46 protein-coding genes (2 of these 46 cut by a window edge) are annotated in these 57,671 nt (G+C 68.8%); 23 read left to right on the forward strand and 23 right to left on the reverse strand.

The features are described 5' to 3' along the window. The 5 genes from SK571_RS35615 to SK571_RS35635 all read left to right on the forward strand — a co-directional run. Positions 1 to 420 carry the 3' portion of a DUF4279 domain-containing protein gene (locus SK571_RS35615; protein WP_319988499.1) on the forward strand. The gene continues 30 nt to the left of window position 1, outside the view, so 420 of the gene's 450 nt are visible here — the last part of the coding sequence; its start codon lies off the left edge, out of view; its stop codon occupies positions 418 to 420. Between the two features lie 140 nt (positions 421 to 560). Next, positions 561 to 1,565, forward strand: a complete 1,005-nt coding sequence (locus SK571_RS35620) for a protein kinase family protein (protein ID WP_319988500.1) — start codon at positions 561 to 563, stop codon at positions 1,563 to 1,565. Between the two features lie 2 nt (positions 1,566 to 1,567). After that, complete coding sequence (locus SK571_RS35625; protein ID WP_319988501.1) at positions 1,568 to 2,548, forward strand: hypothetical protein; 981 nt, start codon at positions 1,568 to 1,570, stop codon at positions 2,546 to 2,548. Next, a complete protein-coding gene (locus SK571_RS35630) occupies positions 2,548 to 3,768 on the forward strand; it encodes an adenylosuccinate synthetase (protein WP_319988502.1) in 1,221 nt (406 codons plus the stop codon). The genes SK571_RS35625 and SK571_RS35630 overlap by 1 nt, the downstream gene beginning before the upstream one ends. Beyond that, positions 3,719 to 4,363 carry an NUDIX hydrolase gene (locus tag SK571_RS35635; protein ID WP_319988503.1) on the forward strand — a complete coding sequence of 215 codons (645 nt, stop codon included), beginning with the start codon at positions 3,719 to 3,721 and terminating at the stop codon, positions 4,361 to 4,363. Before SK571_RS35630 ends, SK571_RS35635 begins: the two co-directional genes overlap by 50 nt. Here SK571_RS35635 and SK571_RS35640 read toward each other — a convergent pair. The 5 genes from SK571_RS35640 to SK571_RS35660 all read right to left on the reverse strand — a co-directional run bounded on the left by SK571_RS35640 (position 4,341) and on the right by SK571_RS35660 (position 13,129). After that, positions 4,341 to 5,537 carry a M1 family metallopeptidase gene (locus SK571_RS35640; protein ID WP_319988504.1) on the reverse strand — a complete coding sequence of 399 codons (1,197 nt, stop codon included), beginning with the start codon at positions 5,535 to 5,537 and terminating at the stop codon, positions 4,341 to 4,343. The genes SK571_RS35635 and SK571_RS35640 overlap by 23 nt on opposite strands. After that, positions 5,534 to 9,271, reverse strand: a complete 3,738-nt coding sequence (locus SK571_RS35645) for a Pls/PosA family non-ribosomal peptide synthetase (protein WP_319988505.1) — start codon at positions 9,269 to 9,271, stop codon at positions 5,534 to 5,536. The genes SK571_RS35640 and SK571_RS35645 overlap by 4 nt, the downstream gene beginning before the upstream one ends. 100 nt (positions 9,272 to 9,371) lie before the next feature. Next, entirely contained in the window at positions 9,372 to 11,363 is a 1,992-nt protein-coding gene (locus SK571_RS35650) for a DUF4153 domain-containing protein (protein WP_319988506.1), read from the reverse strand. An 81-nt stretch (positions 11,364 to 11,444) separates the two neighbouring features. Beyond that, on the reverse strand, positions 11,445 to 12,416 hold the full coding sequence (locus SK571_RS35655) for a HAMP domain-containing sensor histidine kinase (RefSeq protein ID WP_319988583.1): 972 nt from the start codon (positions 12,414 to 12,416) through the stop codon (positions 11,445 to 11,447). A 23-nt stretch (positions 12,417 to 12,439) separates the two neighbouring features. Further along, positions 12,440 to 13,129 (reverse strand): response regulator transcription factor, encoded by a 690-nt coding sequence (locus SK571_RS35660; protein ID WP_319988507.1) that lies wholly within the window; start codon positions 13,127 to 13,129, stop codon positions 12,440 to 12,442. A gap of 84 nt (positions 13,130 to 13,213) precedes the next feature. Here SK571_RS35660 and recD2 point away from each other — a divergent pair, with 84 nt between their 5' ends. The 5 genes from recD2 (at position 13,214) to SK571_RS35685 (ending at position 20,310) form a co-directional block, all read left to right on the forward strand. Continuing rightward, positions 13,214 to 15,385: an SF1B family DNA helicase RecD2 gene (gene recD2, locus SK571_RS35665; RefSeq protein WP_319988508.1), complete on the forward strand. Its 2,172-nt coding sequence runs from the start codon at positions 13,214 to 13,216 to the stop codon at positions 15,383 to 15,385. Between the two features lie 290 nt (positions 15,386 to 15,675). Beyond that, positions 15,676 to 16,953: a M14 family zinc carboxypeptidase gene (locus tag SK571_RS35670; protein ID WP_319988509.1), complete on the forward strand. Its 1,278-nt coding sequence runs from the start codon at positions 15,676 to 15,678 to the stop codon at positions 16,951 to 16,953. Between the two features lie 459 nt (positions 16,954 to 17,412). After that, complete coding sequence (locus SK571_RS35675; protein ID WP_319988510.1) at positions 17,413 to 18,039, forward strand: serine hydrolase domain-containing protein; 627 nt, start codon at positions 17,413 to 17,415, stop codon at positions 18,037 to 18,039. Between the two features lie 112 nt (positions 18,040 to 18,151). Continuing rightward, positions 18,152 to 19,243, forward strand: a complete 1,092-nt coding sequence (locus SK571_RS35680; RefSeq protein WP_319988511.1) for a serine hydrolase domain-containing protein — start codon at positions 18,152 to 18,154, stop codon at positions 19,241 to 19,243. A 2-nt stretch (positions 19,244 to 19,245) separates the two neighbouring features. Beyond that, on the forward strand, positions 19,246 to 20,310 hold the full coding sequence (locus SK571_RS35685; RefSeq protein WP_319988512.1) for a serine hydrolase domain-containing protein: 1,065 nt from the start codon (positions 19,246 to 19,248) through the stop codon (positions 20,308 to 20,310). Between the two features lie 61 nt (positions 20,311 to 20,371). On the opposite strand, the gene SK571_RS35690 is transcribed toward SK571_RS35685, so the two are convergent. After that, the gene (locus tag SK571_RS35690) at positions 20,372 to 21,988 is read right to left on the reverse strand and encodes a glycosyl hydrolase family 18 protein (RefSeq protein ID WP_319988513.1); all 1,617 of its coding nucleotides are present in this window, start codon (positions 21,986 to 21,988) and stop codon (positions 20,372 to 20,374) included. Between the two features lie 238 nt (positions 21,989 to 22,226). Here SK571_RS35690 and ribB point away from each other — a divergent pair, with 238 nt between their 5' ends. After that, positions 22,227 to 22,883, forward strand: coding sequence for a 3,4-dihydroxy-2-butanone-4-phosphate synthase (gene ribB / locus SK571_RS35695; protein ID WP_319988514.1), 657 nt, complete (start codon positions 22,227 to 22,229; stop codon positions 22,881 to 22,883). After that, entirely contained in the window at positions 22,880 to 23,557 is a 678-nt protein-coding gene (locus tag SK571_RS35700) for an HAD family hydrolase (RefSeq protein ID WP_319988515.1), read from the forward strand. The genes ribB and SK571_RS35700 overlap by 4 nt, the downstream gene beginning before the upstream one ends. Here SK571_RS35700 and SK571_RS35705 read toward each other — a convergent pair. Then, the gene (locus SK571_RS35705; RefSeq protein ID WP_319988516.1) at positions 23,547 to 25,802 is read right to left on the reverse strand and encodes an ATP-binding protein; all 2,256 of its coding nucleotides are present in this window, start codon (positions 25,800 to 25,802) and stop codon (positions 23,547 to 23,549) included. The genes SK571_RS35700 and SK571_RS35705 overlap by 11 nt on opposite strands. 357 nt (positions 25,803 to 26,159) lie before the next feature. Between SK571_RS35705 and SK571_RS35710 the strand changes: the two genes are divergently transcribed. Together SK571_RS35710 and SK571_RS35715 are read left to right on the forward strand one after the other, a co-directional pair. Next, on the forward strand, positions 26,160 to 26,873 hold the full coding sequence (locus tag SK571_RS35710; protein WP_319988517.1) for a response regulator transcription factor: 714 nt from the start codon (positions 26,160 to 26,162) through the stop codon (positions 26,871 to 26,873). A 130-nt stretch (positions 26,874 to 27,003) separates the two neighbouring features. Then, complete coding sequence (locus SK571_RS35715) at positions 27,004 to 27,876, forward strand: DNA-3-methyladenine glycosylase family protein (RefSeq protein WP_319988518.1); 873 nt, start codon at positions 27,004 to 27,006, stop codon at positions 27,874 to 27,876. Here the strand turns inward: SK571_RS35715 and SK571_RS35720 are convergent. After that, positions 27,782 to 28,729, reverse strand: coding sequence for a serine/threonine-protein kinase (locus SK571_RS35720; protein ID WP_319988519.1), 948 nt, complete (start codon positions 28,727 to 28,729; stop codon positions 27,782 to 27,784). The genes SK571_RS35715 and SK571_RS35720 overlap by 95 nt on opposite strands. A gap of 107 nt (positions 28,730 to 28,836) precedes the next feature. Beyond that, positions 28,837 to 30,219: an N-6 DNA methylase gene (locus SK571_RS35725; protein WP_319988520.1), complete on the reverse strand. Its 1,383-nt coding sequence runs from the start codon at positions 30,217 to 30,219 to the stop codon at positions 28,837 to 28,839. A gap of 52 nt (positions 30,220 to 30,271) precedes the next feature. Between SK571_RS35725 and SK571_RS35730 the strand changes: the two genes are divergently transcribed. Next, a complete protein-coding gene (locus tag SK571_RS35730; RefSeq protein WP_319988521.1) occupies positions 30,272 to 30,967 on the forward strand; it encodes a PP2C family protein-serine/threonine phosphatase in 696 nt (231 codons plus the stop codon). A gap of 92 nt (positions 30,968 to 31,059) precedes the next feature. On the opposite strand, the gene SK571_RS35735 is transcribed toward SK571_RS35730, so the two are convergent. The 3 genes from SK571_RS35735 to SK571_RS35745 form a co-directional block, all read right to left on the reverse strand. Then, positions 31,060 to 32,832, reverse strand: a complete 1,773-nt coding sequence (locus tag SK571_RS35735) for an alpha/beta hydrolase (protein WP_319988522.1) — start codon at positions 32,830 to 32,832, stop codon at positions 31,060 to 31,062. 176 nt (positions 32,833 to 33,008) lie between these two features. Beyond that, positions 33,009 to 33,899, reverse strand: coding sequence for a helix-turn-helix transcriptional regulator (locus SK571_RS35740; RefSeq protein WP_319988523.1), 891 nt, complete (start codon positions 33,897 to 33,899; stop codon positions 33,009 to 33,011). A gap of 58 nt (positions 33,900 to 33,957) precedes the next feature. After that, positions 33,958 to 34,773 carry an oxidoreductase gene (locus SK571_RS35745; RefSeq protein ID WP_319988524.1) on the reverse strand — a complete coding sequence of 272 codons (816 nt, stop codon included), beginning with the start codon at positions 34,771 to 34,773 and terminating at the stop codon, positions 33,958 to 33,960. 133 nt (positions 34,774 to 34,906) lie between these two features. Here SK571_RS35745 and SK571_RS35750 point away from each other — a divergent pair, with 133 nt between their 5' ends. Continuing rightward, a complete protein-coding gene (locus tag SK571_RS35750) occupies positions 34,907 to 35,434 on the forward strand; it encodes a TetR family transcriptional regulator (protein WP_319988525.1) in 528 nt (175 codons plus the stop codon). 6 nt (positions 35,435 to 35,440) lie between these two features. On the opposite strand, the gene cobF is transcribed toward SK571_RS35750, so the two are convergent. The 7 genes from cobF to SK571_RS35785 form a co-directional block, all read right to left on the reverse strand. Then, positions 35,441 to 36,184, reverse strand: coding sequence for a precorrin-6A synthase (deacetylating) (gene cobF, locus SK571_RS35755; protein ID WP_319988526.1), 744 nt, complete (start codon positions 36,182 to 36,184; stop codon positions 35,441 to 35,443). A 13-nt stretch (positions 36,185 to 36,197) separates the two neighbouring features. Next, positions 36,198 to 37,418 (reverse strand): phenylacetate--CoA ligase family protein, encoded by a 1,221-nt coding sequence (locus SK571_RS35760; protein ID WP_319988527.1) that lies wholly within the window; start codon positions 37,416 to 37,418, stop codon positions 36,198 to 36,200. A gap of 3 nt (positions 37,419 to 37,421) precedes the next feature. Further along, positions 37,422 to 39,908, reverse strand: coding sequence for an acyl-CoA reductase (locus SK571_RS35765; RefSeq protein WP_319988528.1), 2,487 nt, complete (start codon positions 39,906 to 39,908; stop codon positions 37,422 to 37,424). Then, the gene (locus SK571_RS35770) at positions 39,905 to 41,062 is read right to left on the reverse strand and encodes a LuxE/PaaK family acyltransferase (RefSeq protein ID WP_319988529.1); all 1,158 of its coding nucleotides are present in this window, start codon (positions 41,060 to 41,062) and stop codon (positions 39,905 to 39,907) included. The genes SK571_RS35765 and SK571_RS35770 overlap by 4 nt, the downstream gene beginning before the upstream one ends. Next, positions 41,059 to 42,180, reverse strand: a complete 1,122-nt coding sequence (locus tag SK571_RS35775; protein ID WP_319988530.1) for a GNAT family N-acetyltransferase — start codon at positions 42,178 to 42,180, stop codon at positions 41,059 to 41,061. Before SK571_RS35775 ends, SK571_RS35770 begins: the two co-directional genes overlap by 4 nt. 327 nt (positions 42,181 to 42,507) lie before the next feature. Next, positions 42,508 to 43,146: a peptidylprolyl isomerase gene (locus SK571_RS35780; protein ID WP_319988531.1), complete on the reverse strand. Its 639-nt coding sequence runs from the start codon at positions 43,144 to 43,146 to the stop codon at positions 42,508 to 42,510. A 119-nt stretch (positions 43,147 to 43,265) separates the two neighbouring features. Next, complete coding sequence (locus tag SK571_RS35785; protein ID WP_319988532.1) at positions 43,266 to 43,925, reverse strand: DUF2306 domain-containing protein; 660 nt, start codon at positions 43,923 to 43,925, stop codon at positions 43,266 to 43,268. A 130-nt stretch (positions 43,926 to 44,055) separates the two neighbouring features. On the opposite strand from SK571_RS35785, the gene SK571_RS35790 reads away from it, so the two are divergent. The 3 genes from SK571_RS35790 to SK571_RS35800 all read left to right on the forward strand — a co-directional run bounded on the left by SK571_RS35790 (position 44,056) and on the right by SK571_RS35800 (position 45,916). Further along, positions 44,056 to 44,475, forward strand: a complete 420-nt coding sequence (locus SK571_RS35790) for a DUF2690 domain-containing protein (protein WP_319988533.1) — start codon at positions 44,056 to 44,058, stop codon at positions 44,473 to 44,475. A gap of 76 nt (positions 44,476 to 44,551) precedes the next feature. Continuing rightward, positions 44,552 to 44,980, forward strand: coding sequence for a hypothetical protein (locus tag SK571_RS35795; protein ID WP_319988534.1), 429 nt, complete (start codon positions 44,552 to 44,554; stop codon positions 44,978 to 44,980). Positions 44,981 to 45,049: 69 nt separating this feature from the next. Next, positions 45,050 to 45,916 (forward strand): M23 family metallopeptidase, encoded by an 867-nt coding sequence (locus SK571_RS35800; protein WP_319988535.1) that lies wholly within the window; start codon positions 45,050 to 45,052, stop codon positions 45,914 to 45,916. Here SK571_RS35800 and SK571_RS35805 read toward each other — a convergent pair whose 3' ends face one another. After that, on the reverse strand, positions 45,917 to 48,589 hold the full coding sequence (locus tag SK571_RS35805) for an AfsR/SARP family transcriptional regulator (protein ID WP_319988536.1): 2,673 nt from the start codon (positions 48,587 to 48,589) through the stop codon (positions 45,917 to 45,919). A gap of 364 nt (positions 48,590 to 48,953) precedes the next feature. Here SK571_RS35805 and SK571_RS35810 point away from each other — a divergent pair, with 364 nt between their 5' ends. From SK571_RS35810 to SK571_RS35820, 3 genes are read left to right on the forward strand one after another with little or no spacing between them, the layout of a single operon-like run. Further along, positions 48,954 to 51,083 carry a bifunctional diguanylate cyclase/phosphohydrolase gene (locus tag SK571_RS35810; protein ID WP_319988537.1) on the forward strand — a complete coding sequence of 710 codons (2,130 nt, stop codon included), beginning with the start codon at positions 48,954 to 48,956 and terminating at the stop codon, positions 51,081 to 51,083. A gap of 27 nt (positions 51,084 to 51,110) precedes the next feature. After that, the gene (locus SK571_RS35815; RefSeq protein ID WP_319988538.1) at positions 51,111 to 53,084 is read left to right on the forward strand and encodes an APC family permease; all 1,974 of its coding nucleotides are present in this window, start codon (positions 51,111 to 51,113) and stop codon (positions 53,082 to 53,084) included. 45 nt (positions 53,085 to 53,129) lie between these two features. Then, on the forward strand, positions 53,130 to 54,665 hold the full coding sequence (locus tag SK571_RS35820; RefSeq protein ID WP_319988539.1) for a tannase/feruloyl esterase family alpha/beta hydrolase: 1,536 nt from the start codon (positions 53,130 to 53,132) through the stop codon (positions 54,663 to 54,665). Here the strand turns inward: SK571_RS35820 and pip are convergent. The 3 genes from pip to SK571_RS35835 all read right to left on the reverse strand — a co-directional run bounded on the left by pip (position 54,662) and on the right by SK571_RS35835 (position 56,823). Beyond that, a complete protein-coding gene (gene pip / locus SK571_RS35825; protein WP_319988540.1) occupies positions 54,662 to 55,609 on the reverse strand; it encodes a prolyl aminopeptidase in 948 nt (315 codons plus the stop codon). The two genes, SK571_RS35820 and pip, sit on opposite strands and share 4 nt — an antisense overlap. A 122-nt stretch (positions 55,610 to 55,731) precedes the next feature. Beyond that, positions 55,732 to 56,274: a DUF305 domain-containing protein gene (locus tag SK571_RS35830; RefSeq protein WP_319988541.1), complete on the reverse strand. Its 543-nt coding sequence runs from the start codon at positions 56,272 to 56,274 to the stop codon at positions 55,732 to 55,734. A 75-nt stretch (positions 56,275 to 56,349) separates the two neighbouring features. Then, positions 56,350 to 56,823, reverse strand: coding sequence for a hypothetical protein (locus tag SK571_RS35835; RefSeq protein WP_319988542.1), 474 nt, complete (start codon positions 56,821 to 56,823; stop codon positions 56,350 to 56,352). A gap of 280 nt (positions 56,824 to 57,103) precedes the next feature. Here SK571_RS35835 and SK571_RS35840 point away from each other — a divergent pair, with 280 nt between their 5' ends. Continuing rightward, positions 57,104 to 57,671, forward strand: the 5' portion of a protein-coding gene (locus tag SK571_RS35840) for a lytic polysaccharide monooxygenase (RefSeq protein WP_319988543.1). The gene runs 182 nt beyond the window's last position; the window shows 568 of its 750 coding nt (coding positions 1-568); it begins with the start codon at positions 57,104 to 57,106; its stop codon lies beyond the right edge, outside the window.

The following is a 57,671-nucleotide window of genomic DNA, read 5'->3' on the forward strand; positions in this document are numbered from 1 at the left end:
CAGAGCGCGGATCTGCTGCCCGAGCAGATCTCGGAGCAACTCGGGGTGGAGTCTGATGAGTCGCATGCGGCAGGCAGCCGCAAGTGGCCGGGAGCCGCTCCGCGGCGCGAGAGCACCTGGATCAGGCGGGCCGAAGCCACCGAGGCCGGCGGGCGGCCCGAGCACGTGGAGCCGGTGATCCTGGGATGGGGGTTGGAATTCGCTCGCAAGCTCGGTCTGCTGGTGGAGTCCAGCGATGCCGTCGTGTCCCTGGAGATCGTGCAGAAGATACGAGACCTGGATGACACCCAGGCGAAGGGGATCTTCTTGTCGGCAGACCTGATGGCTTGGTTGGGCGTGGCCAAGTCGTCCCTGGACATCGACCAGTACATCCTCCACGAGTGCGATGAGCCGCGAGAGGGCGTTCAGCCAGGTAGCTGAGGACCGCCGATCGCCGGCGACCTGTCGCAGGGGCCGGTGAGGACCAGATGGTCCTCACCGGCCCCGTTGCATTCCAAGTTTGAGTCACATTGACCATAACCCTCTTGCAATCCATGGTTTGAGTCTGCAAGACTCAAACCATGTTCACCACATCGGAGGCGCTGGAACTGGTCGAGCGCGCCGCGTCGGCCGAGGCCCTGTTCGGGCCTCGCAGCGCCGATCCCGGCAAGCGCAAGCAGGCGCGGCGCCGGTACCACGCGCTGGCCTCGGTGCTGCACCCCGACGTGGTCGGACCAGGCAACACTCGGGCACACGCGGCCTCGGCGAACCTGACGCGGCTGCACCACGAGTGGACGCACAGCACGAGCGTCGAACTCAGGACCAGGACCGGCGTCTACCGCATCGGTGAGCCGTTCGCGGTCGGCAGCATCGCCAACCTCTACGAGGCCGACGGCCCCTACGTGGTCAAGGTCGTGCGCAACCCGGCACTCAACCCGTTGCTGCACGCCGAATGGCACGCGTTGCGGGCGTTGGAGAGCTTCACCGACCGGAACGCCTGGCTGCGTCCCTTCTATCCGCGGCTGCTCGACACCTCGGGCGATGTCGCCAAGGGCTCACGGGCATTCACGGTGCTCGACCCGCTGCTGGACGGCTTCGTGACGCTCGCGGACGTCAAGAATGCTTTCCCGCAAGGTCTGGACGGGCGCGACTACGCATGGATGCACCGCCGGCTGCTCAAGGCACTGGCCGGCGCACATCAGATCGGTCTGGTGCACGGGGCCGTGACCGCCGAGAACGTCATGGTGCACCCGGAACAGCACGGGATCGTGCTGGCCGGCTGGTCGTTCGCCGTCGAGACCGGGCAAAGGCTCCTCGCGACCAGCAAGACCATCGCCTATCCGCCAGAAGTCCTGGCGGGAGAACCGGTCACGGCCGCGACGGACGTCCACATGGCACACACGCTGATGATCAATCTGTTGCGAGGCGACGAACATCGGCAGATCGCCTTCGCCCGAGGATGTCTGCAGGAACGCCCGTCGCGCCGGCCTGACGCCGCCGATCTGCTGGGCGAGTACGACGACCTGCTCGAAGAACTGTACGGACCAAGGGTTTTCCGCCCGTTCGCTCTGCCAAAAGGAGAATGACCATGGGACACGGCAAGTGGGATGACAACGCGTACGCGGCGGCGAAGACCTTCCGTGCGGCCAAGGGGATCGCGGACTTCGGCTACACCGCCTCGATCAAGTCGGCGCCCTCGTCGAGCTGGAAGGCGGCACCGGCGCTCGACCCGCTGAACGTCGCGTACCGCGAGTGCCGCGACTCGCCCGACCACGCCGACTCGACGCCGATCGCGGTGCTGTTCGACGTGACCGGGTCGATGGGGGCGGTGCCGCGGATCATGCAGGGCAAGCTCGGCAAGTTGCACGGGCTGTTGCAGCGCAAGGGATATCTCGCCGACCCGCAGCTGATGTTCGGCGGGATCGGGGACGCCGACAGCGACCGCGTGCCGTTGCAGGTCGGCCAGTTCGAGTCGGACAACCGCATGGACGAGCAGTTGCGGGACATCTTCCTCGAAGGCAACGGCGGTGGACAGAAGAGCGAGTCCTACGAGCTGGCCGCGTACTTCGTCGCGCGGCACGTGGTCACCGACGCGTGGCAGAAGCGCGGTCGCAAGGGGTACCTGTTCATCATCGGCGACGAGCTGAACAAGCCGCGGCTGGAGGCCAAGCACATCCGCCGGATCATCGGTGACGACGTGAAGCAGGACATCGACCCGGTGTCGGTGTACCGCGAGCTCGCTCTCAAGTGGAACGTGTACTTCATCCTGCCCAACCAGTCGTCGTACTACAACGACGACAGCATCGGTGACCACTGGCGGGCGATCCTCGGGCAGAACTTCCTCAAGCTGGACGACCCCGGCGCGGTGTGCGAGCTCATCGCGGCGACGATCGGCATGGAGGAGCGCGTGGTGGACCTGGACCAGGCCCTGGTGGACCTCGCGGAGATCGGGTCGGTCGCGGAGAGCAAGGCCGTCGGCAAGGCCCTGGTCGCCGTCGGCAACGCCGCACGGCCGGTCGTCGCCGCGCCGCTCGGCATCGACGGTCCCGACGACGTGGCGCTGAGCTGATGAACGACCACGTGGTCGTCGTCGGGCTGGGGTTCGGCGACGAGGGCAAGGGGGCTGTCGTCGACGCGTTGTGCGCCGACGGACCGGTGTCGACCGTCGTGCGGTTCAACGGGGGAGCGCAGGCCGCGCACAACGTGATCGCCGACGGCAGGCACCACACCTTCAGCCAGTTCGGGTCGGGCACGCTCGCGGGCGTGCCGACCTGGCTGTCGCGGTACGTGCTCGTCGAACCGATCGCGCTGGCGACCGAGTCACGCGAACTGGAGGCGCTCGGCGTCGCGAACCCGCTCTCGCTGATGTCGATCGACGCCGAAGCGCTGCTCACCACACCGTTCCACGTCGCCGCCAACTGGGCCAGGGAGAGGGCCAGGGGCGGCGACCGGCACGGGTCGTGCGGGAAGGGGATCGGCGAAACCGCCTGGTACGGGCTGCTCGCCGGGGCGAGCGAGGGGGACGTGGTCGAGGGGCAACGGGTGCTCGGCGAGCCGGGCCCCGCCCCGACCGTCGGCGACTGCCTGAACCCGGCAGTGCTCCGGGGCAGGCTGGACGCACTGGCCAGGTTCTACGAGCCGCTGATCGGTGATGGCCCGGACGTCGACGAACTGGTCGGGCTCTACGCCGCGTTCGCGGACGCCGTCCGGATCACGACCGGCGACGAGGCCGGGCGCCTCGCCGACACCGGACGGCTCGTCTTCGAGGGCGCACAGGGCGTTCTCCTCGACGAGACGTACGGGTTCCACCCGCACACGACCTGGTCCACCACCACACCGCGCAACGCGAAAGCACTGCTCAATGGGCGCCGCGCCCGCGTGCTCGGCGTGACCAGGACGTACCAGACGCGGCACGGCGCGGGTCCGCTGCCGACGGAGGACCAGGCCGTTCTGGAGCGGTTCCCCGAGGCGCACAACGGCACGGGGGAGTTCCAGGGCGCGTGGCGGGCCGGGCACCTGGACGCCAACCTGCTGCGGTACGCCGTGCACTGCTGTGGCGGCATCGACGGACTGGCTGTGACCCACCTCGACGCTGGCGGGCTGAAGGTCGCCACCGGCGAGGTCCTGGAAGACCTGCCCGACCCCGTTTCGTACCTGGAGGACCTGCTCGGCGTGGGCGTCCTCGTCACCGGCACGGGGCCGACCAGGGCGGACTACGCGGTGCGGGAGAATTCACCACATGATCGAGTCGACGTTGGTGTCGGTGGACGTGATCGTGCTCCGGTTTGATCCGGACGCACGCGCGGTGCTCGTGGGGGTGGCAACGCGCGCACAGGAGCCGTTCGCGGGCGAGCTGGCACTGCCCGGCGTCCTGCTGGGCAGGGGCGAACGGCTGCGCGACGCGACCACCAGGGCCGTCACCGGCAAGCTGGGGCTCGCCGAGAAGTCCGTGACGGCGACCGGCCAGCTCGCCACGTTCGACGAGCCGTCGCGTGACCCGCGCGGCCCGACGTTGTCGATCGCGCTGTGGGCCACGGTGACCCGGTCGACCGGCGACCTGGCCGTCTGGAGCCGGCTCGACGCCGTGCCCGCGCTGGCCTTCGACCACGACCGGATCGTCGCCGACTGCCGGCCGTTGCTGGCGGACAAGCTGTGGCGGGACGTGCCGTTCACCGCCGGCCTGCTCGGGCCCGAGTTCACCACGGCGCAGGCGCTCGACGTCACCGAGTCGCTGACCGGCGACCGGCCCTACCCGGCCAACCTGGGCCGCACGATGGACCGCGTGCCGGGCCTCGGCCGCACCAGCGAGCACGCGGCCGCGTTGCCCAAGGGAGGCCGCCCGCCGCTGGTGTGGAAGTGGTCTAGCGAGGCAGTTCGGGCTTGAAGAGCCAGCGGGTGAGCAACTCCCGATGCCCGGCGAGCGAGAGGAAGTCCTCGGTCGTCACCACGCCGTGCCGGTTGCGGGCGCACCACTCCCGCAGCAGCGCGAAGAACGAGTCGTCGCCCATCTCGCGACGCAGAGCGTGCAACGTCAACGCCCCGCGCTTGTAGACCCGGTCGTCGAACCAGTCGGCCCGCGCGGGCCGTCCGATCACGATGTTCTGGGGCAGCCGCCGCAGCAGATCTCGTGCGGCGGCAGCACAAGCGTCCGCGGACCGGCCGCCGGAAGCCTCGGACCAGATCCACTCCGAGTAGCAGGCGAAGCCTTCGTTGAGCCAGATGTGCTCCCACGCGGCGATCCCGACGGAGTTGCCGAACCACTGGTGTGCCAGCTCGTGCGCCACCAGCCGTTCCGAACCCCGGCGGCCGTCCACGTGGTTGGCTCCGAACGTCGACAACCCTTGCGCCTCAACGGGTACGTCGAGCGCGTCGTCGGTGACGACGACCGAGTACCTCGCGAACGGGTAGGGTCCGAACAACGACGAGAACAGCTCGATCATCGCGTCCTGCCGGCCGAAGTCGTGCGCCACCAGCCGACGCAGCCGGGCGGGCGCCCACACGTCCGGAAGGGCCTCGACGTACTGTCCGATCTGGACGGTCGCCAGGTAGGTCGCCATCGGCGCGGCCATCGAGTACGTCCACCGCGTCGTGCTGCCCGACACCTTGCCGTCCACCAGCACCCCGTTGCACACCACCGTGTACGGCGACGGCGCCGTCACCTCCAGGTGGTAGGAGGCCTTCGAGGACGGCTCGTCCAGGCACGGGAACCACGACGGCGCCCCGATCGGCTGGGACGCCACGATCGAGCCGTCGGTGAGCTGGTCCCAGCCGAGGTCACCCCACTCGGGCGTCGAGACCGGCAGCGGCGTGCCCGAGTAGCGGACCTCGACCGAGAAGGCCCCTCGCACGGCGGCACGGATGTTCAGAACACCGCCGGCGTGCCCGTAACGCGCGGGTTTGCCGTTCACCAGCACCTTCGAGATCCGCAGTGGACCGAAGGACAACGAGAAGGACGACAGCGAGGTGCAGGAAGCCTGCAACACCGCGCGCCCGGACAGGCGCGCGGAGTACGGCTTGTAATCAAGCTCTAGTGCGTAATGGTGTACGGAGAAGCTCATGTCCACGCGGAGATCGGGTTGCCCAGCCAACGGGTTCCCGACGGTACATCCTCTCCGCGCATGACGAGCGAGGCGGGTCCGATCGTGGTGTGGGCGCCCACGGACACCCCGGGCAGCACGATGCCGTGCGGGCCCAAAGTAGAACCGGCGCCCAGTTCGACGCGGTCCATCCGCAGGATCCGGTCGTGGAACAGGTGCGTCTGCACGACACAGCCCCGGTTGACCGTCGCTCCTGCGCCCAGGGAGACCAGGTCGGCCTCGGGCAGCCAGTACGACTCGCACCACGCGCCACGGCCCACCGACGCGCCCAGCGAACGCAGCCACAGGTTCATCAGCGGCGTGCCACCGGAGAACCCGATGAGCCACGGCACCGCGAGCACCTCGACGAACGTGTCCGCCAGCTCGTTGCGCCACACGAACGCCGACCACAGCGGGTACTCACGCACCTTGAAGCGGCCCACGAGCGTCCACTTGGCGACGACCGCCACCAGGCACGCGGCCACACCGGCACCCAGCAGCACGACGCCGGACCACCAGAGCCCGAACTCCTTCAGCGCGAACAGCACCAGCACGACCAGCGCGACGTTCAGCATCACCGGGACGAACCGGCACAGCTCGACCAGCGCCCGCGCCCACATGAGGTGCTTGGGCGGGTCGAACGTGCGCGACTGGTCCGACACCTCGGCGGCGCGCGGCAGCTTCATCGGCGGCATGCCCAGGTACGACGAGCCGGCCTTGGCCCGCTTCGGAGCCGCCGACAGCACGCCGACGAGCCCGCCCTTCGGGACGTTGCGGCCCGGCGCGGTCATGCCCGAGTTGCCCAGGAACGCCCGTTTGCCCACGCGCGCCGTGGCGATGCGCAGCCAGCCACCGCCGAGCTCGTACGTCGCGACCATCGTGTCGTCGGCCAGGAACGCGCCGTCGCCCACGCGCGTCATCTTCGGCAGCGCGACCACGGTCGAGGCCTCCACGTGGCGGCCGACCTTCATGCCGAGCAGCCGCAGCCACACCGGCGTGAACAGCGACGCGTACAGCGGGAACAGGGCCGAGCGCGCGTTGTTCATCAACCGCTCGGTCGTCCACGCCGCCCACGCGACACGGCTGTGCACGGGGTAGTGGCCCTCGCGCATGCCGATGCCCAGCAACCGCACCGAGACCAGGATCAGCAGCGCGTAGGTGCCGAACCAGATCGCCGAGGCGACGGGAACGTCCCACAGCGCCGACGTCAGGGTGACCGGCCGGCGCAGCACGTAGAGCAGGGCCGGAGCCGCCGCCAGCAGCGGCAGGGCGGCCAGCAGGCCGGACGAGACGCCGTACATGAGGTTCCAGAAGCGCGACCGCTCCGGACGGCGCGACGGGAACGACCGCGCCGCCTTGCCCTCGCGGGTGGCGGGCACACCGGACCAGCGCTGGCCGGTCGGCACGGACCTGACGACACCCGAACCGGGCGCCACCTCGGCCTTCTTGCCGATCCGGGCGCCGGGGAACAGCGTGCTGCGCGCACCGACGGTCGCGCCCGCACCGATCCGGATGCGGCCGATGCGCAGCCGGTCGCCGTCGAGCCACCAGCCGGACAGGTCGACCTCGGGCTCGACGGCGGCGCCGCGCCCGACCTTCAGCATGCCCGTGACCGGCGGCAGCGAGTGCAGGTCGACACCGGGGCCGATCTTGGCGCCCAACGCCCGCGCGTAGTGCGTCACCCACGAGCCGGAAAGCTCGGTGGCGCGCGACATCTGCGCCAGCATCTCGGCGGTCCACAGTCGCAAGTGGACGGAGCCACCGCGCGGGTACTCGCCGGGCTTCACGCCGCGCAGCAGCAACCGGGCGCCACCGGCGGAGATCGCGAGGCGGCCGGCGGGGCTGAGGAAGACCGCGAACCCCGCGGCCACCCACCACCACGACACGGACGTCCAGCCCAGCACGTTCGACAGGGCCGTCAGCGCGACGACCCAGCGCGCACCGGCGATCGTGAGCAGCGGGATCATCAGCAGCGTCTGGACGACGCCGGTCCAGCGGGGCGTCGGCGCGACCTCGTGCACCTCGGCCGCCTCGCCGTACGACTCCAGCCGGCGCGCCAGCTTGTACAGCGTCGGGTTCTGGTAGATGTCCGACACCGACGTGCTCGGGTACCGCGTGCGGACCATCGAGACCAGCTGTGCGGCGCCCAGCGAGCTACCGCCGGACGAGAAGAAGTTCGCGCCCTCGGAAGCGGGCCCGGAGCCGAGCACCGCGGCCCACTGCTCCGCGAGCCAGCCTTCGAGGCCGGAGAAGACCACTCCGGCGGTGTCCATCGACGCCAGCGGCCACGGCAGCGCGGCGCGGTCGACCTTGCCGGACGTGCGCGTCGGCAGCGTCTCGACCACGGCGATCAGCGGGACGAGAGCCGCGGGCAGCTCCGCGCGCAGCTGTTCGACGGCCGCGTCCTGGTCGAACTCGCCGTCGGTCACCACGTAGCCGACGAGGATCTGGTTGCCGCCCCGCGTCGTGCGCACGGCGGCGGCGGCTCCGGCGACACCGGGCAGCGCCGCCAGCGCCGCGTCGACCTCGCCGAGTTCGATGCGGCGGCCGCCGAGCTTGATCTGCTCGTCCGCGCGGCCGAGGAAGACGAGGCCTTCCGGCTCGGCGCGGACCACGTCACCGCTGCGGTACGCGCGGTCCCAGCCCATCGAGGGCAGCGGCGCGTACTTCTGCGCGTCCTTCTCGGCGTCGAGGTAGCGCGCGAGGCCGACGCCGCCGATCACCAGTTCGCCGGTCCCGCCCATCGGCACGACCTCGCCCTGGGCGTCCACGACGACGAGTTCCCAGCCGTCCAGCGGCAGGCCGATGCGCACGGGACCGGTGCCGGTCATCTGCGCGGCACAGGCCACGACGGTCGCTTCCGTCGGCCCGTAGGTGTTCCAGACCTCGCGGCCGTCGACGGCGAGCCGTTCGGCCAGTTCGGGCGGGCAGGCCTCGCCACCGAAGATCAGCAACCGGACGTCGTCCAGCGCCTCGACGGGCCACAGCGCGGCCAGCGTCGGCACCGTGGAGACGACGGTGATCTCCTGCTCGACCAGCCACGGGCCCAGGTCCATGCCCGTGCGCACCAACGAGCGCGGTGCGGGCACCAGGCAGGCGCCGTAGCGCCACGCGAGCCACATCTCCTCGCAGGAGGCGTCGAACGCCACGGAGAGCCCGGCGAGCACGCGGTCGTCCGGCCCGATCGGCTCGTCCTGCAGGAACAGGCGCGCCTCGGCGTCCACGAATGCGGCGGCGTTGCGGTGCGTCACCGCGACGCCCTTGGGCTTACCGGTCGAACCGGACGTGAAGATGATCCACGCGTCGTTGTCCAGACCGGGTTCGCCGGGCACGCCGAGCGTGGTGCCGTGCCGCACGAGGGAACGGCCCTCGCCGAGCACGGCACCCACTTGCGCCTCACCGAAAACCAGCTCGGCCCGCTCGTCCGGGTCCTCGAAGTCGACGGGCACGTAGGCCGCGCCGGCCGCGAGGGTCGCCAGGATCGAGACGTAGAGGTCGACCGTGCCGGACGGCACGCGAATGCCGACCCGGTCGCCGACCCCGACGCCCTCGGCGGCGAGCTTTTCGGAGAGTTCCAGTACTTCCGTGATCAGTGCGCGGTACGTCAGCGCGGTGGTGCCGTCGTCGACGGCCAGCGCGTCCGGGTGCTCGTCGGCACTCGCGCGCAGGATGTCCAGGAGGGTGCGCGGTGTGGGCGCCTCGCCTGCGGTGAACATCGATCGAAGGACAACGGGTTCAGCCGCGATCGTCACGTCAGCGTCACTTCTCACCCTCTCGGCAACCGGTAGCTGTACAACTTTACAGCCACGTAACGGACTACCTCTCTCCTGAGTACCTACCCTCACAGGTGACCTCAGTCACCGCAACACTTTCGAGTGACGCTTTCGCGTTGTGGCGCGCGAGGTTCCACTCCCGCCAGTCCTGCTCGACGGTGCGATTCTTCATCCACCGCAAGGCACACGAGCGTTCATGTGCCGGCAACCTGACCAACGCGGGCACCGCGTCCTCCGACAACTGCGACAGGTAGTACGTGTCGATCTTCTTCGTCGCCTCGAACCGCGACACGTTGTAGTCGGCGACCACCCGTTCGGGGTTCATCGCCACCACCGCGAGGAAGAACGCGGCACCGGTGGCCACGATCGCCTTGGGCAACCAGTTGGCGCGCAACGAGATCCCGCTCGCGATCACCATCAGGTACACGACCGCCAGCCACACCTCGCACGACGCGACGAGCAGCCGCAGCACCGTCCACCCGTACGCCTGCTGGTAGAACCACATGCGGCTCAAGGCACTCGCCACGATGACGAGTGTGAGAACAGCCAGCGAACCGAGCAACACCCGCAGCCACAACTGTTCCTGCTTCGTCTTCTTCACGGCGAACCGCGCGACACCGGCAATTACGCCCAGCGTGAGAACGGCAACCCACAGCAGCTGCCAGAACCCGGTGCGCGCGTACTCGGCGAACGTCACGCCCGCCGTCTTCATCACGTAGGCCTCGCCACCGAACAGAACCGCGAGCTGCGTCCCCACGAACCCGGTGAACAGCAACACGAGCACACCGACGGGCAGCCCGTAGTCCTTGAGCCGCAACAACCCCGGCTTCACCTCGGTGTCCTCGTCGATCTCCGGCGGCGCCGCCACCAGATAGCAGGCCCCCAAAGCACCAAGCGCCGCAACGACCCCGAAGAACGTCTTCTGCACGTACGTGTCGAGCTCGAGGTCCGGCACCAGGCCTTCGAGGAAGTCGCTGAACCCCTTGTCCGCCCCGGCCAGCAGCGATCCGAAGATCACCAGCAACACCAACGCCACACCGACGGAGATGAACGGCCGGATCCCGATCGGCCCCCGCCTGCGGAACCCCTTGGCAACCCACGGAATGGACCGAAGCCCACCCAGTCCGACACCCAAAGCGCCGAACACGAGCCCCCGCACGGTCTTGCCACCGGCCATGGCGATCGAACCGCACAACATCGACGCCATCAGCGACAGCGGGAAAATCCACTCCGCGGCCCGCAGGAAGCCCATCGCGAGGAACGCCAGCGCACCCGCCAGCCACAACGCCCGCTCGACGGTCGGCTTGCCCGCGTAGAACAGCACCCCGCCGACGCCCACGAGACCCGCCAGGAACCAGCCGATGCCGTTGTTCGGCACGGCGAGGAACGCTCCGCCCAGACCCGCGACCAGGCCCGCCACCAGGGCTTTGCCGGGCGCACCGGTCGTGGGTGGCCGCCACCAGGGCATGAACGGCACCCCCGGGGCCGCCATGGCGGACGCCGCGGCCGGGTAGCGGGGAGGGCCCTGCCACGGGGACGGCGGGGGCAGGGTGGCGGTGACGACAGCGGCCGGCTGAGCGGGCTGCGGCGTTCCCGCGGGCTTCGTCGTTTCGGCGGGCTTGGGCTCCTCCGCGACCGCGGCGGGCTTCGCCTTCGCCGGCTGATCTTGTCGGACCTCCTGAGTAGGTTGAGTCGCAGGGGTTCCCGGCTCGGGGGTACCCCTGCGCGAGCCTGCCCCGGCCTCGCCAGCGGCCCTACCGACGCCTTTGTCGACATCTCCGCCAGCGCGTTCGCGAGCGGCCTCACCGGCGCGTTCGTCGACGCCCTCACCGGCGCGTTTGCCAACGTCTCCACCAGCGCGTTCGCCGACGTCCTCACCCTCTGCGGGTTCCGGCGAGCCCCCAGCGCCCGCCGGCTCCCCATCTCCGGACACCGGCCGGTAGCCGACCTTCCGGAACTGCCGGTACCTCCGCCGGGCGGCGGCCTTCTCCCCAGGCGTCTCAGACGAGTCAGCCGAAGGCGTCGAGTCAGTCATGTCTCTCCATAAGCCCGAAACGGGCGCGCTTCACCGCCACACCGGCAATCGCGGTGCGGACAGAACAGGTCAGTCAAAAAGTCAGCGGGGCAAAGTCACCCGGATGCAGGACCCGGGATCCACCACGGCGATCGTCCCGCCGTGCAGGTCCACCACCCACCGGGCGATGGCGAGCCCGAGCCCGGTCCCGCCACCGCCCGCCCTCTCCCCTCGGGTGAACCTCTCGAAGATCCGCGACCGGTCGGCCGGCGCGATCCCCGGCCCCTCGTCCCGAACCTCCAGCGCCACGCACGAAGCCGTCGAGTACCCGGCCACGGACACCAACCCCCCGGTGGGTCCGTGCCGGGCAGCGTTGTCCACCAGGTTCACGAGCACCTGGTGCAACCGCTCCCCGTCGGCGAGAACGGTCAGGTCCCCGGCGACGTCGATCGAGAACGAGGCTGACGGCGCAGCTACGGCGGCCTCCGCCACCACGTCGGCGACCAGGGACGAGACGGACAACGTCTCCCGGTTCAGCGACAGCACGCCGGCATCGATCTTCGACAGGTCCAGCAGCTCCGTGACCAGCCGGCCGAGCCGCTCGGTCTGCGCCAGGGCGGTCCGCATGGTCGCCGCGTCGGCCACCGCCACCCCGTCGACCACGTTCTCCAGCACGGCCTGCAACGCCGAGATCGGGGTCCGCAGCTCGTGCGAGACGTTCGCGATCAACTCCCGCCGCTGCTGGTCCGCGGCGGCGAGATCGGCCGCCATCACCGTGAACGCCTCGGCCAGCTGCCCGACCTCGTCGGACGAGGTGGCCCGGACCGACCGCGAGTAGTCCCCGGACGCCATCGACCGGGCTGCAGAGGTCATCTCCCGCAACGGCGAGGTCATGCCGTGCGCCAGCAACTGCGAGGTCAGCAGCCCCAGCACGAGGGCGATGAGCGTCGTGCGAGGCGGCAACCACCCGGTCACGTAACGGAAGTAGGCGAACGAAACGCACCCGGACACCACGATCACGATGCCGAGCTTCAGCTTGATCGACCGCACCGAGTCGAGCGGTCGCGGCAGCATGTCGAGCAGATCCAGCAACCGCCTCACGAAGACACCTTCTTGGCGGGGACCTCCAGCGCGTACCCCACTCCGTGCACGGTCCGGATCAGGTCGGCCCCGAGCTTGCGCCGCAGCGCCTTCACGTGGCTGTCGACCGTCCGCGACGACGCTCCCTCGTGCCACCCGCACGCCTCCGCCAGCAGCCGCTCCCTGGCCTGCACGGCGGACGGCCGCTCGGCCAGGAACACCAGCAGGTCGTACTCGGTCGGCGTCAGGTGAGCCTCGACCCCGGACCGCGACACCCGCCGCGACGCCAGGTCGATCACCAGGTCGCCCAGCTCCATCGACTTCGTCGACACCGCCCGCGACACCCGGCGCAGCAGCACGTGCACACGCGCCGCCAGCTCACGCATCGAGAACGGCTTCGTCAGGTAGTCGTCCGCCCCCACGGCGAGCCCGACCAGCAGATCGGTCTCGTCCCCCCGCGCGGTCAGCATCAGCACCGGCACCGAACGCGACGCCTGGATCCGCCGGCACACCTCGAGCCCGTCGAACCCCGGCAGCATCACGTCGAGAACGACCAGGTCAGGGAGGAACGCGGCCGCCTGGGCGACCCCGGAGGGCCCGTCGTGGGCCACCGACACGACGAACCCCTCGGCCCGCAGCCGCGCGGCCACGGACTCGGCGATCGTGATGTCGTCCTCCACGACGAGCACCCTGCGCTGACCTGTCATGACGGCGACTTTATGGGTATGTCGTGGAGGACGCCGGGACAAGTTGTGAAGATCGTGTGCAGACCCGCGTTGTAGGTTCTCGGCATGAACGTCCTCGAAGCGGTCCTGGAGAGGATCACCTACGCCAACGAGGACAACGGCTACACCGTCGCCAAGGTCGACACCGGCCGCGGTGACCTGGTCACGGTCGTCGGCGCGCTGCTCGGCGCGCAACCGGGCGAGTCGATCCGCATGCGCGGCACCTGGGGCTCGCACCCGCAGTACGGCAAGCAGTTCCACGTCGACGACTACACGACGATCCTGCCCGCGACGATCCAGGGCATCCGCCGCTACCTCGGCTCCGGCCTGATCAAGGGCATCGGCCCGGTGCTCGCGGACAAGATCGTCACCCACTTCGGCGTGGACGCCCTGGACGTCATCGAGCACTCCCCGGAACGCCTCATCGAGGTCCCGAAGCTCGGCCCCAAGCGCACCAAGCTCATCGCGGACGCCTGGGAGGAGCAGAAGGCCATCAAGGAGGTCATGGTCTTCCTGCAGGGCGTCGGCGTCTCCACGAGCCTCGCCGTCCGCGTCTACAAGCAGTACGGGGACAAGTCCATCGAGGTCGTCAGGGAAGAGCCGTACCGCCTCGCGAACGACGTCTGGGGCATCGGCTTCAAGACCGCCGACGTGATCGCGAAGGCCGTCGGCATCCCGCACGACAGCCCGCAACGCGTCAAGGCCGGCCTGCAGTTCACGCTCTCCGAGGCCACCACCGACGGCAACTGCTACCTGCCGGAACAGGCACTCATCGCGGACGCCATCAAGATCCTCCAGGTCGACACCGGCCTGGTCATCGACTGCCTGGCGGAGCTCGTCGAGGAAGAGGGTGTGGTCCGCGAGGAGCTCCCGGACGACGAGATCGCCGTCTACCTGGTCCCGTTCCACCGCGCCGAGATCTCGCTGGCGGCGCAGCTCAAACGCCTGCTGCACGCGGACACCGACCGGATGCCGAGCTTCGCCACCGTGGACTGGGACAAGGCCCTCGCCTGGCTCGGCACCGACCTCGAGGAACACCAGGCGGCGGCGGTCAAGCTGGCCCTGACGCAGAAGGTCGCGGTGCTGACGGGTGGCCCCGGCTGCGGCAAGAGCTTCACGGTCCGCTCGATCGTCCGCCTGGCCCAGGCGAAACGCGCCAAGATCGTGCTGGCCGCCCCCACCGGACGCGCCGCGAAACGCCTCACCGAGCTGACCGGCCACGAGGCCCGCACCGTCCACCGCCTGCTCGAGCTCAAGCCCGGCGGCGACGCGGCGTACGACCGCGACCACCCGCTCGACGCCGACCTGGTGGTCGTCGACGAGGCCTCGATGCTGGACCTGTTGCTGGCCAACAAGCTCGTGAAGGCCGTCCCGCCCGGCGCGCACCTCCTCCTGGTCGGCGACGTCGACCAGCTGCCGTCCGTCGGCGCGGGGGAGGTGCTCAGGGACGTGCTGGCGCAGGGCAGCCCGATCCCGAACGTCCGGCTGACGCACATCTTCCGCCAGGCCCAGGAGTCCGGCGTGGTCACGAACGCCCACCGCATCAACAGCGGCGACTACCCGATCGTCCAGGGACTGCCGGACTTCTTCCTCTTCAGCGCCGACGAGGCCGAGGACGCGGCGACGCTGACCGTCGACGTCGTCGCGAACCGCATCCCGCGCAAGTTCGGCCTCGACCCGCGCAAGGACATCCAGGTGCTGGCCCCGATGCACCGCGGCCCGGCCGGCGCGGGCGCGCTCAACACCGTGCTCCAGGAAGCCCTCACGCCCTCCCGCGACAACCTGCCGGAGAAGCGGTTCGGCGGCAGGGTGTTCAAGCTCGGCGACAAGGTCACCCAGATCCGCAACAACTACGACAAGGGCCGCAACGGCGTCTTCAACGGCACCCTGGGCGTCGTCATCGCGCTCGACCCGGTCGAGCAGAAGCTGACGATCCGCACCGACGAGGACGAGGAAGTCGACTACGAGTTCTCTGAGCTGGATGAACTCAGCCACGCCTACGCCATGACCATCCACCGCTCCCAGGGCAGCGAGTACCCGTGCGTGGTCATCCCGATCACGACCAGCGCGTGGATGATGCTGCAACGGAACCTGCTCTACACCGCCGTCACGCGCGCGAAGAAGCTCGTGGTGCTCGTGGGCAGCAAGAGGGCCATCGGCCAGGCCGTCCGCACGGTCGGCGCGGGCCGCCGTCACACGGCGCTGGCCCATCGGCTGAGGACAGCGCAGACATTCTGAGTTTCGTCAGTCCACGCTGCGCACGACGGTCGGTTCCAGTCCCTCGTCGTCGTCCGCGGGAGAACCGCGCCAGGGGAAGGAGATGTCGGCGACACCGTCGTTGTAAAGGTGGTCCATGGCCTGCGCTCCCGCTTCTGCACACCAACTGTTGCGATGCCGGGCAGAATGATATTGATTTTCGTCACAGCGCGCCAAACGGCCGCCACTGACGTCCCAAGAACCGGACGGTAATCATCCGGTCGGTCGAACGGAGTGGCGGCGATCAGCCGGACGGCCGATGATCATCCATCATGCGGACCGCCGTCGCCCTGCTCGCCTGCCTCGCCCTGCTTCTCAGTCCCGCGCCAGCTCCAGCAGAAGGTCCACAAGCGACGTACGTGCTGCGGGTGCCCGCACCGATGGGTGATTCCGCGCAAAGGTTGCTGGGCCTGGGTTACGACGTGCTGGAACAGCGCGACGGCGCCGACCTGTTCGTCGTCGGTGACCCGCGGACCGCCCAGAAGCTGCGCTCCGACGGTTACCGGTCCACCGTCGAGACGGCGATGCCCCCGTCCCAGCGGGCGCCGCGCTCGCTCGGAGACGCGACCTACTACGGCGGGTACCGGACGATCACCGCGCATCTCGCCCACCTCGACGAGGTCGCCCGCGCCCACCCCGGCCTCGCGACCGTCGTCGACTACGGCGACTCCTGGCGCAAGACCCAGGGCGTCGGCGGACACGACCTGAAAGCCATCTGCATCACCCGGAAGAGCCCGGGTGACTGCGCGTTGACGCCCACCGCGCCGAAACCGCGCCTGTTCGTGATGGGCCAGCTGCACGCCCGCGAGATCACCACCGGCGACATGGCGTGGCGGTTCATCGACGACCTGGTCGGCTCCGACCTCACCGCGATGCTGGCCGACCTGGAGGTCTGGGTCGTCCCGATCGCCAACCCGGACGGCGTCGAGATCGTCGAGTCCGGCGGTGACTCACCCGTGCTGCAGCGCAAGAACGCCCACGGCACGTGCACCTCCGGCTCGCGCGGAGTCGACCTCAACCGCAACGCGGGCTCGCACTGGGGCGAGGTCGGCTCGTCCACGAACAAGTGCAGCGAGACCTACCGCGGTACGCGCGCCGACTCCGAGGTGGAGGTGCAGGCGCTGGAGTCGTTGTGGCGCAAGCTCTACCGCGACACCCGCGCACCGGGCGACACCGCCGCCGCCTCCGCCGACACGACCGGCGCCGTGATCTCCATGCACAGCTACGGCGACTACGTGCTCTTCCCGTGGGGCTGGAGCACCCAGAAGACGGGCAACGACGCCGCCCTGCGCAAGATCGCGAACGACATGGCCGCGCTGTCCGGCTTCACGGCGGGCCAGCCGGGCGAGGTGCTCTACAACGCGTCCGGAGCCACCGACGACTGGGTGTACGACGACCTGGGCGTGCCGAGTTTCGTCTGGGAGATCGGCGCCGGCTCCGGCAGGTGCGGTGGCTTCCTGCCGCCGTTCTCCTGCCAGAAGGACGTGCATTGGCCGAAAGTGCGTCCCATGCTCGTTTCGGCCATGAATGCAGCAAAACGGCCCTACTGAAGCATTGTGGGGGCATGGGGACACGCTTACTCGCCACTCTGGCGCATTCAGCCTGCTCTTCACCGGAACCGCAGTCGCGGTCGACACCCAGGTCGACCGTGGGATCTTTCAGGAGGGGCTGGACGACCTGATCGCCATCGGGACGGTCCAGGGCGCGCTCAGATCCGCACGACGGACGACTGGACCAGCGTCGCCGCGCGGTCCGCACCGCGGAGATGAACAACCCGCGCCTGGTGCCGTACAGCGGTGGGGTTCGGCGGGCAGGGCCCCACCCTCCCGGGGGCTGGCCACCTGAGCGGCAGGAACCTGACTTTACCTGCGGCAACGCGCTGTCAAGCCCTCCGTCCGGAGATCTGTGGACAACTCGGTGGCGCCCGCGAGGTTGTCCACAGATCGGCGAGCGGCCCCTTGACAGACCGATTTCGCGAATAGCCTGAAGAGGCCTGGCGGTCAGCCCCCTTGGGAGGGCGGGGCCCTGCCCTCCGCGCGACTTCACGCCGACACGCCGTCAAACCGCAGCCCAGCACGAAGCGGAACTACTCCAGCACCAACTACCTCATCCTCGGCATGCTGATCGAGAAGGTCACCGGCCGGGAGTACGAGCAGGTCGTCGCTCAGCGCGTCCTGAAGCCGTTGCACCTCGACGAGACCACGTTCCCCGGCAACGACCCGGAGATCCGCGGCCCGCACGCCCACTCGTACGGGATCGTGAACGGGCAGCCGGTCGACACCACGCGCTGGAACCCGTCCGTCTTCTGGGCGGTCGGCGACGTCATCACGACCACCAGGGACCTCGACACCTTCTACGCCGCACTGCTCACCGGCAAGCTGCTCAAGCCCGCCCAGCAGGCAGAACTGACGAAGACGACCCCGGTGAGCACCGACTACGGCCTCGGCGTCTTCGTGGAGAAGGCCCCGTGCGGCACCACGATCATCGGCCACCCCGGTGGCGTGCCCGGCTTCTCCAGCTACGCCTACTCGACGCCGGACCTGAAGCGCCGGGTGGAGATCTCGATCAGCGCCGGTGTCGGCACGGGCGACCCGACGAACGCCTACGGCAAGCTGATCAACGAGATCTTCTGCTGAACGGAGCAGGGGACATCCCGCCTTCTGCCGATGTTTCTCAGCGAAACCCCTAGGGCCTTCGTACGACTGAAGGTGGATGCGGGTTGATGCCCCGCATCGACAGGGTGTGGGCATGGGGAATCGATTGGTAGCCACAGTTACCGCAGCGAGCCTGCTGGCTCTGACCACCGCGGGTGTCGCGTCGGCGGACACGTCGAGCGTGGACCGCGAGGTCGTCCAGCAGGCCCTGGACCAGATCACGCAGAGCGGGGCGGCTCTGGGCGTGCAGGCCAGAGTCACGGACGGGCGGCAGCGCTTCACGGCCGGTTCCGGCAAGGCCGAACTGAACAGCGACAGGCCGGTGCCGCAGAACGGCAGGTTCCGCGTCGGCAGCATCACCAAGACGTTCGTGTCCACGGTGACGCTGCAACTCGCCGGCGAGGGCAAGATCGACCTGGACGCCCCGGTCGTCCGCTACCTGCCCGGCCTGATCGACGGCCGCATCACCGTCCGCCAGGTCCTGCAGCACACGAGCGGGCTCTTCAACTACACCGACGCGTTGCCGCTCAGCCCTGAGGAGTTCGAGAAGATCCGCTACAAGAGCTGGTCACCGCAGGAACTCCTCGCGCTCTCCACGTCCAAGCCGCTCGACTTCGAGCCCGGCACGAAGTGGAGCTACTCCAACACCAACTACGTCGTCGCCGGTCTGCTCATCGAGAAGATCACCGGCAAGCCGTACGAGAAGGCCGTCGAGCAGCGCATCCTGAAGCCGTTGCGCCTCAACGACACCGAGGTGCCGGGCGACAGGGCCGGCATCAGCGGCCCGCACGCCCGCGCCTACTGGACCGTCGCGGGCAAGCCGTCCGACATCACCCGCATCAACCCGTCGGTCGCCTGGGCGGCCGGTGAGATGATCTCCACGACGCGCGACCTGGACACGTTCGTCACGGCGTTGTCGAGCGGCAGGCTGCTCAAGCCCGCGCAGCAGCAGGAGATCAGCAGGACGACGGCCGTGAGCCCGGAGTACGGACTCGGTCTGCAGGTGCGGGCGTTGCCGTGCGGCACCAAGGTGTGGGGTCACGGTGGCGGCATCCCCGGCTACTCGTCGGAGATGATGACCACGCCCGACAGCAAGAAGCGCTTCGAGTTCAACGCCACCAGCGGCCCCACCCAGGGTGACCCCGGTGAGGCCTTCAACAAGCTCCTGACCGAGGTCTTCTGCTGATCATGAAAATCGTAGCCGCACTCACCGCGGCCACCCTGCTCGCCACGGCCGGTGTCGCTTCGGCGGCACCGGCCCGGCAGGGTGCCGTGCAGGAGATCATCGACCAGCTCACGACGTCAGGAGGCGCACTCGGCATCCAGGCGCGGATCAACGGCCGCGACACCGTCCGATCTGGTGTCGCCGAGCTGGGCTCCCGCAAACCCGTGCCGCACAACGGAACCTTCCGCATCGGCAGTGTCACCAAGCCGTTCGTGTCGACCGTGGTGCTGCAGCTCGCGGGGGAGGGGAAGCTCGGCCTGGACGCGCCGGTGTCGCGTCACCTGCCCGGCCTGGTCGACGACCGCATCACCGTCCGGCAGGTGTTGCAGCACACCAGCGGTCTCCACAACTACACGGACTCGATGCCGCTCGACCCGGCTGGGTTCCCGTCGATCCGCTTCAGGACCTGGACGCCGCAGGAGCTGCTCGCGATCTCCACGAGCAAGCCCCTGGACTTCGAACCCGGCACGCGATGGAGCTATTCCAACGCGAACTACGTCGTGGCGGGTCTGCTGATCGAGAAGGTCACCGGCAGGCCGTACCAGCGGGCAGTCGAGCAGCGGATCCTGAAGCCGTTGCGACTCAAGGACACCGTGCTGCCCAGGAACTCGGTGGAGGTGCCCGGCCCGCACGCGCACGGTTACTTCCCCGATGCCTCCGGCAAGCCCGTGGACGTCACGCGGCTCAGCCCGTCGTGGGGCTGGGCGGCGGGGGAGATGATCTCGACGACCCGCGACCTGGACACGTTCCTGACGGCCCTGCTGGCCGGAAAGCTGCTCAAACCCGCGCAGCAGGAGGAACTGACGAAGACGTCGGCGGTGAGTCCCGGCTACGGTCTGGGCCTCGCGGTCGCGTCGTTGTCCTGCGGCACGAAGGTCTACGGCCACGACGGTCAGATCCACGGCTACGGGACGATGATGGTCGGCACGCCGGACGGCGAACGTCTCGAACTGTCGCTCACCGAGGCCGCCGACGGCGGTACCCCTGGTGACGGCTACCGCCGGCTGCTGGACCAGGTGTTCTGCTGATTTTCGGGCAAACAAAAGGGGAGCTGGGTTGACCCAGCTCCCCTCCCGGCGTTTAGAAGGACTACCCGAGGGCGTTCTTCATCGCTGTGATCAACTCACCGTTCGCGGTGTCACCCGTGAGCTCCCAGAAGAACGCGCCGCCGAGACCCTGGCTGCGTGCCCACTGGATCTTGCTGGTGATCGTCTGCGGGGTGTCGTAGCTCCACCACTGGCCGTTGCAGAACGCGTAGGCCGTGCCGGCGATGGTGCCGGTGGCGGGGCACTTGGTCTTCAGGACCTTGTAGTCCTCGATGCCCTGCTCGAACGTGCCGGGAGCCGGACCCGTCGCGGTGCCACCGGGGGCGGCCTGCGTCACACCCGTCCAGCCGCGGCCGTAGAAGCCGATGCCGAGCAGGAGCTTGCTGGCCGGAACGCCCTTGGAGCGCAGCTTCGAGATCGCGGCCTCGGAGTTGAAGCCGGCGGTCGGGATGCCGGTGTACGACGTCAGCGGGGAGTGCGGAGCCGTCGGGCCCTGAGCCGCCCACGCACCGAAGTAGTCGTACGTCATGACGTTGTACCAGTCGAGGTACGCCGACGCGGGGCCGTAGTCGGCCGCGTCGATCTTGCCGCCGGCGGAGCCGTCAGCCGTGATCGCCGCCGTGACGAGGAAGTTCTGGCCGAACTTGTTGCGCAGGGCCTCCGCCATGTTCTTGAACGCGGCCGGACCACTCGTGTCGCAGGAGAGACCGCAGGCGTTCGGGTACTCCCAGTCGATGTCGATGCCGTCGAACAGCCCCGCCCAGCGCGGGTCCTTCAACAGGTTGTAGCAGGAGTCGACGAACGCGGGCAGGTTGCGCGAGGCCTCGCCGAAGCCGCCGGACCAGGTCCAGCCACCGAACGAGTACAGCACCTTGAGGTTCGGGTACTTCTTCTTCAGCTTCAGCAGCTGGTTGAAGTTGCCGCGCACCGGCGCGTCCCACGTGTCAGCCACACCGTCGACGCTCTCCGCCGCCGTCATCGACTTCTCGATGGCGGGGAAGGTCTCGCCGATGGTGCACTTGCCGCCGACCACGTTGCCGAACGAGTAGTTGATGTGCGTGAGCTTCGACGCCGAACCCGAGGTGTCGATGTTCTTCACCTGGTAGTTGCGCGCTGGGTACACACCCCACTCCGCGAAGTAGCCCAGGTTGATCTTCCCGGGAGGCGGAGGCGGACCAGTCGTGGTGGTGGTCGTGGTGGTGGTCGTAGTCGTCGTGGTCGACGTGGTGGTGGTCGTCGTCGGGTTGGTCCCGCCGGCCTCGCACGAGCCACCGTTGAGCTTGCAGTTGGTCGGCGCACCGAACGTGCCGGTGTAGGAGCCGTTGAAGCCGAAGCTCACCGACCCGCCGACAGCGATGCTGCCGTTCCAGGTGTTCTTGACCGTGACGGTCTGGCCGCTCGTCGTGTACGAGCCGTCCCAGAGCGAGGTGACCTTGTGGTTGGCGGGCAGCGTGAACTCGACGGTCCACGCGGTCAGGGCCGCCGCGCTGTTGTTCTTGATCGTGTACTTGCCCTCGAAGCCCGTTCCCCAGTCAGAACCCTTGGAGAACGTGGCGGAAACGCCACCGGCACCGCTAGCAGCGGGCACGACGACGATTCCGAGGACCATCGCGGCGACAGCCGCGAAGAGAGCAGCTAGATGCCATCGGGACTTGGACATCGGTCTCCTCAGTCGCAGGGGGTGCCAGAACGATGTGGTTTAGACCACTCGAAGGTCAAGGTCTAGACCTCTGCCGTCACTCGAATGGAGCAGTTCGAAAACGGTTTAGCTGTCCTGGCCGGTCGGGTCTCCGTCAGCTCGTCGAGTCTGGGAGCGGTCCCGAGAGGAAGTTCGCACCTTCGGGTCAAAACAACAGGTCCGCCGAGCGTTGCCACCGCCCGTTCTCAACGATGAGGACGTGAACCTCACCGTTCCTGAACAGGCAAAACGCACACCACGCCTCGACTCGGTCCAGGCAGCCGTCGCCGACCTGCGGGCCGGCCGACCGGTGATCGTCGTCGACGACGAGGACAGGGAGAACGAAGGCGACCTGATCATGTCCGCCGAGCACGCCACCCAGCAGGCGCTGGCGTTCTACGTGCGGCAGACGAGCGGCCTGATCTGCGCGCCGGTGGCGCCCGAGGTCGCCGACCGGATGCGGCTGCCGTTGATGGTCCAGGACAACGAGGACCCCGAAGGCACCGCCTACACCGTCTCGATCGACGCCACGAACGGGATCGACTCCGGCATCTCCGCCGCGGACCGCGCCCACACGCTGCGCGTTCTCGCTGATCCGGCGAGCACGCCGCAGGACGTGCGCCGGCCTGGGCACGTGTTCCCGTTGCGCGCCAAGGCGGGCGGCCTGAGCGAACGGCGCGGGCACACCGAGGCCGCCGTCGAGTTGATGCGGCTGGCCGGGTTCCAGCCCGTCGCCGTGATCAGCGAGGTGTGCGACGAGGACGGCAGCGTCGCTCGGTTGCCGCAGCTCAGGGCGTTCGCGGACCAGCACTGGCTGAAGCTGGTGTCCATCGAGCAGCTCGCGGCGCTCGTGTCGGAGAGCGTGGTCGCGCTGTGACCCTGCTCGCGACCGTTTTCGACCTCGACGAGACCCTCGTCGACAGCGCCGCGACGTGGAACCAGGTGATCGGCACCGTCGCGGCCCGCCACGACCACCACTGGACCCACGCCGACTGGGCGGCGATCCAGGGCACGAGCACCGCGAACTGGAGTGCCTACCTCGCCGGACGGTGCCACGGCCTCACACCGGAGCGTGCGGTGTCCGAGTGCGTGGACGGCATGGTCGACGCGATCGCGCGCGGCACGTTCGGGTTGCTGCCCGGAGCGGCGGAACTCGTTGCCCTGGCGGCGGAACTCGGGCCGGTCGGGCTGGTGTCGGCGTCGCCACGGCGTTACGTGCGGGCCGCCGCGTCGGCGTCCGGGCTCCGGCGGCACGTGGAGGCGATCGTGACGGGCGACGACGTCGCGAACGGCAAGCCCGCACCCGACCCGTACCTGCTCGCCGCGCGCAAGCTCGGCCTCGATCCCGTGAACGTCCTCGCCGTCGAGGACTCGGGTTCGGGCATCCGCTCGGCGCACGCGGCGGGCATGACGGTGCTCGCGATTCCCAACCCCTCCACGGCCCGCGACTACGAGGTGTTGCGGCTGGCGGCGTGCACGGCGTCCGACGCCCGTGTCGCGGCCAAGGAGATCTGCCGGCTGTGGGTGAACGTGTACGCGCTCAGCCGATAGCGCGCTCCGCACCCCAGGCCGCGATGTCCTCCCGGCTCTGCAGGCCCAGCTTGTCCCGCAGCCGCTGCAGCCGGGAGGCCACGGTCCGCACGGACACGTTGAGCCGGTTCGCGATCTGCTGGTTCGTGAGCCCGCTGGCCAGCAACGCGACCACCCGCCGCTCGTGGTCGTCGAGCGAGTCGAACGCCGCCTCGGTGCGGTCCAGCCACACCTCGTCCTGGATGAACGCCTCGGTGTCGGCGGGGGTCAACGGAGTAGCCGCAGCCTCTGCGCGCGCGGCGGGCAGCATCAGCCGTGCGGTGCGCATGGCCCCAGCGACCTTCTCCGCCCAGAACGGGTTCGGCACCACACCGACGGACCGGCGCATGGCCCGTCCGGTCGCTTCGAGCCGTAGCGCGCGCTCGGCCTGACCGCGCGTCAAGGCGACCACGGCGAGGCCTTCCAGGGCGTCAGGAGCGGTCAACGGGTTGAGACCGTCCATTCGCAACGCCTCCTGGAAAGCGTGGGTGGCCTCGTCCAGATCGCCCTGCACCAACGCGACGGCGCCGCGTGTGTTGAGAGCGGAGGCGATGCGCGCGGGAACGCCCGACGCGCGCGAGATGGGCAACGCCGACATGACGTTCTTCTCGGCACGTTCGTGCTTGCCCAGCGACAACGCCGTGCGCGCCAGATCGACCAACGCCGTCGCACGAGCGAGGGGCTCGCCCAGCAACTCCGCGACGCGCAGGCACTCGGTGTTGTTCTCGACCGACGCCTCCCACTCGCCGGACGACTGCTGGACCGCCGCCAGCGTGCTGCGGCTGCTCATCACCAGCGCGGGCTGCCCGATGTCCCTGACCAGCCGCGACGCCTCGGCGGAGAGTTCGGCGGCCTCGTCGTTGTCGCCCTGCTCGGCCGCGAACCGGGCGGCGTGGTTCAGCGCCACGCAGCGGTAGTCGTCCCGAGTGGACGGCCGCCGCAGCGCGTCCCGCAGCATCACCCGCGCCTGGCCGAGCAGTCCGCGGCGGGCGGTGCAGTCCGCCAGGGCCGCGGTGAGCAGCAGCAACCGTTCGTCGGCGCGATCGGCCGCCCACTCGACGGTGCCGAGCAGGCTGTCGACGTGGTTGTCCAGCTTGTGCTGCACGTCCGCGGGCATCGACAGCGGCGCGGTGATCAGCACGTCCGACAGGTCCGTGAACCAGCGGGCCAGCGCCTCGTAGGCGATGTCCAGCTCGCCGGCCGCCAGCAGCTTCTCCCTGGCGTGCAACCGGATCGTCTCCAGCTGGCGAAACCTCGTCGTGCCGGGGATGGCCGCCAGCAACGACTTGGCCTGCAACCGCGACAGCACGTCCAGCACGGGCTCCGCGGAGCGTTCCGACGAGCAGACCTCGTTGGCCGCGGCCAGGTCGAAGCCACCGTCGAAGACGGACAGCCGCCGCAGCGCGAACTGCTCGTCCGGCTGCAGCAGCTGGTAGCTCCAGTCGATGGCCTCGCGCAGCGAGCTCTGGCGCGACGGCGACTTGCGGCAGCCCAGAGTCAGCAGCTCCAGCGGCTCGTCCATGCGGTCGCAGATGGCCGTGACCGGCAACAACTGCACCCAGCGCGCCGCCAGTTCGATCGCGAGCGGCATGCCTTCCAGCCGTGCGCACAACAGTGCGACCGCGGCGGTGTCGTCGAGGGTCAGCCGGAAGTCGGGCTTGCGCTCGCGAGCCCTGTCCACGAACAGCTTCACGGCCTCGGAGCGCGGCGCCGCCGTCGTGACGAGGTCCCGATCGGTTGAGGGAACGGGCAGACCCTCGACGTGGAAGCTGACCTCGCCGGTGATCCACAGGGCTTCGCGTGACGTCGCGAGCACCCGCACGCCGGGGCAGCGGTTGAGCAGCATGTCGGTGAGTTCGGCGCACGTGTCGAGGAGGTGCTCGCAGTTGTCGAGGACCACGAGCACTTTCATGTTCACGAGCGTCTCGACCACGGTGTCGCGCAACGGTTCGTCGGACTGGACGGTGACCCCGAGCGCGTCAGCGAGGGCTGGCATGACGTCTCGGGAAGCGGTGATCTCGCCCAGCGCGACCAGGAGGACCCGGTCTGTTCGTCCGCGCCGCAACCTTCCCGCGGCCTCCAGCGCGAGCCTCGTCTTGCCCGCACCCGCACTGCCGACGAGCGTAACGAGACGATGCCTGCGCAACAGCTGGTCGAGTTTCGACAGCTCCTGCTGGCGGCCGACGAACGTGTCGCGAGCGGCGGGCAGGTTCGAGAGCACGCGCACGCTCTGCCTGGTGACGGGCGTCGCCGTGGAAACGGTGACACGGCGGCGATACGCCCGTTGGCGGCATGCGTTGGAGCAGTAGGACCTGCGTTGTTCGGAGGTGGCGGGAGGCATCGTGCCGTCGCATAGAGCGCAACGCCCGTTGCTGGTCATAGGTCCCTCTCCTCAAGCCGTAACGGCAGGCAGTTCCTGTCTCGGTCCGGCGTTCTCGCAGGTCGTGTGTGATGACCTGACACGTGCAACCCGTTACGCCTGCGTGCGCGTGAGACGGTTCGCAACCTCTTCGTTATGCCTGCCTTCCCGTAGACCTCGTTCGGGAACAAACTGGTGACTGGTCCGGTCTGACAGGGAGTGCGCATGACGTTGACGACGAGCACCTCGTGGGCGAGCGCAGGTCTGCAACTGGTGGACAAACCGCGCACGATCACCGTCGGCATCGCCGACGACGAGGTTCTGATCCGCACGGGAGTCCGCGGTGTGCTGGAACGTGCCGGCAACGTCGTGGTGGTCGGCGAGGCCGGTGACGGTGGCGGAGCGCTCGAACTCGCGCGGCGCCAACGTCCACAGGTGCTGCTGATGGACGCCTCCATGCCCGGCATGGAAGGCCTCGCCGCGGTGCGAATGGTGCGCAGGCACGTGCCGGGCACACAGGTGATCATGCTGTGCACGCCGCACACCGAGGAGATGCTCTTCCCCGCGTTGCGCGCGGGCGCGGCGGGATTCCTGTTCAAGAACGGCGAACCAGACGCGTTGGTGAACGCAGTGCGCGCCGTCGCCGCCGGGGAGGCGATCCTCTCGCCGTCCGCGACGCGTGCGTTGATCGACCACTTCACCGGCGCCGACTCGGAACGCCGTGACGCCGCACGCAGCCGCATCAGCCTGCTCACTCGACGCGAGCAGGAAGTGTTGGTGTACCTGGCGCAGGGCATGGCGAATGCACGAATCGCACGGCTCATGTACCTCTCAGAAGGGGCTATCAAGGCCCACGTCAGCCGACTGCTGACGAAACTTCGGTGCGACAACCGCGTCCAAGCCGCTCTCATCGCACGCGACGCCGCCCTTCCATGCTGAAACCGACAACTCTTGCCACGGCGCGACGGTCAGCCTAGCCACGGATTTTCGCCCCGCGAAGCAGGTCACCCGGTTGGCCCCGTCCGGAATGATGTCGCTTTCCCGCCAGCGTCTCGGTTGGAATGGCGTCATGCTGGCGGGTATGCCGCCGGTCACGTTCTCGGAACAGTTGCACTTTCAATCACCTCTGTGCCCCGACAACCTGTTCGGCCACCTCATCGCCACCGCCGTGCCCGGAGTGGAGGAGTGGCGGAACGGTGTCTACCGGCGCACCTTGCGACTTCCTTGCGGTTTCGGCATCGCGGCTTTGCGGCCGTTCCCGGATCACGTCGCGTGCACGCTGGAACTGTCGGATTCTCGCGATTCGGCTAGTGCTCTAGACCTGTGCCGATTTCTGCTGGACCTCGACGCAGATCCATTAGTGGTCGATGCGGCGTTGTCCGCGGATCCCCTTTTGGCGCCGTTGGTTTCGGCTGCTCCTGGGCGTCGTGTGCCGCGCACGGTCGACGGCGCGGAGTTCGCTATTCGCGCCGTGCTGGGTCAACAGGTGTCGACGAAGGCCGCGCGCACGCACGCCGCACGCCTCGTGGCGGCTTTCGGAACGCCGGTGGGCGACCTGTTCCTGTTCCCGCGGTCGTTCGATCCCGCGGCCCTGGCGATGCCCGAGTCCCGCCGCCGCACGATGGCCGCGTTGCTGGGCGCGCTGGAGTCCGGTTTGGACCTGTCTCCCGGCGCGGACCGAGCCGTTGCGCGCGAATGGCTCTCGTCGCTGCCGGGCTTCGGCCCGTGGACCGTCGAGTCGATCCTGATGCGCTCTTTGGGCGATCCCGACGCGTTCCTGCCGACCGACCTCGGCATCCGTCTGGCCGCGGAGGCCCTGGGCCTGCCGACGACGCCCGCGGCGCTGCTCAGGCGTTCGGAGGCGTGGCGACCGTGGCGTGCGTACGCGGTGCAGCACCTGTGGGCGACCGGTGATCACGAGGTGAACCGAATCCCGGCCTGACCTGCACGCTCGAGTACATCGCCGTCGAGCCGTCCCGCACGAACCCGGGCAACGCCGGCGGGTCCTGCGCAAACCCTTGCAGGTCCTCGAAAACCTGCAGCGCCGTCTCCGGCCGCCCGTCGGGCTCCTTGGCCAGCAACCGTTGCACCAACGGGTCGAGCGCGCCCTGGACCGGCCGCGGCGCCTCCTTGACGTGCTTGTCGAACACCGCGTAGGCCGTCGGCCCGGTGAAGAGCTGTTCGCCCGTCAGCATCTCGTGCAGCACGCACCCCAGCGCGTACAGGTCGCTGCGGGGCTCGGCGGTGCCGCGCTGGATCTGCTCCGGCGCCATGTACGAGGGCGTGCCGAGGATCTGCCCGGCCCGGCTGAACGGGGCGACGTCGCTCTCCCGCAGCAGCGCCAGGCCGAAGTCCAGCACCTTCACCGCCCCGTCCGGGCACAGCATCAGGTTGGTGGGCTTGAGATCGCGGTGGCAGATGCCGCGCTCGTGCGCCGCGGCCAGGACCGCGGCGGTCTGCGCGGCGATGTTCGCGGCCCAGGCCTCGGGCAGCGGGCCGAACTCGCCGACCAGGTCCGCGACCGTCACGCCGTCGACGAACTGCATGACCTGGAAGAGGCGCTGCTCGAACGTCCCGAAGTCGTACAGGACGGGCACTCCGGGGTGCTCCAGCCGGGCGACGATCCTCGCTTCGCGCGCGAACCGCTGCGCCACCTCGTCGTCGCTGCCTGGCAGCCGCAGCAGCTTGACCGCGACGCGTCGATCCAGGCGCAGGTCCCGGCCCTTGTGCACGGCACCCATGCCACCCCGCCCCAGCGGCAGGTCGTCGATCTCGTAGCGGTCGGCGATCAGCACCCCGGGAGCCTAACTGCCGTCACCTGTTCGCCGACCCCGCGCTTCCTCGTACGCGAGGCGACCGTAACAGCGTTTCAGGACATCCCGATCGGGTGAATCTGCCGGAATCACGCCGGCCCCACCTGTCCGCTCAGAAGTCCAGTGTAGCCCAAACGGACCAGTGCGGCTGCCTCGTCCAAGCCTGCTTCCAGTGCTTTGAGCTGGGCGAACGCCTGTCCGTACCGCTGTTGTTCGGCCAGCGGCAGCGACGGCACCTGCGTCCGGCGCACGTCGAGCCGGGTCGAGCCGGTCGGCGTCCTGGAGAACGCCGCGCGCAGCACGCCTTCGAGGAAGTCCGGGTCGACCTTGCGCGGATCGATCTCGTAGGTCGCGCCGGTGGGGGACGTGACGACGTGCTTGCCGGGAGCCGCGCGGACCAGCTCGCCGATCGTGGTCATCGGAGGAGTGTCCTGGTGCCGCAGCTCGGGCAGCGGGGGCAGGCCGAACGTCGGTTGTGCCGCGAGGTAGGCGGACGTGTCGGTGCCGCTGCGGCGCGACGGGCTGAGGTCGACGTCGTCGTCCAGCAGGTCGATGACCCTCGTGTTCGGGTCGAGCGGTCCCGGTGCCTCCAGGAGCGCGATGTGTTCGGGCGCGCGGCCGATCGGGTTGCGCAGCAGCCACAGGTCGCGCCCCGGCTGCACGGTCATCACCGCGCGCAGTGCCCCGGCGCGCAGCAGGTTGCCGCGGATGCGCTTGCCCGGCCTCCTCGACGCCGCCGCGGACGGCAGCAGCACCGCCACGAGCCCGCCGGGTTTCGCCAGCGACAGGGAGTGCTGCAACCAGGCCAGCTCCGGTTCGCCGCGGGGCGGCAGGCCGTAGGTCCACCGGGCGTCGCCGACCAGTTCCTCGTGCCCCCACGCCCGGTCGTGCCACGGCGGATCGCACACCACCGCGTCGGCCTTCACCTGGACCCCGTTGTGCCGCAACGAGTCGCCGGTGAAGATCTGCGCGGCCGGCATCCGGCGCCGCGCGATGACCGCGGACACGGGATCGAGCTCCTGCCCGATCTTGTTCCGCGCCTTCGACGCCTTCAGCAGACTCCCCGTGCCGCACGCCGGATCGATCACCGTGTCCCCGTCCGTCGTGGCCAGGACGACCTCGACGACCTCGGGCGGAGTGGGGTTCAACAGCCGCGAGTGGGCCTCCAGGTACCGCTCGTGCAGGAACTCGAACGTCTCCGCGTCGGCCTCGACCGCGGCCAGTGCCTCGCCGAGCTTCAGATCGTCGGCGGTCCGCAACTGGGTCCACAACCGCTCCGCCGGCGAGACCCGGAACGGCTTCCCGTTGCGCCGAAGCCATGACTCCACGTCGCGCAACAGGTACAACGGACTGGAGGCCGTCCCACCGACCGGCGAGGGGAAGTCCTCGAACCGCCGCCGCCAGTTCGACACGGCCGCCCGCCCCACAACGGCGAGGCGCGCTATGTCACCGGCGTTGACCGTCTCATCCATGTTCACAACCGTATTGCTTGTGAACTCACTTCACAACTGATCTACTGGAGACATGACACACGAGCTGCGCATCGCCGTGGCGACCGATCCTGGGCTCGTTCGCGAGCACAACGAGGATTCGGTCTACGTCCGCGCGGACCTGCAGGCCGTGGCGGACGGCATGGGGGGCCACGAGCACGGCGAAGTGGCCAGCGCGCTCGCGGTGAACGTCCTCGCGGGCTGGGAGGGCGACCTGGGGCCCGCCGTGGCCGAGATCGCGCGCAGACTCGACGCCGAGACACCCCAGGGCGCCGGCACCACGCTGACCGCCATTCGGTGGGAGGGCCTCGCCTTCCAGCTGGCGCACATCGGCGACTCCCGCGCGTACGTGCTCAGGGAAGGCGAACTCCGCCAGATCTCCCACGACCACACGATGGTCCAGGCTTTGGTGGACGCCGGTCGCATGACACCGGCGGAGGCCCTGGTCCACCCGCGGCGCGCCTACGTGCTGCGCGCCTTGCAGTCCGGCAACTCGCACGACCCGGACCTCACGTGGCACCAGGCCAAGATCGAGGACCGCTACCTGCTCTGCAGCGACGGCCTGACCGACTACACCGACATCGACGACGTCCACGACGTCCTCCTGTCCACTGAGGACGGAACAGAAGCGGCCTGGCAGCTGATCGCGCTGGCGAACGGCAACGGCGGCCCGGACAACATCACCTGCGTCGTCATCGACGTGGCCCGCAAGAAGTGGTGGCAGCGCTAGCAAGGAGTGCTGTGTGACCGCGCCGGGCTGACCGACGCAGATGGAAACGGTCCCCGGCACAGCGTGCCGGGGACCGCGGTTCTACAAGGGTGTTACAGGTTGGCCGGCATGCCCGACTCGTCGGCACTGGCCGTCGAGGAACCGCTCAGCAGGTCCTTGACGATCTTGTTGGCTTCCTTCACCGCGGGCGTGATCATCTTGATCTTCACCTTGCCGTTGGTGAGCTTGCCGCCGACCTCGAACGTCTTGTCCTCACCGGGCAGCGGGAGCGCCTGGCAGCCGGTGAACTGCTTGCGCGGGGTGGCGCCGGTCTGGAAGAAGAAGACGATCGGGTCGTCGACGCAGTCCGTGTTGTACGGGAACAGGCCGTGGGAGCCCTCGTTGTCGACGCTGATCAGCTTGGCGTTCGGCAGAGCCTTCGTCGTGGCGAGGCCGCCCTCGTAGGCGGTGGCGGCGTCGAGCTCGGACTGCGCGACCAGCAGACGCGGGAACGTCTTCTTGTCCGGCTTCGGCATCGCGTTCTTGGTCGGCCAGTACGCGCACAGCGGCGTGCTCATGAACGGCGCGATGAACGGTGCGTTCACGGTCAGGTCGGCGAGCCAGTAGTTCCAGTAGTGCAGGTTCTGGTTCCACTGACCGTCCTGGCAGCGGATCGCCTCGAACGTCGCGTCCCAGGTCTCGACCTCGGCGGCGGCCGTCGTGGTCTTCACCGCGACGCGCTCCTTCTTGGCGATCGCGGCGAGCGCGTTGGCCTTGGCCTTCGCGATGAACGCCTTGTTCTCGTCGGTGAGGCCCTTGGTGGCCAGCATCTTCGAGACGAGCTGCTCGACCTTCTCCGCGTCCGTGCCGGTGGCGGCCGGGGTGCCGATCACCGCGGACACCGCGGCGGCGGCGGTCGGGTACTGGCTCGTGTCGTACATGGCCGGGATCACGAACCACGCGACGAACAGCTGACCCAGGAACTCACGGGTGCCGCCGGCCTTCTCCCAGTTGCGGCGGATCTCCATCGGGTCGGTGCCCTGGGCGTACTCGGCGTCGTTGCGCGCCATGTACGGCAGCAGCGCCTCCTGGAACTGGCGGTCGCGGGTGCGCGGCTGCAGGTCCCAGGTGTTCTCGAGGGTCGTCTGCGAGGCGTCGACGGCCGAGTCGAGCAGGAATCGGTGCGCCTTGCTCGGGAACGTGGCGGCGTACCAGGTGCCGAGCCACGTGCCGTAGGAGTAGCCGATGTAGCTCATCTTCTTCTCGCCGAGCACGACGCGGATGAAGTCCATGTCGTAAGCGGTCTGCTCGGTGGTGATGAACTTGGTCAGCGGGTTCTCGAGGCAGCCGTCGACCTTCGCCTTGTTCAGCACGTTGATGTCAGTGCTGTTCGGCACGGTGTAGCTGCAGGTGAGCGGCGTGGAGAGGCCGACACCGCGCGGGTCGAAGCCGATGAAGTCGTACTGGCCGGCGAGGACCGGGGCGCGCAGCGCCATCGCCGCGCCCCACGGCAGGCCGGAGCCGCCGGGGCCACCGGGGTTGACCAGCGCGATGCCCTGGCGGCTGGTGCCCTTGTACGCGGTCTCGGTCTTGGAGACGCGGATGCCGATCGTGTTGCCGTCGGCCGGGTTGTGCCAGTCGCGCGGGACCTGGATGGTCGCGCAGGCGAGACCCTTGACGGTCTTGAACCTCTTGACGGTCTCCTCGGCCACGCCGGGGAAGGTGCACTCCTCCCAGGTCACCTTCTGCGTGGCGAGGGCACCCGCGAGTGCCTGGGTGTCCGGGTCCTGCTTGGCGGCCGCGCTCGCCGTCGGCGTGAGCACGATGCTCGTCGCGATCAGCGCCCCTGTGACCGCGGCGATGCCGCCTCTGAAGTACTTCCTCACGGTAGATCCCTTCCTGCCCCCGCACGGCCTGGGTGAGACCGCGCTTGCAACAGAGGAGAAGGGAAAAAACTGCGTTTAACACTCTTGGGTGATGGCAGAAAGTCGCCATGTCTGGAAACCGTCACCGATCGTGTTCACAGAGTGATGAAGATCGTCAGCTCTGTGACACGGGGTGACTAGAGCCAACCTCGCCGTGACGCCTGGACGCCGAGCTGGAACCGGGTCTGCGCCCCCAGCAACTGCTGCAGCCGGCTCACCCTGCGGTGCACCGTGCGTTCGCTGACGCCGAGCTCGCGCGCGATCGACTCGTCCGTCAGACCGGCGCTGAGCAGTGCCATCAGCCTCCGGGTGGCCGTGGTCGGCTCCTGCTGGCTGTCCTCCTGGCCGCCGGGGGTGATCGACACCGCCATTCGCCAGAACGCCTCGAACAACTCGCTCAACGCACTCAGTAGCACGGACGGGTGAATGAGAAGTGCGACCACGTTCCCGCCCGTGACGGTCGGCACCGCGATCAGCGCCCGGTCCGAGTCGGCGATCACGAGTTTCAGCGGCACGCCCGGGAACGTCCGCGCCTGCTCGCCCACCGCGATGCTCTCCTGCACGGACGCGAACCCGCGTTCGCTCTGCAGCAACGCCGACTCGTACACGACCCGATAGGCGACGCCGCGAGCGAGCGCCGGAGGTTGTGCGGGACTCGCCTCGGGCTGCGGGCTCAGGTACGAACCGGGATCGAGCGCCCGGATCTCCGACTTGGCCTGGCTCTGCATCTCCTCGAACGCGCTGATCACCTCGTCCGCGTCCTTGAGGACCTCGACGAAGTCGACCTCTTTCGCACCGCGCTCGGCGTAGGCGGCGGCCAGGACCTCGGCGGTCTCCCTGGCCCGTGCGGCCGCGGCCTCGTGCCCCGACGCGATCGCGGCCAGCGCCGACCGCGGCGGGCGCACGTCGTTGTTCCTGATCAGTCCGAGTCGTTCGAGCTCCTCGTGTGCCGGGCCGGGCTCGGTGACGTCTCCGCGCAGCATCGCCAGGTAGAGCTTCTCGGCCTCCGGCGACAGCCCCTCGTGCACACGACTCCCCTCGGTGGTTCTGAACCGAAGGTACCTGGTCAGATGGTTGCAACCGGCCTTAGGCGAACCGGCGCATCGCCCCGAGGAACAGGGCGTCGAACGCCCGGTCGGACAGCACCCTGCGCGCGAACAGGATCGGCCGCGCCCCGAACCCCGCCGCGTACCGGGTCCGCGGTCGCCGGGCCTGGGCGGCCTTCACGATGACGTCCGCGATGACCTTCGGCTCACTCGCGCGATCCATCTGCGAGAAGAACCCGGCCAACTGCTTGACCTGCCCCGCGTAGGCGCCGCCGCCGGAGGTCTTCCTCAGGTTCTCGACCGCGATCCCGCCCCACTCGGTCTTGATGCCGCCGGGCTGGATGACGACGACGTCGATCCCGAACGGCTTCAGCTCGAGCCGCAGCGAGTCGCTGAGCCCTTCGACCGCGAACTTCGTCGAGTGGTACCAGGCCCCGAGCGGCTCGTAGATCCGTCCGCCGATCGACGAGACGTTGACGATCCGGCCGCGCCCGGCCTCGCGCATGTGCGGTGACACCAGCTGGACCAGCCGTGCCAGCCCGAACACGTTCACCTCGAACTGGTACCGCGCCTCGTCCAGCGGCACGTCCTCGACCGCGCCGTACGACCCGTACCCGGCGTTGTTGACGAGCACGTCGATCCGCCCGGCCTCCGCGATGATCTTCTTGACGCCCTCGATCATCGACTCGTCTCGCGTCACGTCCATCTCCAGCACCCGGATTCCCTGCGCGGCGAGCCCCTCCATCCGCTGCACCCGGCGCGCCGCCGCGTAGACCGTGTAGCCGGCTTTGCGCAGCTCGACCGCCGTGGACTCGCCGATCCCCGACGAGGCACCCGTGACCAGTGCGACCTTCATGACGCTCTCCTGACTGACCGGTTGGTTGAGTCAACTAACTGTTTGGTTGCTAGAACCAGGCAACCAGACAGGCGCGGACCTGTCAACCAACCGGTTAGTTGTCAGAACCAACCGGTTGGTTAGGATGCGGGGTGTGGTGAGGGACAAGGAAGCGACCAAGGCCAAGCTGCTCGACGCGGCGATGGACGAGTTCGCGCAGTACGGCATCGCCGGCGCGCGGGTCGATCGCATCGCGGCCAAGGCCGGGTGCAACAAGGCGATGATCTACGCCTACTTCGGCAGCAAGGAGGGGCTGTTCGACGAGCTGCTGAAGATCCAGATCGACCGCATGATCCAGCAGGTCCCGATCACGCCTGACGACCTGCCCGGCTACGCGGGCCGGTTGTTCGACTCCTACCGCGACCAGCCGCAGCTGCTCAGGCTCGCGGCTTACCACCGGCTCGAGAACGGCTTCGATGCCATTCCCGCGGCGGAGGCCGAGGCGTACCGGCACAAGGTCGAGGCCATCGGGCGGGCGCAGATGGAAGGCAGGATCTCGGCCGAGTTCAACGCCAACGACCTCCTGGACATGGTCGTGCACATGTCGATCCTCGCGTTCACCACCCCGAACGCGACCCGTGCACTCGTCGAGCGCTCGGTCAGCCGCCTGATCGCGGAGTAGCCCAGATCAGGGCCTGCGCAGCAGGTAGGTGTCCATGATCCAGCCCTTGCGCGCACGGGCCTCGTCGCGCACCTCGCGGATCCGCGCCGCCACGTCCCCGACACGGCCCGACACCAGGATCTCGTCCGGCATCCCGAGGTAGGCGCCCCAGTAGATCCACGTGTCCGGGTCGACGCCCTCGAACGAGTACGACGCGTCCAGCATCACGGCCACGTCGTCCACATCGGACGGCCACCCGGCGGCCAGCCTGCGGCCAGTCGTGATCTGCACCGGCTTGCCGACCTGGTTCAGCGACACCCGGTGACCCGCGGTCAGCGCGGCCACCGACGTCACGCCGGGGATGACCTCCACCTCGAACGACTCGCCGCGCGCGAGCAGGTCGTCGAGGATCGCCAGCGTCGAGTCGTACAGGGACGGGTCGCCCCACACCAGGAACGCCCCGATCTCGTCCTCGCCCAGTTCCGACAGCAACCCCAGGACGACGTTCGCGCGGTCGCGGCGCCAGGCGTCGATCGTCGCCTTGTAGTCGGCGGGGTTGCGGTCGCGCTCCGGGTCCCGGCCCTCGACCCAGCGGTACGGGCGCGTCACGTGCTCCGCCAGGATCGACGCGCGCAGGTCGACGAGCTCCTGCTTCACGGAACCCTTGTCCAGCACGAAGTACACGTCGACCGTCTGCAACGCCTTGACGGCCTGCACCGTCAGGTGGTCGGGGTTGCCCGCGCCGATACCGATGACCAGGATCTTTCGCACCGGCACACACTAACTACACGGGGCGCTCGTCGAGGAGCCGCACGGTCTTGCCTGTGCGGGGATTCACCTCCAGCGCGGGCACCCACTCCACCGCGAGCGGTGCCACCACGCCGCGTCCGACCTGCAGTTCGAACCGCGGGCTGATCACGTACACCTCTGCCTGCACGGCGGAGACGTCCTGCGCCGCGCCGGCGATGCGCAGCACCAGCTGGTCCCGCGCGTCGAGGCGGCGGATCACGACCTGCACGCCGTTGTGCGCGATCCCGGCGCGGTCGACGGCGGCCCGCAGGTGGTCGAGGTGCAGCGTCACGGGTCCGACTCGCGCGCCCTCGTCGGCGCGGCCGAGCAGGCGGAAGATCCCGTCCTCGACGTCGACCCACTCGGCCAGGTCGCCGACCGGGTACCGGATCATCGGCTGCAGTCGCCGGGTGAGGTCGGTCTGCAGCAACCGGCCGGGCCGTCCTGGTGAGGTGATCGGCTTGCCGGTGTCGGCGTCGACGATCTCCAGCACCGAGCTGTCCACAAAGGAGCGGAACACCCGCGGGTCGTCCGAGCCGAGCACCGCCGTGCCGATGATCCCGCCGTCCACGCTGCCGTAGACGAACGAACGGAACTCGGCGCCGGGGAACGCCTGCAGCAGCAGTGCGCGCTGGTCGTCGTACAGAGCCTCACCGCTGAACAGGACCAGCCGCACCGAAGGCAGTGAGCCCGCCTCGGAACGGACGTGCGCGGCCAGCCGGCACAGCGTGGTCGGGAAGCCCGCCACGACGGTGGCGTCGAAGTCCTGCATCGTGCTCAGCGTGAACTCGACCGGCGCGCTGCCGGTGATCGGCAGCTGCACCAGGTCGATCGGCGAGCGTTGCAACGCGTTCAGCGCGAAGATGAAGCTGGAGTAGAGCTCGCCGGCGGCGAAGAGGTTCGCGACGCGGTCACCGTGCCGCAGTCCTGTTGCGGGCAGTGTTTCCGCGTACGTGCGGCACATCGCGTCCCACTCGTCGTTGGTGTAGAACGAGACGCGAGGGGCCTTGGTGGTGCCGCCGGTCTTGAAGATCAGGCCGTCGGTGTGCGCGCGGGTCAGCACCTGGTTGTCGCGGACGGTGTTCGCGGCCCAGAACGCGGCCTGGTCGACCACCGGCAGCTCGGACAGCGGCGTCGAGGAGTCGTAGCCGTCGTACAGGTCCTTGTAGAACGGGGAGTGCGTGCGGGCGTAGCAGACGAGGTCGAGCACGGACATGGTTCACACGCTCCTGCTGCTGCGCTGGTCGACGACCGCGATCAACTTGCCGCTGCTCTTCGTCCGCTGGAAGTCCGCGAGGGGAGCGTTCACGACGCGCACGGTCAGCAGCCCGTCCTGCTCGACGGCCTCCGCGACCTCCGGATACCGCGACAGCAGCGTGCGATGTGTGACCGCGGGCTCCGGCGCGCGGCTGCTTTCCAGCCGCACGACCAGCTCTTCCCCGCCGGCGTCCTCGTTCAGCTCGACCTGCAACGCGCCGGAGTAGCTGTGCTCGTCCTCCAGGATCGTGAGGAACCGCCGGTAGTTCAGCGTCTGCGCGGCGGCCCGGAACACGTCTCCGGTGCGTCCGAGCAGCTCGAACCGGGGCGTCTGGCGGCCGCACGGGCAGTCGCCGGGGACCCAGCGGCCCAGGTCGCCGATCTCGTAGCGCTCCAGCCGCTGGCCACGCCGCGTGTGCGTGGTGAAGACGAGCCTGCCCGGCTCGCCCGACGAGACGAGACGGTCCGTCTCGGGATCAAGGATTTCGAGGGTGTGCAGGCTCGTGAACAGGTGGTGCACCTTGCCGGACGACGCCTGGCACTGGTAACCGACGGGGCCGGCGTCGACCGTCGCGTAGGCGGCCGAGCGGATGATCTCGACGCCGAACTCGTCCCGCAGCCGCGCGATGGCCTGGGCCCCGAAGTGCTCGCCGGCGTAGAAGATCTTCCGGATGCCGCCGTACTCCTTCAGCATTGAGCCGTGCTCGGCGAAGAGCCGCTGCACGAACGACGGCGCGGTCAGCAGCGTGTCGACGCGGTTGTCCACAACGGCCTGCGCGATCGCGTCGAGCTGGCCCCACTCGCCGCCCATCGGGAACTGCACGGCGTTCATCCGCTCCAGCGCGGAGAAGAAGCTGACGAAGCTCGCGTACATGTGCCCGTTGAAGAACAGGTTCATGACGCGGTCGTGGCGCGGGTCCAGCCCGGTGGCGAGCAACGCCTCGGCGCCGACCCACATCTGCTCGTCCCAGTCGGCCCAGGTGTACGCGGACAGCTTGGGGGCGCCGGAGCTGCCACCGCTGCGGAAGTACACGTCCGCCGGACGGTCCTGGAGCGTCTCGAAGTCCGACTTGGGGGTCACCGGAACCGGGGGGATCGGAAGCTGCCGCGACTCGGCCAGGTCGTCCAGTGAGGCGTCCGCGGCGAACCTGTCGTCGAGCTGCACGGACACCCGGTTGCTGTAGCGCTGCAACGCGTAGACGCCGTCGTGCGGCTCACCGCTGTAACCACCGAGCATCGAACCCGGTGTGGTGATCCGCTGCACGCCGACCGAGACGAACGAACGCGCGAGCGCGGCCGTGTCGGGCCGGTCCGCCGCGAGGCCGACGGTCTGCAGGTAACGGCGCATCGGCCGCAGCACGGAGGTGATCTGCTTGCGCGGCAGCGGCTTCACCCACACCGTCCGGAACAACGGCGAGGTGCGCGGCGCGAACCGCACGTCCGCCAGCACACGCCAGTTCTCGCCGGTGTGGACCTTCGTGAACCCGAGGTGCTCTTCCAGTTGAGTGACGAGAACGGTGTTCGTGATCTCCGCCCACTCGGCCTGCGAGGGCTCGCGGGTCGGTGGCCCCGTCTGCTCCAGCACGGAGGCGAAGCGCTCAGCGAAGGCGAAGACCTGGGACGAGTCCTCGGTGTCGAGGTAGATCACCTGCGGACTCGAGCAGGCCTGCTGCTCCAGCCGGCAGACGTCCGCGGCCAGCGCGCGCAGGGTGTCCACATCGGACCACGAGTCGCGGGTCAGGTAGGCGAACGACAGCTTCGGTCCCCAGTCGATCACCCGCGCGCCGGGCTTGACCAGCTCGGTGACGCCGGCGATCGCCTCCTCGCCGCCCCACACCGCGACGGCGTCGGCGGCGCCGAGCACGCGTGACATCCAGTCGGTGCGCGAAGAGGAGAAGTGCAGCACGACGAGCCGGGCGGCGATCTGACCGGTCTGGTCGTGCGAGGCCAGCGCGGCGAGCACCTCGGCGGTGAACCCCGAGTCGTCCGACGCGACCTTGATGACGTTGAGGTTGCCCGAGAGCAGGCCCTCGACGGCGCTCAGGACACCGGCGGCGGGTGCGTTGCCCGCCGTCACGTGGGCGAGCAGGCCGAGCGGCACCCAGGCCTCGTAGGTGGGCGTGCGGAAGTCGAAGCGGACCATGCGTGCCGGGTCGAGGTTGCCGAGTTCGCGCTTCAGCTTGCGTTCCAGCGAAGCACGGCTCAACGCGTGCCGCAGCGCGTCCAGCGTCTCGTCGACCTCCACCTCGTCGAGGCCCCACGCGACCAGCGCCGCACGGTGCTGATCGAGGTCCAGCTTCTCGGCGGCGGCGAGTACGACGAGCGGGTTCAGGCGTGGTCCGGTGATGACCTGCTGGGTGCGGTCGTCCAGGGTGTCGAGCCGCGGCGCCACGGCCTCGTCACCGACCCACTCGCCCTGCCAGAAGTGCCTCATGCCTTGGCTGTTCATGAAGTCCTCCGGGCTAGAAGCTCTGCCGCTGCGATGGCGCAGGAACGGTTGCGGGAGACGCCGGCGCGGCCGAGGATCTCGAACCACGGGGTCTCGTTGCCGCAACCGCACTCCTCAGGTGCGTGCAGCGCGGCCAGGTCACCCATCAGCACGCTCTGCGCGGGCGCCGAGGTGATGTACGGGGACACGAACTGGATATAGCCGGATTCGCCGTACGGCAGCGGTTCCAGCGTCCGGACGTCCCGGACGATCGCACGTGACCACGTTGGCACGTGCAGGTTGTGGTGTGCGCATTCGACGTACGGCACCGAGTGCTCGACGGAGCCGTAGCTGTCGCGGATCCGCACGTCCGGGATGCCGAGCATCTCGGTGACCTTCGCGCGCAGCTCGGACTTGGAGATCTGCTTGTCCGCGTTGCCCTTCCAGCCACCGCCGAACCACACCATCGAGCGTTCGTCGAGCCGCAGAGGTTCGACGCCCATCGCGCGCATGCGGTCGATGGTGAAGCTCAGGAACGCCGGGAACCCGAAGATCCGCACCGGCCGGCCGCTGTCCGCGAACCGCCGCAGCGCGCGGATGCTGCCGAACGCATCGAACTCGTGCCCGGTACCGGTGTGCGCGAGGCCGTAGTCGACGGACTCCACGGGCGCGAAGTCGGTCATGAACTGGCCGGTGAACGAGCTGCCGAGCTTCACGCCGGGTGCCGGCTGGTTCAGGTTGATCAGGTAGTGCACCGGCTCGGGGGAGATGAACCCGTTGTGGTCGTAGATCCGCGCGACCATCCGCTGGCCCGCCCGCAGGGTCCAGGCGTCCCAGAACATCTGCGACTTCTGCCCGGTCGTGCCGGAGGAGGTGGCGTGCACGACGACCTTGTCGCGCGGCACCGACAGCACCTCGTGCATCTTGAAGAAGTTGGCGTGCACGAACGGCTGGTCCGTGACGTCCTCGAGCGGCTTGCCGTTCCACAGGCTGCGGAAGAACTCGTTGCGCTGGGCGTGCCAGCGGTTCGACTCGTTCATCGCTTCCAGGAACAGGTCCGTGTCGCTGTGGTCGTACGGCGCCGCGATGTCGCACAGCGCCTGGACGGCGCGCAGCGATGGGTCCGGCACCGTTGCCGGACCGAGGTGCGGGTTCGTGCCCAAGGAGGGAGTCATGACCAGTACACTCCGTTGGTGTTGAGGAACTTCTGCGTCCAAAGCTCGATGTACTGCTCGGTGAAGGGCCGGAACGCCTCGTCGATCGCGAGCCCGCGGAAGTCCGGCGGCTGCGGCGTGTGCACCATGACCACGTAGTCGTGGTAGACATCGCCGTCCTTGCGCATCGCCGGGTACAGCGCCACCGGCAGGAAACCGAAGGCCAGCAACGCACTCAGCTCGTCGAACTCGTGCAGCGGCACCAGCGTCTCGACGTGCGGCGCGCCCAGTCCGGCCAGCGTGTCGATCACGCCGCCGAGGTGCGGGAGCAGTGCCTGGGGGCTCGGCGTGGCACCGAAGATCGTGCAGTAGCCGTCGTGCCGGTTGAGGTGCCCGTAGATCTGGTACTCGCCGCGCTCGTCGGCCAGCAGCACGTTCGGCCTGTGCAACGGGTAGAACCGCCGCGCCGGGTCGTTGATCGTGTGCTCGAAGTGCCGCTGCACGAACTGAGGCGCCTCGACGACCTCCAGCCGCGACGACTCGGCGGCGGTGAAGGCGGTGTCCTCGACGAACTCGGGCAGCACGGGCATCTTCGCGTGCGTGGCCATGACGAGCTTTTCGAGACTCCTGGGCACCTTGTGCACCTGCGCCCGCTGTTCCAGAACACCGTCGCGGTGCTTGGCCAGCAACGTCATCGTCTCGCGCTTGGCGTGCTTGAACAGGTTCGGCACGAGCCCGAGCGGGTGGAACCCGTTGCGCAGGCACACCCGCTGCGGCGCGAGGTGGATCGTCCGCGCGGTGCCGTAGACCGAGTCGACCTCGCCGCTCGCGAGCATGCGGCCGGTGATCTGCCCGACGGCGCGGTGCGCGATGCCGCCACCCTGCACGTCCGGGTCGACGACCAGCCCGGCGATCTTGCCGAGGCGGTCCGCGCTCTCCACGTGTCCGGTGATCGAGGCGACGACCCGGCCGTCCCCGCGCCACACCAGCCACGTGGTGTGCGCGGCCTCGATCTCGGCGGCCATGACGTCGGGGTCGGTGCCCATCGCGATGGGGTAGTTCGCGCCGTGAGCCCGCCGGTAGAGCCTGAGCAGGTCGTCGACGTCGTCGAGTCGAGCCGGCTCGAACTCGGGTGCCACTCGTGTGTCTCCTTCAGTGCATGCGAAAACAAGCCGATGCACGGGGCACGACTTCCTGTTAATGCGACGGGATTGCCTGAAATGCAGGCTACTGGTTGGTACTACCGCCGTTCAGGTGACCTGAGCGCTGGAGCTGCGGAATTGATTCCTGAGGGCGAGCGGGATCACAACGAGTATCAAATCCGCCTTAATGCCCGATGGTTCCAATGGCCCAATAGGCCCAGGTGAGACGTGTGACGGAGATCGCGTACCGGAATTTCGCCTTACCAGTTGAAACGCAAGTAGTCGCCATTTCAACGAAACGGCGACTACTCGGAAAATGAGCAACTAGTGAGCGAGCACGTGCAAAATCCTCACCGGCTTCTTCGGTGCGCCGTCGAGCAGGCCGTCCGGCTGCGGCACGATCCCGGCCTTCACGATCCGGTCGAGCGTGTCCATGCCGTAGGTGACGTGGCCCATCACGGTGTAGAGCGGCTTGATGTTGGCGAACGAGTGCACGATGAAGAACTCGCTGCCGTTCGTGCCCGGCCCCTGGTTCCCGTACGCGATGGTGCCGCGCGGGTAGGTCTCCTCGCCCGTCACCTCGTCGGCGAACCGGTAGCCCGGCCCACCCTCCTCGGCGCGGTAGATGTCGCCGCACTGCAGCACGCCCAGGCGCGAGGTGTTGGTCAGGCGCCAGCACTGCGACATCGTGTAGAACCAGCTCCGCGCCAGGTGGGCGAAGTTCTCCACGCCGCACGGGGCGTTGGCGCGGTCGAGGTTCGCGATCACCACGCCGTAGTTCGTCACGATGGTGACCTTCACGGTGCCGCGAGCGGGCACGACGGCGCTGGGCGGCTGGACCGGGCGGGCGGCCGGGTTGTCCGGCGTCGGGATGAACTCGCAGCGTGCGGTGGGGGTTGCCGGTGCTGCGGACGCGACCGGGGCGAGGACGACCATCATCAGGACAGCGAGCAGTAGCCTCATGACTGCCGAACGTAGTCGCCGCACAACGCCTTGTCAGCCTCGGACGAGGCCGTCCGCGTGCTGCACGAACTGCACGGCAGGTGGCTCGCCCGCGAACTCGACGACCAAGGCCGCTGACCTCACACGCTGACCGCCTCCCGCTGCTCGGCCACGGCACGCCGACGGGGCTTGCACTCCAGCCACCACTGCGAGAGCAGCAACGGGATCGTCCACCCGGCCCACGTCGAGATGCCGGCGATCGTGTGCGGCAGCTCCGCCTCCGGCACGCGATCGGCCAGCAACAGGAACGCGAGCACGCCCCAGATCCGGTTGGTGATGATCGAGATCGTCAGCACGAAGCTGCGGATCATCCACTTGCGGTGGTCGCGGAACTGGCGCTGCCGGGCCGCCCGCCACGCCAGCCACGTGAAGGTCAGCCACAGCACCGCCAGCAGCACGTTGCCCACCTGAGCGACCGGCCCGAACGGTGTCATCCAGCCGATGACCAGACCGGACAGCCCGGACGGCAGCACACCGGCGAACACGTAGACACGGCCGATGCGGCGGTGCCACAAGGGGAAACGGCCACGGAACCACGGCCAGATCTGCACCACGCACGTGACGATCGCGATCGACGCGCACACGACGTGCATGACGAGCAAGGGGTAGTGCGGTCCCCAGTCCGACTGCACGCGTGCTTGCAGACGATCACCGGTCAGGTACGGCGGTAGCGAGAACGCCACGAACGCCACCACCACGAACGCCAACGGGCCCACCCAGGGCTTGCGCAACCACGTCATGGCGTCACCATGGCCGCTCCCGCTGACCGACCGCGCACCGCTCGCTGACGTGGCCTTCTGACACCTCGCTGACATCTGACGGGGTGTAGCTGTCAGATCGCTGTGAGCGCCGGTCAGCAGTGTCGGCGCCATGAAGTCGACAGCCCTGATCGCCGCAGCCGCGTTCACGCTCCTCATGGCGCCGGACGCACAGGCCGCGTCCTGCAGCGGACGCGGGTGCAACGGCGAGGACCCGGTGGCCGCCGGATGCAGCAGTGGTTCGACGACCGCGGACACCGCGCCCATGTACACGGGCGGTACGGCGGAGCTGCGCTGGTCGCCCGGTTGCAGGACGAACTGGGTGCGCGTCTCGAACTACTCCGGTGGCGACTCGGCTCTGCGCATCACCGTGTGGTCGGGCAGCGACCACGTCGGCTTCGTCGCGGCGGGAACGCCCGGCAACCACTGGGGAAACATGGTCCACGCGCCCGGCTGCGCCCGAGGCGAGGTGCTCTACGTCGACAAGAACGGCGTGCACCGCACCGCCCGTCTCGCGTCGAGCGCTTGCTGAGGGGGCGCGCCGTGACCGGCTACATCACCGACTGACCGATCTCCGCACCACGTCGCAGAACCATTGAGGGAGAAGCATGTTCAGCAAGATCGCCAGCACCGTCGGCGCCGCGGCAGTGGTGGCCGCCGCGATGCTCGGGTTCACCGCACAGGCGCAGGCGGCGCCGGGGTGCGCCAGGGTGGACCAGATCGGTTCCACCGGCTACATCACCAACTCCGCCGGTACCCAGATCGGCTCGGTCAAGCAGTACAAGGGATGCAACAAGAACTTCGCCTACACCTACGTCTGGGAGAGCTTCCGCAGCTCGCACTCGCAGTGGTACTTCTGCGCGTCCGTCGCGAAGGAGGACGGCGGCCGTCCCACGTTGATGGACACGAAGTGCGAGCTCAACAAGGCCGAGGTCTGGTCCTCCGGTGCCAGCACGCTCTCCTCCTGCACGCACGCCGCCGGTCTGATCCAGTGGGGCTCGAACGAGCGTCAGGGCAGGTCGAGCACCCGCTGCTGATGTCAGCAAGACCGCACAGCACGCCGTACTCCGAGGTCCGCCGGACCTTCGGGTGAACGAGGGGAAGTCATGAACGTCAAGAGAATCCTGTCCGCGGCAGCGGGCCTGGCGATCGGTCTGGGAGTGCTGGTGATCGGTGGGCCGCAGGCTTCCGCCGCCACCAACTGGCAGATGCCGTTCCCGTGTGGACAGACGTGGGAGGGCCAGACCCGCGGCCCGACGCACCAGTACCCGCACAGCCCGCTCGAGGCCATCGACTTCAGCCGCGCCGACGCCCAGGGCGACGTCGTCGTCGCGTCCGCGGCCGGCAAGGTCAAGCGCGTCGAGAACCGCGGCAGCGAGAGCTACGGCCGCTGGATCGAGATCGACCACGGCAGCGGCTGGGCCACCCGTTACGCGCACCTGTCCGCGCAGAGCGTCTCGGTCGGCCAGAGCGTCACGCAGGGCCAGAAGATCGGCAACGTCGGCAGCACCGGCAACTCCAGCGGCCCGCACCTGCACTTCGAACAGCTGCAGAACGGTGACCCGAAGCGCATCGTGATGAACGGCTCGCAGGCGCTGTACTACGGCTCCAAGAACTACAAGAGCAACAACTGCGGCGGCGGTGGCGCCACCAATCCGTACACGCCAGAAGAGGCCTGCGGCGACGGCTACAAGGTCATCGACGGCGCGAACGTGACCGGTGCGCGGGTCTCCCTGCTGTACAACGCCTCCAACGGCTACAACTGCGTGGTCGCCATCAAGACCACCAAGATCGGCACGGCGTCGGACGTCGGCGCGTTCCTCGAGGTGCAGGGCGCCGCACGCACGACCGACCGTGACGAGTACGGCTACTACGCCGGCCCTGTGAAGAAGAAGGCGCCCGGCAAGTGCGTCAAGTGGGGCGGCATGGTCGGTTCCTCCAGCTACACCAGCGGTTTCGAGCACTGCGGCTGATCAGCCGATCAGGCTGTCCAAGAGGTTGTCCCTGCGCAGACCGGGTGTGCCGAGCAGTTCGGCCGCCCGGTCCGCGTGCTTTTCCCGGCCTGCCCTGGCGAGCACGAGATGGGCGACGCCCTCGCCGTACCGGTCGCCGCGAGCAGCGGTGATCTCCAGGCAGCGTTCGGCGTCCGTGATGGCCTGTGCGGGCTTTCCCGCGGCCAGCAGCACTTCCGCGCGGCACAGCAGCGCCTGCCACTCGTCGTTGTGTTCGCCCGTGACCCGGCACAGCTCGATGCACTCGCCCAGTGCGGCCCTGGCTTCCGCCAGCCTGCCGAGCCTGAACAACGCCTGTCCCTGCGAGGCCAGCGCGTACGCCGTTCCCGCCTCGTCCTCGTGCTCACGGGCGAGCTTCAGACTCAGCACGGCGGCGTCGAGCGCCTGTTCGTACCGTCCGGCGACCTGGTGCACCTGGGCCAGTGCGGACAGCGGAACCCTTTGCGCACCGGCGGGTCCGTGCTCCGACGTGAGCTCGATCGCCCGCGCCAGGGTCGACGCGGCCTGCTCCAGCTCACCCAGCTCGCGCTGGATCGTGCCGATGCCGGACAGCGCACGCCCCTGCCCGAACGGGTCGTCGGCCCGCGCCTCCAGCACTTCCTCCAACTGGGCGAGAGCGATCTCGAACGAACCGATCCGGCGGTTCGCGGCCGACCGCACGAGGAGCGCCGTCTGCAACGCGGCCGAGGTGCCGACGGTGCGAGCGGCCTGATCCGCGATCTGGCCCAGCTCGACCAGGTCCGCGACCCTGTCCTGCTTGAACAGGTGCGGGTAGAGCATGTGCGCGATGGCCAGCCCGTGCTCGGCCAGCGCGGGTGAATCCACAGTGGAACGTGCTGCCGCCAGCAGGTTCTCGGCCTCGTCGGTCAGCCACCGCAACGGTTCGTCGATGCCCTGCTTGGTCGCGGAGTACGTGAGCGCGCCATAAGCGTGTGGCCGCAGCTTCTTCAGAGCCGCGGCGAGCGTGGCGCGGTAGTGCGTGAGCGCACGGGTGAGCGCCTCCTGCTTCTCGTCGTTCACGTGCTCGGCACCGAACAGCCGCAGCAGGTCGTGCACCCGGTACCGCTCCGGCCCGCACGGTTCCACGAGTCTGGCGTCCACCAACGGGTCCAGCGCGCGGCCGACGTCGTCCTGCCCGAGCAACGCCTGGACCACCGGCTCGGCCACCGTTGGCACGTTGAGGCAGCACAACAGGACGAACGCCCTGGTCGAGCCGGCGTCCAGGCCCTCGAAGCCCAGCTGGAAGCTCGACCGCACACCGAGGTCGTCGAAGTTCAGCTCGTCCAGCCGATGGCGCTGGTCCGCGAGCCGTCTCGCCAGCGTCGCGGTCGTCCAGTCCGGCCGCGACCGCAGCCGCGCGGCCGCGATCGTGAGCGCCAGCGGCAGGTGGTCGCAGGCCCGGGCGACCTGCCTGGCCGCCGCGCTGTCGTCGCCCAGCAACCGCAGCGCGTCGGCCTCGGGCAACGGGTCGAGGCGGACGTGCCGGGCGCTCAGCGTCGCCAGCATCCGGCGGCTCGTGATCAGCACGGTGGAACCCGGTTCGCCGGGCAGCAGCGGGCCCACCTGCGCCGCGTCCACCGCGTTGTCGAGCAGCACCAGCACCTTCCGCCTGGCGAGCGTCGACCGGTAGAGCGCGGCGGCCTCGGAGACGTCCGTGGGAACGGCCAGCGGGGGCGTGCCGAGGGCGCGCAGGAACCGCCTGACCACCTCGGCGGGGGAGAGCGGCGACCGGCCCGGTGTGGCGCCGTGCAGGTCGACGTACAGCTGTCCGTCCGGGAAACGTTCGGCCATCGTGTGCGCGGCGGCGGTGGCGAGCGCGCTCTTGCCCTGCCCGCCCGGTCCGTGCACGGCGATCACCGTCTCGGCCGCACCCGTGATCAGCTCGATCTCCGCACGGCGGCCCACGAACGGGTCGGGTTTCGCCGGCAGCTCGCGCGGCACCGCGGGGAGGTCGCCCCGCAGGATCGCGGCGTGCAGGTCCTGCAGCTCCTGGCCCGGATCGAGCCCGAGCTCCTCGGCGAGCCGGCGGCGGCCCTCGTCGTACGTCCTGAGCGCGTCCGCCTGCCGCCCGCCGCGGTGCAGGGCGACCATCAACGCGCCCCGCAGCCGTTCCCTGGTCGGGTGCTGCGCGACGTACCCGGTCAGCTCACCGATGATCTCGTGGTGCCGGCCGTCCCTGATCGCCTTGTCGGCACGGCGCTCGACGGCCGCGAGCCGTTCCTCCTCCAGCTGGTTCGCGAGCTGGGTGTTCGTGGTCAGCTCGGCCAGCGCGGGCCCGCGCCAGTACCCCAGCGCCTCGTCCGGGTCCTGCGCGTCGCGGAAGAGCCGCAGGTCGAGCGACCGCTCGGGGATGTCGAGCCGGTATCCCTGCCGCAACCACCGCAGCGACACCCCGGGAAGGTCCTTCAGCGCCCTCCTGAGCTGCGAGACGTGCACCTGCACGGCCTTGCGCGCGCTGGCGGGCGGATCGCCGTCCCAGAGGATCGACATGAGGTGGTCGACGCTGACGGTCTGACCGGCGTGCAGGAGCAGCACCACCAGGACCTGTTGTGGCTGGCCTGCGGGAACGCGGACGGCCCGCCCCTCGTGCGTGACGAGCAGCGGCCCAAGCACCCCGAACCGAACGTCGTCCACCGGCTCACGATAGTCCGTTGATCGTCGCTCTCACCTCATCCGCGACGCTCGTACGAGCAACGGTCAACGACGAAGGTCTTGTGAACGGCCTTACCGACCAACAGGTCGGAAATATCAGTGGCACAAGGTGCACGAATCACCGTCGAGCAGCGAAAAGTCGTGCGAAAATCGTCGGGTACCACCCGCAGGCACGGATCGGCGATCGGTGAGATCAACGCCGTCGCAGTGGTGGAAAACAGAAGAGGGATTTGCGGTGGCGTCCGTAATGGTGGGTCACCTCATTGGAGTAACGACGGTGCCGCGATCATCCCAAGTCGGGCATCATCACCTGGCTCGACCGATGTCGTAGAACGAGGGGTCTCGTGTGACCATCTTCCGTACCGGCCACACCGGGGCCTGGTGGATGTACCTGGTGGCGGGTCACCTGCTGCTGGGCGTCTACTACCTGATTCCGGTGAGTCCCGCGGGGACAACGGGGCAAACGGTACGGGTGGTGCTCTACTGCACGATCAGCGCTTCGGCCGCGGTCGCGACATTCGCGGGTGTCAGGCGCAACCGTCCCCAATGGAGGCGGCCATGGGTGTTCCTCGCACTCAGCCAGGTCGTTTACGCGATCGCCGACCTGACGTTCTACGCATCGCACTACATCTTCGAGTACACGGTTTACCCCTCGTACGCGGACATCTTCTACCTGGGTCATTACCCGTTGATGGTCGCCGGTGTGATCCTGCTGATCCGCCGCCGCACCCCGGGCCTCGACCTGCCGAGCCTGCTCGACGCCGCGGTGCTCGCGGTCGTCGCGGGCATGGCGTCCTGGCTCTACGTGATCGGCCCGCAGGCCCGCCTCACCTCACCGGTCCTGGTGAAGATCGCGTCGCTCGGCTACCCGATGATGGACCTGGCGCTGTTCGTGGTGGCGTTGCGGCTGATCTTCGGCGCGGGTCCCCGGCCGCGGGCGTTCGTCCTGCTGACGTGCAACCTGCTGGGCATCCTGACCGCGGACACGATCTACGTGCTGCAGCGCCTCGACGGCAGCTACCACGCGGGCAACTTCCTCGACGCGATCTGGTTGTCGGCGAACCTGTGCATCGGCGCGGCGGCGCTGCACCCGACGATGGCGCGGCTCGTGGACCGCGCGCACGTCAAGGACGTCGGGCTGAGCCGCGGCCGGATCATCGCGCTCTGCTCGGCCGCCCTCGCCGCCCCGATCCTGATGCTGGTGCACGACGTGGGCCAGTCGTCGCAGGACGTCCTGGTGATCGCCGCCGGCAGCGCCCTGCTGTCGTTGCTGATCATCGCCCGCCTCGCGGGGCTGGTCGCGGACCAGCGCAAGCTCGCGATCACCGACAGCCTCACCGGGCTGCACACCCGCAGGTTCTTCGAGGCACAGCTGCCGCTGGAGATCTCCCGCGCCCGGCGGGGCGACGGGTCGGTCGCGGTGTTCATCATCGACGTCGACCGCTTCAAGTCCATCAACGACAACTACGGCCACCCCGCCGGCGACGACGTGCTGATGGAGGTCGCGGCACGGCTGCGCGCGGCGTCCAGGGCCGGTGAGGTGCTCGCTCGGTACGGTGGCGAGGAGTTCGCGCTGCTGGTGCCGGACGCCGGTCCCGGCCGGCTGTCCGTGATCGCGAACCGGCTGCGCGAACGCGTTGCGGAGAAACCGATCCCGGTCAACTCGGGCAACGACGACATCCCGTTGTTCGTCACGGTGTCGGTCGGCTCGGCGAGCTTCCCGACGCACGGCGACGGTCCCGACGACATCGTGGTGATCGCGGACCGGGCCCTGTACGCGGCGAAAGCGGCCGGGCGCAACAGGATCGCGGTCGGTCCGGAGCCGCTGCCCGCGGTCGACCCGGACACCGACGGCGCGATGGCGGAGTTCCTCTGCCAGGTCGCCGACCGGGTGGACGGCTGGCTGCACCGCTACGACCACAGCCGGTCGGTGTCGCGCTGGGCCGGTGTGGCCGCGGGGGAGTTCGGGCTCGACGCGCCCACGATCAGGGTCACCCAGCTCGCCGGGCGCCTGCACGACATCGGCAAGGTCATCATCCCCGAGGTGGTGCTCACCAAGCCCGGCGCGTTGTCGGAGGAGGAGTGGCGGCTGCTGCGCCAGCACCCCGACTTCGGCTACCGGCTCGCGCGGATGGTGCCGGGCTTCGCCGGTGTGGCGCACGTCATCCGGCAGCAGCACGAACGCTACGACGGTGCCGGTTATCCGGACGGCTTGCGCGGTGCCGACATCCGCGCGGAAGCAAGGATTCTGTCCGTGTGCGTGGCGTGGGCCGCGATGAGGTCGAATCGTCCACATCAGACTGCGCTGGACGAGAACCGTGCGCGGCGCGAGCTCTGGTCCGGTCGCGGGCAGCAGTTCGATCCGGACGTCGTGGACCTCTTTCTCGATCTGCACGCCCAGGGCAGCATCGGAACGCTGCGTCCGTCCGGTTTGTCCGTTCAGGAGGCTGGTTTTCCGGCGGAGTTCCGGCCTTGATCACCTGACGGTGGCATGCTCTGCGTCATGAGCACGGAGTTCGCCATTCCTGCCGAGGTTCCGAGTCCGGAACCGCCGGCCCCTCCCGGCGGACCGCTGGGCAGGTGGTTGCTCGCGGACCGCGTGGCACCTTCGGGTCCCGAGAGCCACGAATCGCACGCCAAGCCACACGCGTGGTGGAAGGTGATGACGCTCACCGGCGTCGACTACTTCTCCACCCTGTCGTACCTGCCCGGCATCGCCGCGCTGGCCGCCGGTGCGCTGTCCCCGCTGGCGACGCTGCTCATCGTGGCGCTGACGCTGCTCGGCATGCTGCCGATGTACCGGCGGGTGGCGCGGGAGAGCCCCCACGGCCAGGGCTCCGTGGCGATGCTGGAGGACCTGCTGCCGTTCTGGCGCGGCAAGGTGTTCGTGCTGGTGCTGCTGGGGTTCGTGGCGACGTCGTGGATCATCACGATCACGCTGTCCGCCGCCGACGCCTCGGTGCACGCGCTGGAGAACCCGTACGTGCCGGAGTCGTTGCACGGCACCGAGCTCCTGCTCACGATCGTGCTGCTGCTGATCCTCGGCGGTGTGTTCCTGATGGGCTTCAGCGAGGCCGTGGGCGTCGCGATCCCGCTGGTGGCGGTGTTCCTCTCGCTGAACGCCGTCGTGGCCGTGGTGGGCCTCGTGGAGGTCTTCGCGACGCCGGACGCGCTTGATCGCTGGGTGTCGGCGCTGGGCACGTATGGCGGTGGGTTCTTCGGTGTCATCGGCCCGGCGATCCTGGCGTTCCCGTTGCTGGTGCTCGGTTTGTCCGGTTTCGAGACAGGCGTGAGCATGATGCCGCTGGTCGCGGCGTCCGGTGACACGCCGGAGAAGCGCCTCGACAGCCGTGTGCGCAACACGCGCAAGCTGCTGACGACCGCCGCGCTGATCATGTCGGTGTACCTGCTCGCGACGTCGTTCATCACCACCGTGCTGGTCCCGCAGGACAAGTTCGCGCCCGGCGGGCCCGCGAACGGGCGTGCTCTGGCGTATCTCGCGCACGAACTGCTCGGCGAGGTGTTCGGCACGGTCTACGACATCAGCAGCATCCTGATCCTGTGGTTCGCCGGCGCTTCGGCGATGGCCGGTCTCATCAACATCGTGCCGCGTTATCTGCCCTCCTACGGCATGGCACCGGAGTGGGGCCGCGCCGTTCGTCCCGTCGTGATCGTCTACACGATCATCTGCATCATCATCACGATCATCTTCAACGCCGATGTGAACGCGCAGGCCGGTGCCTACGCCACCGGAATCCTGGCGATGATGGTGTCGGGATCGTTCGCGGTGACGGTGTCCGCGTGGCGCAAGAGGCAGCGCGGCGCGAGCATCGGGTTCACCGTGCTGACGCTGGTGCTGCTGTACGCGCTGGTGGAGAACGTGATCGAGAAGCCGGATGGCATCACGATCTCGTTCGGCTTCATCATCGGCATCGTCGTGATCTCCCTGGTGTCGCGGATCTCGCGCACGACGGAGCTGCGCGTCGACAGGATCAAGTTCGACGAGCAGGCCCGCCGGTTCATCACGGACACGATCGAGAACGACGGCCTGATCACGTTGATCGCGAACCGCCGCCAGGACGGTGACAAGGCGGAGTACGACGAGAAGGAGAGCGAGCAGCGCGGCATGAACCCGGTGCCGGGGTCCGCGGACGTGATCTTCCTGGAGATCGACATCGTCGACCCGTCGGCGTTCAGCAACGTCCTGTGCGTGTCCGGTGTCGAGGTGGACGGCCACCGCGTCCTGCGCGCCTCCGCTCCCGCCGCGCCGAACGCGATCGCGGCGATCCTGCTGGCGTTGCGCGACTCGACCGGCGTGATCCCGCACGCGCACTTCGAGTGGTCGGAGGGAAATCCGCTGGCGCACCTCTTCCGCTACCTGATCCTCGGCCGCGGCGACACGCCTCCGGTCGTACGCGAAATCATCCGCTCGGCTGAGTCGGATCCGACTCGACGCCCACGCGTGCACGTCGGTTAGCTGGAAGACTTCCCCCGTACGTCCGACTACAGGGGGAAGGACGCCATGTTCCGCAAGTTGTTGGTACCACTCGTTGTCCTGGGAACTGTGGCGGCGGGAATCGCTCCCGCCGCCGCCTCCGGTCCGGTGCGTTCGTGCGCGGATCTGGTGCGTTCGTTCGACGTGCCGGACGCCCGCACGAGCGTCATCTCAGCCACGGTTGTCACTGGTACCACGGAGTTCTGCGATGTGCGCGGCACGATCGAACCGCGCATCGGCTTCCAGCTGAAGCTGCCGCTGCGCGGCTACCAGGGCCGCTACCTCCAGTACGGCTGTGGCGGATTCTGTGGAGCCATAGGCGATCCGGCCTTCCCGTCCGGCTGTGGCCCCGCCTTCGGTGACGCCGCGGTGGCCGCGACCGACGACGGCCACCAGTCCTCGCCGGAGAACCCGTTCGACACGACGTGGGCCGTCTCGGACCAGAAGGCCCGCGACGACTACTTCTTCCGCGCGCCACACGCGTTGTCGAAGGTGTCGAAGCACATCATCTCGGTCTTCTACGGCAAAGCACCGTCGAAGTCGTACTTCAGCGGCTGCTCCAACGGCGGCCGTGAGGGCCTGCTGCTGGCCCAGCGCTACCCGCGCGACTTCGACGGCATCATCGCGTCCGCTCCGGGCGCCTACTACACCGCGCTGATCGGCTACCAGGCGTGGATCGCGCGCAACACCATCCCGAACGACAAGATCGTGCTGCTGCACAACGCGGTGATGGCGGCCTGCGACGGCCTGGACGGACTGGTCGACGGCCAGATCGACGACCCGCGCCTGTGCAGGTTCGACCCGGGAACTCTCGCCGGTCAGCTGACCGGCGACGAGATCGCCCGCGTTCGCCGCCTCTACACAGGCCCGTCCGACGGCGGTGTGCGGCTCTACCCCGGCGGCCAGCCCTACGGCTCCGAGATCTCGTGGACGTTCTGGCTCAACCCGACTCCCGGCCTGGGGCGCGGCATCGCCCCCGAACTCGCGGACAACGGCCTGAAGCACCTCGTCTACCCGATCGGCACACCGCACTCGTCGCTGGAGTCCTTCGAGTTCACCGTCCGCGAGTTCCGGCGCCTGGTGCCCGAAACCGTGAAGGCGAACTCGCTCTCGCTGGACCTGCGCGCGTTCCAGCGCGCAGGCGGCAAGCTGATCATCTGGCACGGCGCGGGCGACCAGGGCATCCCGTTCGAAGGCACGCTCGACTACTGGCAACGCCTCACCGGCGGCAAGAACCCTTCGTGGGCAAGGCTCTTCGTCGTGCCGTCGATGTGGCACTGCGCCGGCGGCGACACCCTGACCGCCTTCGACCCGTTCCGGGCACTCGTGTCGTGGGTCGAAGGAGGCCGGGCACCGTCCCGGATCATCGCCGAGGGTCGTGACCCGGACGGCAACGTCGTGCGCACCCGGCCGGTGTTCCCGTACCCGATGCGCGCCAGGTACGACGGCTCTGGATCGGTGGACGACGCGGCGAACTTCGTTGCCGCACCTGGCTTCGGCTTCCAGGACCGGATCCGCTGGGCAGGCGAGGACCTCTACCGGTCCGGACCCGTCGCGCCCTAGCGGAACCTCTGGATGGCGGCGGTGATGGCCTCGTCCATGCTGTTGCCCTCCATGATGACGTGCCCGGCGTCGTTCAGGATGACCAGTTCGGCGTCGGGCCACCGCTTGGCCACCTCCCACGCCGTGTACAACGGCCCGCCGAAGTCGTTGCGGCCGTGGATGAGCACGCCGGGGATGCCCTTGAGCCTGCCGAGGTTGTCGAAGATGTAGTTCGGCTCAAGGAACGCCTCGTTGCCCCAGTAGTGGGTCACGGTCCGTGCGAGCCGGTAGCGCGTGACGGCGTCGGCGTACCTCGTGCCTTCGAAGTCGTTGTCGCCACCCGTGATCGTGGACAGGTCCCACTTGCTCCAGTCCCAGGCGGCCTTGTCCCTGACCGCCGGGTCCGGTGAGTTGAGGAGCTTGTTGTAGGCCAGGGCCAGGTTGCCGTCGCGGTCCTCCTCCGGGACGCCGTCGCGGAAGGCGTCGAAGTGATCCGGGAAGAACATGCCGAGGCCGCGGGTGATCCACGCGTGCTCCTCGGGGCGGGAGGTGGTCACCGCCGGGATGATGATCTCGCTGACCCTGGTGGGGTGCTGGATGGCATAGGCGAGGACGAGGGTCGAGCCCCAGGAACCGCCGGCCAGCAGCCACTTGTCGATGTCGAGGTGTTCGCGGAGCTTCTCGGCGTCGTCGATCAGGTGCTGGGTGGTGTTGTGCTCCATGCTGGTCGCCGGGTCCGCGACCGATGGCGTGCTCTGGCCGCTGCCGCGCTGGTCCCAGAGGATGAGGTTCCAGTGGTCCGGGTCGAAGTCCTCGCGCCATCTGGGGTGGGAACCCGATCCTGGGCCGCCGTGGAACACGCACGCCGGTTTGCCGTCGGGGTTGCCGCTGGCCTCCCAGTGGACTCGCTGGCCGTCTCCTACGTCGAGCATGCCTTGGGCGTAGGGCTCCACCTGTGGGTACATGCCGGGGAGGGTAGTGAGCGTGAGGACCAGGACCGACTGGATTTCGGGGTTCGGATACGCCGACACGTCCACTGCCGCGGCGGCCGTGGACGTGTGATGGGCGTGCTGGTCCTGTTGCGGTGTCAGGACTTCTGCTTGGCGCTGATCTGGTCCAGCACCTCGGTCTGCGACACGATGATCTTGCTTGCCAGCGCCTTCGAGCCGATGTGCTCGCCCTTGGCCTGGGCCTCCTTCGCCATGTCCACACCACTGCGGAGGTGGCGGGAGAGGGTGGCGAGGAAGAGGTCGTCGTACTGCTTGCCGGTGGCGGACTTCAGCGCCTCGACGTCCTTGACGGTCATCATGCCCGCCATCTTGTGCGTGGCGCTGGCGTCGTCGCCGGGCACCTGGATGTTCCAGCTGCGCAGGTAGGTGGCCATCTGCTCGATCTCGCCCGCCTCGGCGGTGGCGATCTTGTCGGCCACGTTGACGACGAACTCGTCCTTGGACTTCTCCATGGCGACCTTGGCGATCTGGATCGTCTGGCGGTGGTGGGGGATCATCTGCAACGAGAATGTCGCATCCGCCTTGTTGGCCGCCGGTTCGCCCGCACTGCTGCCGCCGACAGACGAACAGCCCGTCAGCGCAAGCAGCCCCAGCACGATGATGAGCAGACGCGCTCGCATGAAGCCTCCCGTCTCGTGTTCCCTGCCGAGGGATACGGGTGGCCGAAGTGTCCGGTTCAGCGAAAGTTCCGCAGCCTAAGTGGTTCGGTGGAGGTCGAGGGACGCGAGGACGCCCTGGACGACGTCGGGGTGGCCGAGCGGGAGCGGTACCGGGGTCGTGTTGGTGTGAGGTATGACCTGGGCGAACGGGGCGTCCACCTGGACCTCGGGGTCCACCAGCAGCACCGAGCGCACGAGGTCGCGGTGAGCCGCCACGAGGTCGAGGACGTCGGCCGCGAGCGGTCCGCTGGTGACGACGTCCAGCACGCTCCGCGTGTCGTCGCGGTGCCTGGTCAGCACGGTGTCCACTGTGGACTTCCAGGTCGGTGCCGCAGGAGTTCGCAACCAGACGATCCGCAGGTGTTCGGTCAGCGGCCGCCAGGTCGCGGGAATCTCGTTGTGGACGGCCTCTCCCGCTGGATCGATCACGAGGACAGTGGGGGCACCTGCGGGTCCGTCGGTGACAACGCCGGGACCCGCCGCCCTGCTGGGCTCGTCGAATTCGCGCATGGCACGGGGATACCCAGTGTGCGGAGTTCGTACCAATGGGCCGGCTGGTCTGCTCCGGGGGGACCGAATGGGGTAGTAAACGTTGTCAGTCGGGGTGAACTCGTTGGCGGGCACCAGTTTTCGGTTCGTGCCCGGTGATCGCTTGACCGTTTTCCGAAACCCGGTTTATGGTCTAGACCACAGACCGAAACTGGATCGGCGAGCGATCTAGAGCGCTCCCGGTTCCCGCCCCCTGCCTACGGGTCAACCCGTTTGGGAACGATCCAAGGAGTTCGGACGAATGAAAATCATGCGTAAAGCGGCGCTGCTCATGGCCGCTGTCCCTGCCATCGTCTTCATCACGCCGGTCGGTTCGGCGAGCGCGCACGGTTACGTGTCGTCGCCGGCCAGCCGTTCGGCGCAGTGCGCCAGGGGAGACGTCTCCGTCGACCTCTGTGGACAGGCGAAGTACGAGCCGCAGAGCGCCGAGGGCCCCAAGGGCCTGAAGAACTGCAGCGGTGCGAACGGCGACTTCGCTCCTCTCGACAACGACGGGCTGCCCTGGAAGGTCACCAACACCGGTCAGACCCTGTCGCTGACCTGGACCTTCACCGCCCGGCACGCCACGCGCGACTACGAGTACTTCATCGGCGGCACGCGCGTCGGTTACGTCGCCGGCAACAACCAGCAGCCGAACAACCCGACCACGCACACGATCAACCTCGGCGGGTTCTCCGGCCGCCAGAAGCTGTACGCGATCTGGAACATCAGCGACACGGTCAACGCGTTCTACTCGTGCATCGACCTCAACATCGGTGGTGGAGGCACGACCCCGCCGCCCACCACCACGACCACGACTCCTCCTCCCA

It is taken from the genome of Lentzea kristufekii (assembly GCF_033949925.1).
Taxonomy (GTDB): Bacteria; Actinomycetota; Actinomycetes; order Mycobacteriales; family Pseudonocardiaceae; genus Lentzea; species Lentzea kristufekii.

Bases quoted from the DNA above. Each gene is read 5' to 3' on its own strand.
- SK571_RS35765 (WP_319988528.1), bottom strand. From the start codon at position 39,908: ATGAACAGCCAAGGCATGAGGCACTTCTGGCAGGGCGAGTGGGTCGGT.
- SK571_RS35650 (WP_319988506.1), bottom strand. From the start codon at position 11,363: ATGACTGACTCGACGCCTTCGGCTGACTCGTCTGAGACGCCTGGGGAG.
- SK571_RS35635 (WP_319988503.1), top strand. From the start codon at position 3,719: ATGATCGAGTCGACGTTGGTGTCGGTGGACGTGATCGTGCTCCGGTTT.
- SK571_RS35715 (WP_319988518.1), top strand. From the start codon at position 27,004: ATGCTGGCGGGTATGCCGCCGGTCACGTTCTCGGAACAGTTGCACTTT.
- SK571_RS35820 (WP_319988539.1), top strand. From the start codon at position 53,130: ATGTTCCGCAAGTTGTTGGTACCACTCGTTGTCCTGGGAACTGTGGCG.
- SK571_RS35630 (WP_319988502.1), top strand. From the start codon at position 2,548: ATGAACGACCACGTGGTCGTCGTCGGGCTGGGGTTCGGCGACGAGGGC.
- SK571_RS35680 (WP_319988511.1), top strand. From the start codon at position 18,152: ATGGGGAATCGATTGGTAGCCACAGTTACCGCAGCGAGCCTGCTGGCT.
- SK571_RS35645 (WP_319988505.1), bottom strand. From the start codon at position 9,271: ATGTTCACCGCAGGCGAGGCGCCCACACCGCGCACCCTCCTGGACATC.
- SK571_RS35770 (WP_319988529.1), bottom strand. From the start codon at position 41,062: ATGACTCCCTCCTTGGGCACGAACCCGCACCTCGGTCCGGCAACGGTG.
- SK571_RS35745 (WP_319988524.1), bottom strand. From the start codon at position 34,773: ATGAAGGTCGCACTGGTCACGGGTGCCTCGTCGGGGATCGGCGAGTCC.
- SK571_RS35690 (WP_319988513.1), bottom strand. From the start codon at position 21,988: ATGTCCAAGTCCCGATGGCATCTAGCTGCTCTCTTCGCGGCTGTCGCC.
- SK571_RS35790 (WP_319988533.1), top strand. From the start codon at position 44,056: ATGAAGTCGACAGCCCTGATCGCCGCAGCCGCGTTCACGCTCCTCATG.
- SK571_RS35830 (WP_319988541.1), bottom strand. From the start codon at position 56,274: ATGCGAGCGCGTCTGCTCATCATCGTGCTGGGGCTGCTTGCGCTGACG.
- SK571_RS35655 (WP_319988583.1), bottom strand. From the start codon at position 12,416: ATGCTGCCGCGACCGCTCGACTCGGTGCGGTCGATCAAGCTGAAGCTC.
- SK571_RS35780 (WP_319988531.1), bottom strand. From the start codon at position 43,146: ATGAGGCTACTGCTCGCTGTCCTGATGATGGTCGTCCTCGCCCCGGTC.
- SK571_RS35725 (WP_319988520.1), bottom strand. From the start codon at position 30,219: ATGGATGAGACGGTCAACGCCGGTGACATAGCGCGCCTCGCCGTTGTG.
- SK571_RS35710 (WP_319988517.1), top strand. From the start codon at position 26,160: ATGACGTTGACGACGAGCACCTCGTGGGCGAGCGCAGGTCTGCAACTG.
- SK571_RS35815 (WP_319988538.1), top strand. From the start codon at position 51,111: ATGAGCACGGAGTTCGCCATTCCTGCCGAGGTTCCGAGTCCGGAACCG.
- SK571_RS35660 (WP_319988507.1), bottom strand. From the start codon at position 13,129: ATGACAGGTCAGCGCAGGGTGCTCGTCGTGGAGGACGACATCACGATC.
- SK571_RS35785 (WP_319988532.1), bottom strand. From the start codon at position 43,925: ATGACGTGGTTGCGCAAGCCCTGGGTGGGCCCGTTGGCGTTCGTGGTG.
- pip (WP_319988540.1), bottom strand. From the start codon at position 55,609: ATGTACCCACAGGTGGAGCCCTACGCCCAAGGCATGCTCGACGTAGGA.
- SK571_RS35800 (WP_319988535.1), top strand. From the start codon at position 45,050: ATGAACGTCAAGAGAATCCTGTCCGCGGCAGCGGGCCTGGCGATCGGT.
- SK571_RS35640 (WP_319988504.1), bottom strand. From the start codon at position 5,537: ATGAGCTTCTCCGTACACCATTACGCACTAGAGCTTGATTACAAGCCG.
- SK571_RS35795 (WP_319988534.1), top strand. From the start codon at position 44,552: ATGTTCAGCAAGATCGCCAGCACCGTCGGCGCCGCGGCAGTGGTGGCC.
- SK571_RS35620 (WP_319988500.1), top strand. From the start codon at position 561: ATGTTCACCACATCGGAGGCGCTGGAACTGGTCGAGCGCGCCGCGTCG.
- SK571_RS35685 (WP_319988512.1), top strand. From the start codon at position 19,246: ATGAAAATCGTAGCCGCACTCACCGCGGCCACCCTGCTCGCCACGGCC.
- SK571_RS35730 (WP_319988521.1), top strand. From the start codon at position 30,272: ATGACACACGAGCTGCGCATCGCCGTGGCGACCGATCCTGGGCTCGTT.
- SK571_RS35625 (WP_319988501.1), top strand. From the start codon at position 1,568: ATGGGACACGGCAAGTGGGATGACAACGCGTACGCGGCGGCGAAGACC.
- SK571_RS35760 (WP_319988527.1), bottom strand. From the start codon at position 37,418: ATGTCCGTGCTCGACCTCGTCTGCTACGCCCGCACGCACTCCCCGTTC.
- SK571_RS35670 (WP_319988509.1), top strand. From the start codon at position 15,676: ATGCGGACCGCCGTCGCCCTGCTCGCCTGCCTCGCCCTGCTTCTCAGT.
- SK571_RS35835 (WP_319988542.1), bottom strand. From the start codon at position 56,823: ATGCGCGAATTCGACGAGCCCAGCAGGGCGGCGGGTCCCGGCGTTGTC.
- recD2 (WP_319988508.1), top strand. From the start codon at position 13,214: ATGAACGTCCTCGAAGCGGTCCTGGAGAGGATCACCTACGCCAACGAG.